Source organism: Bordetella sp. BOR01 (assembly GCF_019218885.1).
Lineage (GTDB): Bacteria > Pseudomonadota > Gammaproteobacteria > Burkholderiales > Burkholderiaceae_B > Bordetella_A.
Genome location: NZ_JAHUWT010000001.1, coordinates 451,567 through 507,447 on the forward strand (window position 1 = coordinate 451,567; position 55,881 = coordinate 507,447).

The following is a 55,881-nucleotide window of genomic DNA, read 5'->3' on the forward strand; positions in this document are numbered from 1 at the left end:
GGCGGCGGGTCAGCGCCGGGCGTTGCCGCGCGTCATGGCGGCCAGGCGCTCCAGCAGCTGCACATCCTGCTCGTTCTTGAGCAGGGCGCCGGCCATCATGGGCACCGCAGCGGCTGCGTGGGCATTGATCTGATCCGCCGTGGCGCCTTCGGCCAGCAGCAGGCGCAGCCAGTCCAGCAGTTCGGATGTAGAGGGCTTTTTCTTCAGCCCGGGCGCTTCGCGCAGGGCGAAGAAAGTGTCCAGGGCGGCGCGCAGCACATCCTGCTTCAGGTCGGGAAAATGCACATCCACGATATCGCGCATGGTGTCGCGGTCGGGGAAGCGGATGTAATGGAAGAAGCAGCGGCGCAAGAACGCATCGGGCAGGTCTTTCTCGTTGTTCGACGTAATGATGACCAGCGGCCGATGGCGTGCCGCGATGGTCTCGCGCGTTTCATACACATGGAATTCCATGCGGTCGAGTTCGCGCAGCAGGTCGTTGGGAAACTCGATGTCGGCCTTGTCGATTTCATCGATCAGCAACACCACCGGTTCGGGGGCGTCGAATGCCTGCCACAGGGTGCCCTGGACGATGTAGTTGCGGATGTCGCGTACTTTTTCGTCGCCCAGTTGCGAGTCGCGCAGGCGCGACACGGCATCGTATTCGTACAGGCCCTGGTGCGCCTTGGTGGTGGACTTGATGTGCCATTGCAGCAGTGGCCGGCCCAGTGCCAGGGCGACTTCCTCGGCCAGCATGGTCTTGCCCGTGCCGGGTTCGCCCTTGATCAGCAAGGGCCGCTGCAGGGTCAGCGCGGCATTGACGGCCAGTTTCAGATCGTCGGTAGCGACGTAGCGATCGGTTCCTTCGAAGCGGGATACGGCGGGACTCTGGGCAGCAGACATGGGCGATGGCGGATGAGTGAGGCGCGGGCAGGCCGCGCACGGGTTGGTATGGCTCGGGAACAATTATCGTACAATCGCAGGGTTTTGTTAGCTGGGCACAGACCCGGCGCTCATCCCTAGTCCAGTTTTCAGCCTTACCAAGAGCCATTCCAATGAAGTTGAGAACCTCTCTGTCCGCGCTGGCCATGGTGGCGTCCTGTTCGGTCGCTGGTCAGGCGGCCGCCGCCGATGCAGCGCCGGTCGGCAACGTCCAGAACGCCCGCGACAAAATCTCCATGTGCATCGGATGCCACGGCATTCCGGGCTACAAAGCCAGTTTCCCCGAGCTGTACCACGTTCCGATGATCGCCGGGCAAAATGCCAAGTACATCGAAGCGGCCCTCCACGAGTACAAGAAAGGCGCGCGCAGTCATCCCACCATGGATGCCATCGCCGGCAGCCTGAGCGACCAGGATATTGCCGACCTGGCTGCGTACTACTCCAATCTCAAGTGATGCGAGGGCAAACCATGAAACGCTATACGCTGACCCTCGCGGGCGCCATCCTGGCCGCTGCCGGTTGCGCCGCGCAGGCGCAAGACCTGGCTGCCGGCAAGGCTGTCTTCGACAAGTTCAACTGTGCCTCGTGCCATGGCGCCGATGCCAAGACCTCGGTGGATCCGTCCTATCCGGTCCTGGCTGGCCAGCATGCCGATTACCTGGTGCAGGCACTGAAGTCGTACAAGCGCGGCGCGGCCGGTGCGCCCGCCTCGTCGAACACGCGCAAGAACCCCATCATGGGGGCCTTTGCGGCACAGTTGTCCGATCAGGACATCGAGCACGTGGCCGCCTGGCTGGCGGCCCAGCCCAGCGACCTGGGCGTGCGCAAGTAAGACGCAGGCCCCGCTGTACCAGAGAAAAGCCGTCCCGCGTCGCGGGGCGGTTTTTTGTTTTGGGCTGCCGCGCACCGCAGGCGCGGGGGGCCGGGCTAGCGTCCGGCGCGCTGTCGGATCAGTTCGATATAGGCGTCGCTGTCCAGCGGACTGCCCAGCCGCTGGGCTTCCCAGACCACCTGGCCCAGGCATTCCATGATTTCGTGGGCGGCATGGTGGGCATCGCTGCGGCCAACCAGCCTTTGGTAGGCGGCACGAATGCCGCGCGGGTGGTCGATGGACAACTGCTCAGCGATCGCCAGGTGCATCGACAGGTGCAGGAAGGGGTTGGTGCGGCCTTGCTCGACCGGGTATTCGGCCGTCATGGCCTCGGGGTGTTCAAGGTCGCCGTGGTATTCGGGGTGCTCGATGACCCAGTCCAGCGCCATGGACTCGAGCGGCGTCAGGACTTCGGCGGCGCGATGCTTGCGCCAAGCCTCGATGAAGAACTCGCGGACTTGGTCGCGGGACGGGTTGAACATGGGTGCAACAGCTGACAAATACGGACGAAGGCTCTATTTTACGCCCCCCCAGGGCATCCCTCGCGGACGCGGCGCCTCTGCGCGAGATAGAATTGAAGCATGTCCGCCATCCGGCCCGGTAGCTTCGGGACTTTTCCCGCCTGCCTCCGTGCCCCGGCCAGGCGAGCGCGCAAAACCACCCGGAGCAACTGGAGCATTCATGTCCTACCAACATATCAAGGTTCCCGCAGGGGGCCGGAAAATCACGGTCAATGCCGATTTCTCGCTAAGCGTGCCCGACCAGGCCATCGTCCCGTACATCGAGGGTGACGGCACCGGTGGCGACATCACCCCCGTCATGATCAAGGTCGTGGATGCCGCCGTCCAGAAGGCCTACGGCGGCAAGCGCAAGATCCACTGGATGGAAGTCTATGCCGGCGAGAAGGCCACCAAGGTGTACGGCCCCGATGTTTGGCTGCCCGAAGAAACCCTCGACGTCGTGAAAGACTACGTGGTGTCGATCAAGGGCCCCCTGACCACCCCGGTGGGTGGTGGCATTCGTTCGCTGAACGTAGCGCTGCGCCAGCAACTCGACCTGTACGTCTGCCTGCGCCCGGTGCGCTACTTCAAGGGCGTGCCTTCGCCCGTGCGCGAACCGGAAAAGACCGACATGGTCATTTTTCGCGAGAACTCCGAAGACATCTACGCCGGAATCGAATACCAGGCCGAATCCGAGCAGGCCAAGGAACTGATCCAGTTCCTGCAGACCAAGCTGGGCGTGAAGAAAATCCGTTTCCCGAACACCTCGTCGATCGGCATCAAGCCGGTGTCGCGCGAAGGCACCGAGCGCCTGGTGCGCAAGGCCATGCAGTACGCCATCGACAACAACCGCGCTTCGGTCACGCTGGTGCACAAGGGCAACATCATGAAGTTCACCGAAGGTGGCTTCCGCGATTGGGGCTATGAGCTGGCCCAGAAGGAATTCGGCGCCCAGCTGATCGACGGCGGCCCGTGGTGCAAGTTCAAGAATCCCAAGACCGGCCGCGAGATCGTCGTCAAGGATTCCATCGCCGACGCCTTCCTGCAGCAGATCCTGCTGCGCCCGGCCGAATACGACGTCATCGCCACGCTGAACCTGAACGGCGACTACATTTCCGACGCCCTGGCTGCGCAGGTAGGCGGCATCGGCATCGCCCCGGGCGCCAACCTGTCCGACTCGGTGGCCATGTTCGAAGCCACCCACGGCACCGCCCCCAAGTATGCCGGCAAAGACTACGTCAATCCCGGTTCCGAGATCCTGTCGGCCGAGATGATGCTGCGCCATATGGGCTGGACCGAAGCCGCCGACCTGATCATTTCCAGCATGGAAAAATCCATCCTGTCCAAGCAGGTCACGTACGACTTCGCTCGCTTGCTGGAAGGCGCTACCCAGGTTTCGTGCTCGGGTTTCGGCCAGGTCATGATCGACAACATGTAATGCCCGGCTGGGCGGCTTGCCCGCCCGCTGTCGAAAGCCGTCCTTTGGGCGGCTTTTTTTATATAGGGTTGTAACTCATGGACAAATATTGCCCGGATGTATTAAAACCAGTCCCGATGTTTGCGCCCGCCGATAAAAAATTAATGGGCGCATGCAAGAAAACATGGCCTTGCCAGGGAGCGCGGCGTTCCGCCACCTTGTGTCGTGTTGCTGGCACGCCATAGATCGCTCGTGTGAAAAAGTGTATTAAGTAACTCTATATTTCGTACCTAAATGTTTCTTCATGGGGAAACGGCCATATTTTCGCTTTCGGCGGAAAAATTTTGATTCCTCGTGTAGTTCCTGGTTTTGGTGGAAGCATCAGCATTCCCTAACGTATGGGTTCGAACTGTCTCCGCGGGTGGAGGCAGGCGGCTTTCACTCTATTGATCGGGATGAGGAAATGAAACTAACAAAAACCTTGCTCGTCGGCGCAATTCTTGCCGGCATCGGCGGCACCGCGGCTGCAGAGACGTCGGTGACTTTGTACGGCTTGATTGACGTCGGGATCACCTACCAACGCGGTAAGGTCGGCACCCAAGACGCGAATCGTGGCCAATATGGTGGCAGCTATCAATCCCGCATCGGCATGACCGACGGCATCCAGAGCGGTTCGCGCTGGGGCCTGCGCGGCACCGAAGACCTGGGTGATGGCCTGTCGGCAATCTTCGTGCTGGAAAGCGGCTTCGGCGCCAGCAACGGCAACAGCAAGCAGGGCGATCGCCTGTTTGGCCGTCAAGCCACCATCGGCCTGAACCACGACTCGTTCGGTCGCCTTGACCTGGGCCGCCAGACCAACATCGCGTCGAAGTACTTCTCCGATATCGATCCGTTCTCGCTCAGCTACCTGAACTCGTCGATGGGTTCGGCGTTCAGCGCAGCCGACACGGTTCGCTATGACAACATGGTCATGTACCAAACCCCCAGCTGGAGCGGCTTCCAGGGTGGTATTGGCTACTCGTTCTCGACCGACGATGTCGAAGGCCCGACCAACTTCGAGACCGACGACAACAATAAGGCCATTACGGCCGGTTTGCGCTATGTCAGCGGCCCGCTGCAAGTGGCCTTCACGTATGACCAGCAGTTCCGCGAGCCCAGCCAGCCGCAACCCCAGCAATTCATCCTGGGCGCTGCCTATGACTTCGAAGTCGTGAAGCTGTCGCTGGCCTATGGCCGTACCAAAGACGGCGTGTTCCTGGGTCAAGACTTCGACCTGGGCGGCGGCCGCGTCAACCCCAACACCCCTGCCAAGGGCCTGGGCAACACCAATGACCGCTTCACCTGGGACGGCCTGAAAATCAATTCGTACCTGGTTGGTTTGAGCGCTCCGATCGGCGGCGCCAGCAACGTGTTCGCCTCGTGGCAACGTGCTGATCCCAACAAGGATCTGGAAGCCATGGACATCTACAGCGTGGGCTACACCTACGACTTGTCCAAGCGGACCAACCTGTACGCGGTGGGTTCGTATGCTGACGGCTATGCGTTTGTCGACGGCAACAAGATGATGACTGTCGGCGTCGGTCTGCGTCACCGCTTCTGATCAGGGTACGGGTTGCCCTTTTTCCGAGCGGAGTCGGGGCACCTTGTTCTTGCCATCCACGATGTGGGTGGCTTTTTTTATGCCTGTATGGATTGCGTATAGGCCGGCCCGCCGCGTTCGGCGATGCGCTGGCGGTTCATGGCCAGCGCCTGGGCGGTGGGCGTCCAGTCGCCCCATAATGCGGCCGGAATGTCCGCATGGACGTCGGCGAGCGGCTCCAGGAACGTCGGCTGGTAGCCGCGCCGCTGCATTTCCTGCACGAGTTCGCCGTGGCGCCTGGCCAGGTAGCCCAGCCGCGTGTAGAAAAACAGCAGGTGGCCCTTGCCCAGGGTGTAATCGGCCGGGCTGGGCACAGGGCCGCGTTGCCAGGCTTTGCGGGCCAGGGCAAAGACACGCGGCAGTTCACGGTATTCGGCCACCAGGTGCTGGCGGGTGAGTTCCTGGACCGGGACGCAGTTGATGCGGGTCATGGGCGGGCGAGGCAGATGGACGAGCCGTATTTTACGGGGCAGCCTTGTTCATTAGGCCGATAGGCACCGCATTGGTGCATTCAACCAGATGTTTTGGCGCTGTCTTAGGGCATTCCCCTAGTGTGACAATCCCGTTCCTGGTGCAGAATCCTGTTCCATGCAGGTGAGGAGACAAACAGCCCTGCAAGGGCGACCGGCGGCACCGGTATAACAAACTGGCAGTACCCAATAAAAGCAAAATGCACAACGGCTGGCACCATTCAGTGCCGGCCGTTGTCGCTTACAAGGCCCGCTTTTGTGCATAAAGGCTTTTCAAGCGGTGCGTAACCGGATACTAATCAAGCATGCCGGATCCCCGCACTTCGACATCCCCGGCCGCAAAGCGTTATTGGCGGCGCAATCTGTTCCTGATCGCGATCCTGACCACTTGTTGGGCCGCGCTGACCTTCCTGCCTGCGTTCTTCGCCCGCGAACTGATGTTCGACTTCATCGGGTGGCCATTTTCTTTCTGGATGGCGGCCTACGGCGCGCCGCTGTCGTACCTGGTGCTGATCGGCATCTATGCGCGCCTGATGAACCGCGCCGACGCGCGCGCCCGTCGTGACGACGAGCGGGGCGGTTGATGCCATTCACCGGCGATAACCCCCGCGAATTCGACATCCGGCTGCGCCGCATCTACGTGTTGTACACGGCCGGCTTCGCCTTGCTGATCGTGCTGCTGGCGCTGGCCGAGGTGGCGGGCATGGCGCGCAACTGGATCGGTTACGCGTTCCTGCTGGTCACGGTCAGCCTGTACGCGGGTATCGGCATCGTGTGCCGCACATCGGACCAGGTCGAATACTACGTGGCGGGGCGGCGCGTACCGGCGTTCTACAACGGCATGGCCACGGCCGCCGACTGGATGTCGGTGGCGTCGTTCATCGGCGTGGCCGGCACACTGTACCTGACCGGCTACGGCGGCCTGGCCTACATCATGGGCTGGACAGGCGGTTATGTGCTGGTGGCGCTGCTGCTGGCCCCCTATCTGCGCAAGTTCGGCCAATACACCATTCCCGATTTCATGGGCGCGCGCTATGGCGGCAACCTGGCACGCCTGACGGGCGTGGCCTGTGCCGTGCTGTGCTCGTTTACCTACCTGGTGGCGCAGATCTATGGCGTGGGCATCATCACCACGCGCATGACTGGTATTTCATTCGAACTGGGCATTTTCGTGGCGCTGGGCGGCATGCTGGTGTGTTCGTTCCTGGGCGGCATGCGCGCCGTGACCTGGACGCAGGTCGGGCAGTACATCATCCTGGTGGTGGCCTATCTGGTGCCGGTGGTGTGGCTGTCGGTGAAGCATACCGGCATGCCGTTGCCGCAATTGTCGGCCGGTACGGTGCTGCAGCAGGTAAGCGAGCGCGAGGCCCAATTGGGCAAAGACGTCTCCGAGCTGCAAGTGCGGCAGTTGTGGAAGGCCCGGGCCGACGAAATGACCCAGCGCCTGCAGGCCCTGCCGCAGTCGTGGATCCAGGAAAAAGACAAGCTGCGCAGCCGGCTGGCCCAACTGACCGCCACCGATGCACCCATGGTCGAGATACGCTCGCTGGAGCGCGAACTCGAGGCGTACCCCGCCAGTGTCGAAGCGGCGCGCGTGGCATGGTCGCAGGCCCGTGCCGTATACGAGGCGCGCGGCTCACCGCCGATTCCGCACGCCGAGCCGTTTCCCGCCAAAGACCCCAAAGAACGGCGAGAAATGCGGATCAATTTCCTGGCGCTGGTGCTGTGCCTGATGCTGGGCACGGCGGGCATGCCGCACATCTTGATGCGCTCATACACGACGCCATCCGTGATCGAGGCGCGCCGGTCGGTGTGCTGGTCGCTGCTGTTCATCCTGCTGCTGTACTTCATGGCGCCGGCCCTGGCGCTGCTGGTCAAGTACGAGGTCTATACCCAGGTGGTGGGGTCCGAGTTCGCCGCGTTGCCCAGTTGGGTGCACGCCTGGAGCGCCGTCGATATCAACCTGCTGAATCTGCTGGACGTCAACCGCGATGGCACTGTGCAATTGGGCGAGATCAATATGGGGGCCGACGTGGTGGTCCTGGCCATGCCCGAGATCGGTGGCTTGCCCTACGTGGTGTCGGGCCTGGTGGCGGCGGGCGGGCTGGCTGCCGCGCTGTCCACGGCCGACGGGCTGCTGCTGACCTTGTCCAATTCTCTGTCGCACGACATGTGGTACCGGCTGGTATCGCCTCGCATGTCGGCCGCACGCCGCGTGATGGTATCCAAGATTCTGTTGCTGGTCGTGGCGTTCGGGGCTGCCTGGGTGGCGGCCCGCAAGCCCGCCGATATCCTGTTCATGGTGTCGGCGGCGTTTTCCTTTGCCGCCTCGTCGTTCTTCCCGGCGCTGGTCATGGGCATATTCTGGCGGCGCGCCAACAAGTGGGGGGCGACCCTGGGCATGCTGGCCGGCCTGGCGGTAACGTTCGGCTATATGGCGCATACCCATCCTTGGCTGCGCGAATGGGTGTTTGGCGTCGAGCGCGGCCAGCCGGTAGACCTGTGGTGGGGAATCCAGCCCATTGCGGCGGGCGTGTTCGGCGCGCCGGTGGCATTCCTGACGATTATCGTGGTGTCGCTGCTGACGCCGCCGCCCGACCGGGCCACCGACATGCTGGTGCAATACCTGCGCGAGCCCGACGGCCCGCCGCCGACGCTGCCGTGATCAGTGCCCGACCGATTTCGAGAACACGTTCATTACCACCACGCCTGCGATGATCAGCGTGATGCCCAGGATGGCGGGGGTATCGAGGTGCTGCTTGAAAAACACCGCACCCACCAGCGAGATCAGCACGATGCCCACGCCCGACCAGATGGCGTAGGCGATGCCCACCGGTATGTCGCGCAATGTCAGGGCCAGGAAATAAAACGCGACGGCGTAGCCCAGTACCGTGGCCAGCGAGGGTAGCAGCCGGGTGAAGCCCTCGGCGCTTTTGAGGGCGCTGGTGGCCAGGATCTCGGCCACGATGGCAATGCCCAGATAGACCCATTTCATGCGCGTCGTGCCCCGTTTTGGCGCAGCAGCACCAGCAGGGCGCCGGCGCCGCCTTCGTGCTCGGGTGCCTGCGAGAACGCCATGACATCGGTTTTTTGCACCAGCCAGGCGCGCACCTTGTCTTTCAATACCGGCTCCAGGCCTTGCGAGCCGTAGCCTTTGCCATGCACGATGCGCACGCAGCGTATGCCGTGTTCCAGGCATTCATCCAGGAACGACAGCACCGCATGGCGAGCCTGCTCGACCCGCAGGCCGTGCAGGTCGAGTTCGGCGCCGGCCGGCCATTGCCCGCGGCGCAGGTTGCGCGCGGTGTCGGGGGCGGCGTCGGCGCGCACATAGGCCGTGCCGCCTTCGGAGAGCAAATGGACCACTTCGCCGCCATCGGACACGCCCGCATCGGCGCGTGCCGCGGTTTCGCCCACGGCCGCCGCCCGGCGCATGGCAACGGCCGGGCTGGCCGGCACGGTCGCGGGCGGCGCAGGGGGGCGCCGGCCGGTATGCTTGAGCGGCGTAACCGCCTGCGTGGCACGGCGAAAGGCGTCGGGGTCGTCGGCCTGGCGAGCCGGCGCGGCGGCCTGGCGCGAAGCCTGCTTGGCCTGCGCTTGCGCCTGTTCCTGCCGCGCGGTCTGGTGCAGGCGTTTCAGGTCGGCCAGGCCGCCTTTATTGCTGCGCATTCTCCAGCCACCGTTGCGCGTCCAAGGCGGCCATGCAGCCCGTGCCGGCGCTGGTGATGGCTTGGCGGTAGACGTGGTCTTGTACGTCGCCGGCGGCGAACACGCCGGGCACGGAGGTCATGGTGGCCATGCCCGACAGGCCGCTCTTGGTGATGATGTAGCCATCTTTCATTTCGAGCTGGCCCTCGAAGATGCCGGTATTGGGCTGGTGGCCGATGGCAATGAATGCGCCGGTGACCGCCAGGTCTTCGGTGGCGCCGGTGTCGGTGTGGCGCACGCGCACGCCCGTTACGCCGCTATCGTCGCCCAGCACTTCTTCAAGGGTATGGAACAGCTTCAGCGCCATGTTGCCATTGGCGACCTTGTCCATCAGCTTGTCAACCAGGATCGGTTCGGCGCGGAATTTGTCGCGGCGGTGGATCAGCGTGACTTTGCGGCAGATGTTGGACAAGTACAGTGCTTCTTCCACGGCGGTGTTGCCGCCGCCCACCACCACGACGTCCTGGTTCTTGTAGAAGAACCCGTCGCAAGTGGCGCAACCCGAGACGCCGCGGCCCATGAAGGCCTCTTCGGAGGGCAGGCCCAGGTATTTGGCCGAGGCGCCGGTGGCGATGATGAGCGCATCGCAGGTGTAGGCGTTGCCGGTGTCGCCGGTCAGGGTGAACGGGCGGCGCGAAACATCGACTTTGGCGATATGGTCGAAAATGATGTCGGTATTGAAGCGCTCGGCGTGCTGCTGGAAGCGCTGCATCAGTTCGGGACCCTGGACGCCGGAGGCGTCGGCGGGCCAATTATCGACGTCGGTGGTGGTCATGAGCTGCCCGCCCTGGGCCAAACCTGTAACAAGTACAGGGGCCAGATTGGCCCGCGCCGCATAGACGGCGGCGGTGTAACCGGCGGGGCCGGATCCAAGTATCAAAACTTTAGCGTGTTTGGGCGTGGACATAGGTAAGTATCTTTAGAGGGATGCCCAATTATAATGAGCCGCATGCCGCGTATTTCAACTGCCTCCCCGCGCGCCTCGCGCAACACCCGAAACGGCCCTTCGCCGCTGCAGACTCGTATTTCTGCCCTGCTGCGCGAAGCCCGCTGGATCCTGTTCGCCGCCCTGGCTGCCTGGCTGACCCTGGTGCTGGCCACCTGGTCATCCGCCGACCCGGGTTGGTCGCATTCCGTGCCTGGCGGCGTCATCCATAACCGCGGCGGCACCCTGGGCGCGTACCTGTCCGATATCCTGCTATACCTGTTCGGGTATTCCGCCTGGTGGTGGGTGGTGCTGCTGCTGCATCGCGTGCGTGCCGGCTACCGCCGCCTGGCCAGCCACCTGCGCGCCAACGACGGCAAGCAGGCCGAGATTCTGCCGCGCGTGCACTGGGAAGAGGGCATCGGCTTCTTCCTTGTCCTGGTGGGCTCGTTGGGCATCGAGGCCCTGCGCCTGTATAGCTGGGGCATGCACTTGCCCGGCGGCACCGACGGCGAAAGCGGCGCGGGCGGCGTCATCGGCCAGATGCTGGCCAGTTGGCTGGCCCAAGGCGTGGGCTTTACCGGTGGCACCCTGGCGCTGCTGGTCATGCTGGCGGTCGGTCTGAGCCTGTTTTTCTCGTTTTCGTGGCTGCACCTGGCTGAGCGGGTCGGCGCGTGGCTCGAAGGCCTGCTGCGGCGCGCGCGCGATTCCTATACCGCGCGCCAGGACCGCAAGGTCGGCCAGGTGGCCAAGGCCGTGCGTACCGAACAGGTCGAGGCCAAGCACGAAAAGCTCACCCACGAACAGCCGGTGCGCATCGAACCGGCCATTACCGTGGTGCCCCGCTCCGATCGCGTCGAAAAAGAAAAGCAGCAGACGCTGTTCGCCCCGCCCGCCGGCGAGGGCGACTTGCCCACCATCAGCCTGCTGGATCCGCCTGCGCCCAACCAGGAAACGGTCTCGGCCGAGACCATCGAATTCACCTCGCGCCTGATCGAAAAGAAACTGGCCGATTTCGGCGTGGTGGTCACGGTGGTGGCGGCCCAGGCCGGTCCTGTCATCACTCGTTACGAAATCGAGCCCGCCACCGGCGTGAAAGGCAGCCAGATCGTCAACCTGGCCAAGGACCTGGCGCGCGCGCTCAGCCTGGTCAGCATCCGGGTGGTGGAAACCATCCCCGGCAAGAACCTGATGGGGCTGGAACTGCCCAACCCGCGCCGCCAGATGGTCAAGCTGTCCGAGATCCTGGGTTCGCAAACGTATCACGCCAGCCATTCGGTCGTCACGATGGCGCTGGGCAAGGATATCGCCGGCAATCCGGTGGTGGCCGACCTGGCCAAGATGCCCCACTTGCTGGTGGCCGGTACCACCGGCTCGGGCAAGTCGGTCGGTATCAACGCCATGATCCTGTCGCTGCTGTACAAGGCTGGCGCGGCCGATACCCGCCTGATCCTGATCGATCCCAAGATGCTCGAAATGAGCGTCTACGAAGGTATTCCGCACTTGCTGGCGCCAGTGGTCACCGACATGCGCCATGCCGCCAACGCCCTGAACTGGTGCGTGGGCGAAATGGAAAAGCGCTATCGCCTGATGAGCAAGATGGGCGTGCGCAACCTGGCGGGCTATAACACCAAGATCCGCGATGCCATCAAGCGCGAAGAGCCCATTCCCAATCCGTTCTCGCTGACGCCCGACCAGCCCGAGCCGCTGTCGCCGCTGCCCACCGTCGTGGTGGTCATCGACGAGCTGGCCGACCTGATGATGGTGGTGGGCAAGAAAATCGAAGAACTCATCGCGCGCCTGGCGCAAAAGGCGCGCGCTGCCGGCATCCACCTGATCCTGGCCACCCAGCGGCCCAGCGTGGACGTCATTACCGGCCTGATCAAGGCCAATATCCCGACGCGTATCGCGTTCCAGGTGTCATCCAAGATCGATTCGCGCACCATTCTCGACCAGATGGGGGCCGAAACCCTGCTGGGCCAGGGTGACATGCTGTATATGCCGCCGGGCACCGGCCTGCCGGTGCGGGTGCATGGCGCGTTCGTGAGCGATGACGAAGTGCACCGCGTGGTCGAACACCTGAAGGCGCAGGGCGAACCCAACTATGTCGAGGGCCTGCTCGAAGGCGCGCTGGAAGGCGAAACCGGCGATGGCGTGGGCAGCGTGACGGGCATGACCGACACCGAAAGCGATCCCATGTACGACCAGGCCTGCGAGGTCGTGCTGAAGCACCGCCGCGCCTCGATTTCGCTGGTGCAGCGTCACCTGCGGATCGGTTACAACCGTGCCGCCCGGTTACTCGAGCAAATGGAGCAATCGGGTATGGTGTCGGCAATGCAATCCAACGGCAACCGGGAAATCCTGGTGCCGTCCAAAGAGGAAGCCTGATGCCTGGTCTACGCCGGCTGGCCGTTGCGGCCGCGCTGCTGGTGCTGTGCCCGATGGCCGCCCTGGCGGCCGACGCCCGCACGCAACTGAAATCCTTCGTGGCCGAAATCAAGACTGCCACGGGCAGTTTTTCCCAGTCCACCACGGGGCCGCAGGGTGGCACCCAGCGTCCGCAAAGCGGGTCGTTCGCATTCCAGCGCCCCGGCAAATTCAAGTGGGCGGTCAGCCAGCCCTATGAACAACTGGTGGTGTCCGACGGGCAGCAGTTGTACCAGTACGACCCCGACCTGGCCCAGGTCACCACGCGCAAGGTCGACCAGGCTATCGGTACGTCGCCGGCCGCGATCTTGTTCGGCTCGGGCGACCTGGAACAGGCCTTCGAGGTTGCCCCGCTGCCGGCCCGCGACGGCCTGCAATGGCTGCGGGCCAAGCCGCGCAATGCCGACGCCGGCTTTGCGCAGGTCGATATCGGCATGAAAGACAATCTGCCCGCGCGGGTCGAACTGCTTGATGCCTTCGGCCAGACCACGCGCGTCGAACTCTCCAATATCCAGGCCAACCCTACGCTGCCTCCCAACGAATTCCGCTTCACGCCGCCCGCGGGCGTAGACGTCGTCAAGATGTAGCGGTGTCGCCGGCCTGCAAGTGCAGCAGGCCATCCACGGCAATGACGCCGTCCTGGCGCACGAACAAGGGGTTGATTTCCGCCTCGGCCACGCAGGCGCCGCGTACGCGCGCCAGGCGCGAGAACGCCGCCACGGCTTCGGCCAAGGCCTGGCAATCGCCTTGCGGCAAGCCCCGAAAGCCGCGCACCAGGCGGGTGGCGCGCACTTCTTCTATCATCTGCATGGCTTGTTCGCGGTCGACCGGCGCCAGCCGTATGGCCACGTCGGGCGCCAGTTCGGCGGCGATGCCGCCCGCGCCCAGTACCACGATAGGCCCCACCAGCGGGTCGAGCCGATAGCCCAGTATCAGTTCCAGCAGCTTGTCCTCCATTTGCTGCACCAGGATGCCCTCCAGGCGTGCCTGCGGTGCGTGCCGCCGCACTTGCGCCAGCATATCGCCGGCCTGGCGCTGCAGCTCGGCCTGGTCGCGGATGCCGATGCGCACTCCGCCCGCATCGGTCTTGTGGGGCAGGTCGCGCGACGAGACTTTCAGGGCAACGGGATAGCGCAGGTCGTGGCGCAGGTCGTCGGCCGCCACTTGCCGCGTGGCGGCCACGGGTATCCCCAACTGCGCAAACACCTGGCCGGCCTCGTATTCGGTCAGCGTGCCGGTGGCCGGCAGATGGGCAGGCCAGTCCAGCGGCGGGCCCTCGTTTGGGCGCCGGGCCGGCGCCGGGCGGCGCAGGAACAGCGCCAGCGCTTCGGCGCAGGACTCGGGGGTACGGAATCCCGCAATGCCTTCGCGCTGCAGAACCTGCAGCGAAGCAATGGCCTCCGGTGCCAGGAAGGCGGCAACCGGCTTGTCGCCGGGTTTGCGGGCCCGCACCAGGGGTTGCACGGCCAGTTCGGGATGGAACTGCGCCGATGAGCCGGCCACGCTCAGCACGGCATCGCACCAGTCGGCCGCCAGCAGGTGTTCCAGCAAGTCCTGGTATTGCGCGCCGCTGGCGGCCAGCGTCAGGTCGATGATGGGTGCCTGGCGCAGGCGCAGCCCGCGGCCGGCCATGTGCGCCACGAAATCGTCGGGCGGTGTGGCGGCCACCAGCCCGCGCATGCCCAGGTTATCGACCACCGTGGCGGCTGCGCCACCCGTGGTGGTGATCACGGCCACGCGCGGCACCCGCGCGGGCAGCGGCGCATGCCGGCCGTAGCGTAGCGCCAGAGGCACGATTTCGTACAAGGTTTCCAGCGATTGCACGCGCAGCACGCCGTGTGCGCGCAGGAATGCATCCACGGCGGCGTCGTTGCCCGCCATGGCGCCGGTGTGCGATTGCGCCAGGGCGTCGCCCTGGGCCGAACGGCCCAGCTTGTAGGCAATGACGGGCTTGCCGGCGGCCTGGGCGGCATCCAGCGCGTGTGCCAGGATGGGTGCGTCGCGCAGCGTTTCCAGGAACAGCAGAATGGCGCTGGTCTGGTCGTCTTCGACCAGGGCCTGGACGACTTCGCCGACGCTGATGTCGCTTTCATTACCCACCGACACGGTCTTGGCAAAGCCGAAGCCGCGCGCGGCGGCGCGCGACAGCAGCGAGCCCATCATGGACCCGCTTTGCGACACCAGGCTCAGGCCGCCGGCCAGCAGGTCGTCGGATTCGAACACGGCATTGACCGAGAGGATGGCGCCGCTGTGCACATTGGCCAGGCCGATGCTGTTGGGGCCCAGCAGGCGCAGGCCCAACTGGCGGGCCTGCGCTACCAGGGCGGCCTGCGCGGCACGTCCTTGCGCGCCGGTTTCGCCGAAGCCGTCGCTATATACCGTGACGACTTTCGCGCCGGCGCGGGCGCAGCCTTCGAGCTGGCCGGCGACTTTGCTGCCCGGCACCATGATGAATACGTGGTCGACCGCCTGGGGTAGCGAAGCCAGATCCGGATAGGCGGGTTCGCCCAGGATCTCGGACCGCGCCGCATTGATGGGGAAAATGCGGCCGTGGTAGCCGTGCTTGCGCATGAAGCGCAGCGGCCGGGCCGTGTTCTTGGCGGGATCGCCCGAGGCGCCGACCAGGGCAATCGCGGCGGGGGCGAGCAAGGCTTGGGCGAAGGTGCTGTTCTGCATGAGCAATGGCTGATCGAAGAAGAGGGTTTACACGGCGTCGTGCAATTGCAGGTCGCGCACGGCCAGCGATTCCAGGCGCCAGGCCTGGTCGCGCAGATGCTGTGCGCGGGATTGGCCCAGCACGGGCGCGACCAGTTCGTTGAACTTGTCGTTCAGTTCCGCATCGGTAAGCGGCGCTTCAGGGTCGCCTTTGCGGTAGGGTGCGAAATGGCTGTGGGTCGCGCCGCCACGTGTGCGCAGGGTGACGCGCGCGGCCCGCTGGGCGGGAAAGGCTGCCGTCAGGGCCGGGTCGGCGCGGAAGGTGATGCGGGCCATCAGGTCGCGCAGGGCCGGGTCGGCCAGCCTGGCCGGCTCGAAGGCGTCGAGCCGCACCGAGCCGTACGCCAAAGCGTGCGCCAGCACGTAGACCAGGCTGAACTTGCCTTCGAAGGGCGTGCGCGGGTCGCGATTGCCGGTGACATCCAGCGTGGCCTGGTAGGCATCGACCTCGATCTGCTCGATGTCGGCCGGCGCCAGGCCATGCGCCGTGCGCAAGGCCAGCACCGCATCGATAGCGGCGAAGGTATGGCCGCAGCAGCCGTGGTTTTTCTGGGTGATCTGCAGAATGTTGTAGCGCTCGCCCAGTCCCTGTGCCGCGCCGGACCAGTCGGGGCTGTCGGCCAGCGCCGCGCCGAAACCCACCGGGCCGTCCAGCATGCCGGCCGCGCCGGTCAGGCCGTGCGCGGCGCCCAGGCCGGCACGGACGCCGGCGTTGGCGGCATTGCCGGCGTGCAGGGCCTTGGTCATGGCGTCCGAACGAAAAGCCTGTTGCAGGCCGGCGGCAAAGCTGGCGGACGTCGCCAGGGCATGCCGCATGGCGGCCGCATTGCCCGGCGCCGCCAGGGCCGCCGCAGCGGCCGCGGCGCCGAAGCAGCCCACCGTGCCGGTCGTGTGGAAGTAGCGGTAATGCGCGGGCTGCACCGCCGCGCCGATGCGGGTCGATATCTCGTAGCCCACCACGATGGCGTTGAGCAGGGCGGCGCCGCTGGCATCCTGCTCTTCGGCTACCGCCAGTGCGGCGGCAATCACGGGGCAGCCGGGGTGGTATACCGCATCGCGGAAAATATCGTCGAACTCGACGGCGTGCGAGACGCTGCCGTTGATCCAGGCCGCAGTGGGGCTGAAGGCCGTGGTGCCGCAGCCGGGCAGGCTGGACCGGCCCGCGCCCAGCTCGGACCGGTGCGCCGCCAACAGCTGCGGGCAGGGCGCCGTACGGGTGCCGGGATATAACGCGGAAAGCCAGTCCACCAACGCGCGTTTGGCGTGATGCACTACTTCGGGGGGCAAGTCGCGCACGCTGTCGCGTGCGCCATAGTCGGCCAGTTGTTCAAGAATCATGCGGTGTCTCCGGAAGGCATGGCCCGCCTTGTGCATGGCATACGGCCGGCGGATGCACCCTACTGTAGCGGCACGGGCCGGCGCACGGCATGAAAAAAAAGAAAACCTGCCTTCACGAATTGGCGGACCGGGCGGGGGCTGCAAAATCGGCGAAGCCTGCTATGCCGATTATTCACACCGCGCAGGGGGCGCAGTTTCTAAGATGTCTGCAGGGGCGCGGCGCCTGGATCTGGCCGGCATCGCGCCGCTATCGATTTCAGATGAGGAGACGAGATTGAAACTGCGCTTCACCTTGCGGGCCGCCGCGACGCTGTTCACGTTGGCCGGGCTGGCCGGTCCGGTGGCTGCCGGCGGGACAGCCGGCGATTACCCCACGCGCCCCATTACCCTGCTGGTGGGCTTTCCGGCTGGCGGACCTTCCGACACGGCCGCGCGTATCCTGGCCAACCGGCTCGAAAGCGAACTGCCGGGCGCGCGCGTGGTGGTAGAAAACCGTGGCGGCGCCAACGGCACCCTGGCGGCGGCCGCACTGACCAAGGCGCCGGCCGATGGCCATACGCTGTTTCTGGTGACCAAAAGCCATGTCAACACCAAGTGGCTGTATCGGCATCTGCCGTTCGATCCCGCCACCGATTTCCAACCGGTCGCACTGCTGCTGACCATGCCGAATGTGCTGGTGGTGGGGCCGTCCATTCACGCTCCCGACTACCAGGCGTTTGCAGCCGATGCGCGCCAGCACCCGGATGATTACACCGTGTTCTCGACCGGCAACGGCTCTGATCCGCACTTGGCGGCCGAAGAGTTCCAGGAGAAAACCGGCTTGAAGTTCCGCCATATTCCCTACAAGGGCGGGGCGCAGGGCATGGTGGATATGCTGAGCGGCCGGGTGGACCTGTCGTTCGCGACGCTGGGCACGGTCATGCAGTACCTGGCCGATGACCGCAGCAAGGTGCGGGCGCTGGCGCTGGGCGGCGCGCAGCGCGACCCCTTGCTGCCGGATGTGCCGACCTTTGCCGAAGTGGGAGTAAGCGGCTTCGAGCCCATGGCCTGGTATGGGGTGATGGCGCCGGTGGGCACGCCGCGGCCCATTCTGGAAAAGCTCAACCGCGCCATCAACCACGGCATGAACCAGCCGGAAGGCGTGGCCTTGCTGAACAAGATGGGCGCGTCGCCCGCCCACGCCTCGATCGAGGAATTCGCCGGGCTGTACCAGAATGACATCAAGACCAATGGCGCGCTGATCACGCACCTGGGCGTGACCCTCGACTGAGGCCTGCGGCATGCATCGGCTAAAGGTGCCGGCGCTATGCCGGCTGCGACAGGAACGCCAGCAGTTCGGCCACCACCGGGCTCAGGCCGACCGGATCGCGCACCGCAAGGAAGAAGCGGCGCGCGGCCCATTCGTCGCGCAGGCGCAGCAGCACCAGGCCCATGCTGCTCAGGTAATTGGCGGCGATACGCTCGGGCACGACGCCGATGCCCAGGCCTTCGCGGATCATGCGGCAGCGTGTTTCGAAATTCGACACCTGCAGCTTGACCGTGGGCGGGCGCGTTACCGTCTGGCCGATGTAGGCCAGGAACTGGTCCAGCGAATGGCGCGGGAAATAGCCCAGCAGGTCGTAGTCGAGCGCTTCTTCCAGGAACAGTTCGGCGCGCCCGGCCAGCGGGTGGCCGATGGGCACCACCAGGCCGACGCGGTCGGTGGCAAACGGCAGCGACGTGACGCCGGTGGCCGGGTGGTTGGCGTGATAGATGCCGAGATCTATCGAGCCGTCGATCAGCAGGCGGGGGATGTCGTAGCTGTGGGCCTCGATCAGGTCGACGCTGACGTAATCGCGCTGCGACAGAAATCGCGCCATGCGGTCCGGCAGGAACTGCAGGATGGTCGATGGATTGGCCGCCAGCCGTATCTTGGCCTGCCCCTCGGCGGAATAGACTTGCACGGCCGATTCAGCCAGTTGCACGGCCCGCAGGATGGCCTTGGCGCGCTGGTACAGCAGCGCGCCGGCCGGCGTGGGTTCGACGCCGCGCCCATGGCGCTGCAGCAGCGTGCGCTGCAGATGGCGTTCGAGTTCGGCGACCCGCTTGCTGGCGGCCGAGGTCACCAGGTTGGCCCGTTCGGCGGCTTTCGACAGGCTTTTTTCTTCTACCGCCGCCACAAACACCTCGAGGGCGGGGATGTCCATGCCTTTCATCGGGAATCTCGTTGCTGCGATGGCGGCGATGGCCGCACGCTGGGTTCACTCGCTTTTATCATGGCTGTACGGCGCTTGGAAAGCGCGTGCCGCCGGCCTTTTATTTTTTCTAGGTAGCCACTCATGGATTTCAATCTGGACCCCGAATACCAAGCCTACGCCGATTCGGTGCGCCGCTTCGCGCGCGATCACCTGGCCGACGGTGCCCTGGAACGTGCGCATGCCGATTCCTATCCGTGGGAAACGGCCCGCTTGCTGGCCGACAACGGTTTCCTGGGTATCGCGTTTCCCGAGGCCGACGGCGGCCAGGGCGGCACGCTGATGCATGCCGTGCTGGCCATCCAGGAAATCGCCCTGGTCTGCCCGCGCAGCGCCGATATCGTGCAGGCCGGCAATTTCGGGCCCATACGCACGTTCGTCGAATACGCCACGGCCGGCCAGAAAGCGCGCTTCTTGCCCGATCTGCTGGGTGGGCGCAAGCTGATCTCGCTGGGCATGACCGAGCCCCAGGCCGGCTCGGCCGTCACCGAGCTGTCGACCAGCGCTACCCGCGAGGGCGATGAGGTGGTGATCAACGGCAGCAAGATATTTTCCACGCACAGCCCCGAGGCGGGCGTATTCCTGGTGTACGTGCGCTTCGGTCCGGGTACGGGCGGCATCGGATCGGTGCTGATCGAGCGCGGCACGCCGGGCTTCACCGTGGGCCAGCCCTCGCGCTTCATGAACGGCGAGCACTGGGCACAGCTGTATTTCGACGGCGCGCGCATCCCGGCATCGCAGATCTTGCTGGGGCCGGGCGGATTCAAGAAGCAGATATCCGGTTTCAACGTCGAGCGCCTGGGCAATGCCTCGCGCTCGTTGGCGCTGGGACGCCATGCGTTCAACCTGGCGCGCGAACATGCCTCGATCCGCAAGCAGTTCGGCCGCGAACTGTGCGAGTTCCAGGGCCTGCAATGGAAATTCGCCGAGATGTGGATGAAGCTGGAACAGGCGCAACTGCTGCTTTACAAGGCCGCCCTGGAGGGCGAACAAGGCCTGCCCAGCGCGCAGAGCACCGCCATGGCCAAGCTGGCCTGCAACGAGGCCGGCTGGTTCGCCGCCAACGAGGCCATGCAGGTCATGGGCGGCATGGGGTTCAGCCAGGAATCCCTGGTAGAGTACTGCGTGCGCCGCACGCGCGGCTGGATGATTGCAGGGGGATCCATCGAAATGCTGAAAAACCGTATTGCCGAAGGCGTGTTCGAACGCAGCTTCTCGCAACGGCCGCCCAAGGCCTCATGATGAGCGGGCAGCTTGCTGGCGTGGCCGCGCATCCTGAAATCACCCGGCTCGACACCCTGGTCGAGCACATTGACATTCCCGGCCCGGCCGGCACGGTGCGCTGGCACCGCCACGGCCAGGGCGATCCGCTGGTGCTGCTGCACGGCGGCCACGGCAGCTGGCTGCACTGGCTGCGCAATATCGAGGCGCTGGCACAGCACCGCACCGTGTGGGTGCCCGACATGCCGGGCTACCTGGATTCGGCCGACGTGCCCGCACCGTCGGGGGCCGACGACCTCGAGCCGTTGCTCCAGGTGCTGCAGGCCACGCTGGACCAGGCCGTGGGACACGATACCGCCATAGACCTTGCCGGATTCTCGTTCGGCGGACTGGTGGCTTCCCGGCTGGCCGCAAGGCGTGCGGGGGTGCGGCGGCTGGCCTTGCTGGGCTCGGGCGGGCACGGCACGCCGCGGCCTCGCGTGCTCGACATGCGCCAGTGGCGGCACGCCGAATCGCCCGAGCAGCGGCGCGACATGCTGCGCCACAATCTGAACCAGCTCATGCTGTATCGGCATGCGCCCGATGAACTGGCGCTGGACGTGCACGAAATCAGCTGCGTGGCCACGCGCTTTCGCAGCCGTACGGCATCGCAAGGCGACGGCATGGTGCAGGCGTTGCGCCGCTATGGCGGCCCGACGCTGCTGATATGGGGCGAGCACGACGTCACCGCCGCGGCGCATCAAGTGGCGCCCGCCATTGCCGCCGACGGCCCGGGGCGCCAATGGCGTGTCGTGCCGCAGGCCGGGCATTGGGTGCAATATGAAGGCGCGCCCATGGTGAACGAGCTGCTGGCGCGCTGGTTCGACGGCCAGCCGCTGCCATAGCGGGCAGCCCCGCGGCACTAGGGTTTCTTGTAGGCCACGCAGTCGACTTCCACCTTGGCGTCTATCACCAGGCGCGATTCCACGCAGGCGCGTGCGGGCGGATGGTCGCCGAAGGTTTCCTTGAACACTTTATTGAAGGCGGCGAAATCGCGCGGGTCGTCCAGCCAGACACCGCAGCGCACCACGTTTTCAGGGCCATAACCCGCTTCGCGCAAAATGGCCATCAGGTTGCCGATGGCGGCGCGCGACTGGGCGGCGATGCCGCCTTCTACCACTTCGCCATCCTGCATGGGCACCTGGCCCGATACATACAGCCAGCCGTCGGCCTGCACGGCGCGCGCGTAGGGCATGTGCTGGCCGCCCTGGCCGGTGCCGCCGGTCACGCCGTAGCGAATGATGCCGTTGGCATCGGCATGGGGAGAATTGCTCATGATTGCTCCTGGGATGCGGACGAAGAAGAAAACGCATTGAAGCCTGCACGCAAGTCGCCGCCGCGCGGCAGCCAGCGGCCGGCGCGCGCGCCGGTCAGGCGGCCGGCCCGGTATGACAGCGCGCCGTTGACCCATACCGCGGCGATCCCGTCGGCGGGCTGCTGCGGATCGGCGTAGCTGGCCCGGTCGGCCACGCGGGCCGGGTCGAACAGCACCAGGTCGGCGTAATGGCCGTTGCGTATCAGGCCGCGTTCCCGCAGGCCGAACCGCGCCGCCGACAATCCGGTCATCTTGTGCACCGCCTGTTCCAGCGGAAACAAGCCCAGCTCGCGGCTGTAGCGGCCCAGCACGCGCGGGAAGGCCCCCCACAGGCGCGGATGCGGCAACGGATCGTTGGGCAGGCCGTCCGAGCCCACCATGGTCAGGCGATGCGCCAGGATGCGGCGCACGTCGTCTTCATGCATGCCGTGGTAAACCGCGCCGGCCGGCTGCAAGCGGCGCGCGGCTTCGCGCAGCGGCACCTGCCATTGCGCCGCGATGGCGGCCAGGCCGCGGCCCGCCATTTCAGGATGCGGATCGGACCAGGTGATATCGATGTCGAATTCGTCGGTGACCTGCTGCAGGTCCAGGGTGGAGGAACTGGCCGAGTAGGGGTAGCAGTCGCAGCCCACCGGCAGGTAACGGCCGGCGGTATCCAGGCTGGCCAGCACTTCCTGGCTGCGGCCCCAGTTGCCGGCCCCGGCGCATTTCAGGTGCGACACGATCACCGGCACGCGCGCATGCACGCCGATGTCGTAGGCCTCTTGCATGGCCTCCAGGATCTCGGCGAACTCGGACCTCAGGTGCGTGGTGTACAGCGCTCCGTAAGCGTCCAGTTCCCGGGCCAGGGCCTGCACCTCGGCGGTGTCCGCGTGCTGGGCCGAGGCATAGGCCAGGCCGGTGCTCAGGCCGATGGCGCCGTGGCGCAGCGCGTCGCGCAGTTGCGCGCGCATGGCGGCGATCTCGGCATCGGTGGCGCGCCGGTCCAGGCGGTCCATGTGATTGCTGCGCAGGGCCGTATGGCCGACCAGCGCCGCCACGTTCACGGTGGGGCGGGCTGCGTCCACCGCCCGCGTGTAGTCGGCGAAAATGGGATACGCGAAATCGTCCCGTCCGCCCAGCAGGTTCATCGGGTCGGGCGGATCGCCACGCAGGCTGACCGGCGATGCGCTGATGCCGCAGTTGCCCACGACCACGGTCGTCACGCCTTGCGACAGCTTGGGCAGCATGTCGGGGGTGCGGATGACGTTGGTGTCGTCATGAGTGTGCACGTCGATGAAGCCCGGCGCCAGCGCCAGGCCGGCGCCATCGATGCGCTCGCGTGCGGGGGCGTGCGGCAGCGGCCCGATGGCGGCGATGCGGCCATCGGCCAGCGCCACGTCGGCCTGGAAACCGGGGGCGCCGCTGCCGTCCAGCACCTGCACGCCGCCGATCAGGGTGTCGTACATCGGGTCAGTCTCCCAGCGGCAAGCGGTTGGGCCCGCCGCGGTATTCGTCCAGCGCCAGCTTGATGCGACGCAGCCGTTCCTGCGTGGCCTCTTGCCGCGCCAGGGCCAGTTCGGTGGCCAGGATGTCGATCGCCAGCAGCATGGCGTAGCGCGACGAAGACGGCTTGTAGATGAAATCGGTCTCGGCGGTGTGAATCGGCAGCACGACGTCGGCCAGCTCGGCCAGCGGCGAGGCCGGGTCGGTCAAGGTCACCATGCGCGCGCCGTACTGCTTGACGATGCGCGCGCCCGCCAGGATTTCCGGCGTGAGCCCCGAGGTCGACAGCACCACTACCACATCGCGTTCGTCCAGCGTGGCCGCCACCATGCGCAGCAGCACGGCATCGCTGTAGGCAGCCACCGCATAGCCCAATCGCACCAGCCGCGATTGCAGTTCCTGCGACAGCACGGCCGAGGCGCCGCCCATGCCGAATACATAGGTCATGCGCGCATCGCGCACGATGCCGGCGGCACGCTCGAACAATGTCTCGGTGAACAAAGGCAGGTGTTCGCGCAGCGTGGTTTCTATATCGGCGTACAGGCGGGCGTAGAAGGTGCTTTCTTCGGGCGTGGACGGGTCCAGGAAGCGCTCGCCCACCGCGCTGGCCTGTGCCAGCTTCAGCTTCAGGTCGCGCGTATCGTCGCAGCCCACCGACCGCGCAAAGCGCGAGATGGTGGCGATGCTGACCCCCGCCTTGCCCGCCAGTTGATCCACCGTGGCGCCGGCCGCCGCGGCGATGTCGTCCAGGATGGCGTCGGCCACCTTGCGTTCGGTGTTGCTCAGGGTGTCGCGGCGGCTGCGTATCTGGTAGACGATATCGCGCGGGGTAGGCATGCCGGTGGCTCCGTTGCCGTGTCGGGAAGGAATAGTCATGATGTGATCTCGTCCAGGCGTGCGCAGGCGGCATGATGTCCGCCGCCCAGGTCGCGGGTTGGCGGAACGGCCGCCGCGCACACTTCTGCGGCATGCGGGCAACGGGTGCGGAATACGCACCCTGACGGCGGGTCGACGGGGCTGGGGATCTCGCCCTTGAGCAGGATACGTGAACGCGGGGCACGCGGGTCGGGCACTGGCGCGGCCGACAGCAGGGCGCGGGTATAAGGGTGGCGCGGGCTGTCGTACACGCGCCGGGTGGGCCCGCGCTCCATCACGCGGCCCAGGTACATCACCACCACCTCATCGCACAAGTAGTCCACCACCGCCAGGTCGTGCGCGACGAACAGCATGGTCAGCCCCAGGTCGCGCTGCAGGTCCTGCAGCAGGTTCAGTACCTGCGCCTGCACCGACACATCCAGCGCCGATACCGGCTCGTCGGCTACGATGAAATCGGGCTCCACGGCCAGGGCGCGGGCGATGCCGATGCGCTGGCGCTGGCCGCCCGAGAATTCGTGCGGGTAGCGCCGGCGATGCTCGGCATGCAGGCCCACGCGTTCGAGCAGTTCGCCGATGCGGGCCTCGCGCCGTGTTTGCGCCAACCGGTGCGTATCCAGGGCTTCGCCCAGGATCTCGGCCACGGTCATGCGCGGATTCAGGCTGGCATACGGGTCCTGGAAGACGATTTGCATGCGACGCCGCCAGGGCAGCATGCGCGCTTCGTTCAGCCCCGTGATGTCGGTGCCGTCGAACAGGATGCGGCCGGCCGTGGGGGCGAACAGCCGCAGCAGGGCGCGTCCGGTGGTGGTCTTGCCCGAGCCGGACTCGCCCACCAGCCCCACGATGGCCTTGCGCGGCACATCGAAGCTCACGTCTTCGACCGCGCGCACGACTTGCCCGCGGCGCCTGGCGCCGGTGGGGAAATGCACGGTCAGGCCTTGCACGCGCAACAGCGGTTCGGCGGATATGGGGTCGGTCATTGCGGTACTACCTTGATGCAGCGGGCCAGGTGCGCATCGCGCACCGCGGCAAGTTCCGGGACGGCGCGCGTACAGGCCGGCTCGGCCAGCGCGCAACGCGGCGCAAAAGTGCAGCCGGGCGGCAGGTCCAGCACGCTGGGGACATTGCCGGGTATCGGCTGCAGCCGCTGGCGCGACGCTAGCAGGGCGGCGGTGGGAATGCACGACAGCAGTCCGCGCGTGTATGGATGCGTGGGCCGTTCGAACAACTCGTGCACGCCGGCATCCTCGACCACGCGGCCGGCATACATCACCGCCACGCGATGCGCGATCTCGGCGACCACCCCCAGGTTGTGCGTCACGAACAGAATGCTCATGCCCGACTCGGCCTGCAGGCGGCGCAACAAGTCCAGGATCTGCGCCTGTACGGTCACGTCCAGCGCCGTGGTCGGTTCGTCGGCGATCAGCACCGAAGGGTTGCAGGCCAGCGCCAGCGCAATCATCACGCGCTGGCGCATGCCGCCCGACATCTGGTGCGGATATTCGTGGATGCGGCGCGCGGCCGCCGGAATCTCGACCCGTTCCAGCATCTCGCGCGCCCGCTGCAATGCGGCCGCGCGCGAGCCGCCTTCATGCTGCAGCACGGCCTCGGCGATCTGGTCGCCCACCGTGTACAGCGGGTTCAGGCTGGTCATGGGTTCCTGGAAGATCATCGCGATCTCGGCGCCACGGATGCGGCGCAGCGTCGCGGCCGACGCCTGGGCCAGGTCGTGCGTGGCGCCATGGCGGTCGCGGAAATGGATGCTGCCGGACTCGATGCGGCCGGCCGGCTTGGGCAACAGGCCCATGATCGACAGGCTGGTCACCGACTTGCCCGAACCCGATTCGCCCACGATGGCCAGCGTTTCGCCGCGCGCCAGGTCGAACGTGACGCCGTCGACCGACCTGGCCACGCCGTCGCGGCTGTGGAACCAGGTTTTCAGCCCTTCTACGGCCAGGATGATGTCTCGTTGGCTTGCTGTCATATCCCGGGATCCTAGAGTTCCTTGCGCAGGCGCGGGTCCAGCACGTCGCGCAGGCCATCGCCCACCAGCTGCAGCGACAGCACCGACAACACGATGGCAATGCCGGGAAACACCATGATCCAGTCGGCCGAGCCCATGTACTGCTGCCCGGCGTTGATCATGGTGCCCCAGGTGGGTATGTCGGGCGATACGCCCACGCCCAGGAACGACAGCCCGGCCTCGGCCAGGATGGCATAGGCGAAGATGAAGGTGCCCTGCACCAGGATGGGCGAGACCAGGTTGCGCAGCACGTGCACCGTGACGATCCGCCGTGTCGGCACGCCCAGCGCCCGCGCGGCTTCCACGAACGGCAGCTCGCGGATCACCAGCGTCGAGGCGCGCACGATGCGGGCCAGGCGGGGCGCATACACGATGCCCAGCGCGATCACCACGTTCAGCAGCGACGGCCCCAAGGCCGCCACCAGCGCGATGGCCAGCAGGATATCGGGAAAGGCCATCATCGCGTCGATCAGCCGCGACACCACTTTGTCGGCGCCGCGGAAGAATCCCGCCACCAGTCCCAGCGCGATACCCAGCACGCCCGACAGCAGCACCACCAGGAAGCCCACCGCCAGCGACAGCCGCCCGCCGTGGATCACGCGGCTGAATACGTCGCGGCCGAAATCGTCGGTGCCGAACCAGTGTGCGGCACTGGGGGCCTGCAGGCGATTCATGATCGACAGCTTGTACGGATCGAATGGGCTGATCCAGGGGGCCAGCGCGGCCGCCGCCACCAGCACGGCCAGCACGGCCACGCTGATCAGCACCGTCTTGCGCGCCACCAGCAGGCGCAGTATCTGCCAGCGTTCGGCGCCGGCCCCGGTAGTGATCGCAATAGCCATGTCAGTAGCGCACCCGCGGGTCGACCAGCAGGTACAGCAGGTCGATGAAAAGATTGATCAGCACATAGATGGCGGCGATGACCAGCAGCGCGCCCTGTATGACCGGGTAGTCGCGCCGCAGCACGGCCGACACCACCAGGCTGCCCACGCCGGGCAGGCCGAACACGGTCTCGGTGACCACGGCGCCGCTGACCAGCAAGGCCGTGGTCAGGCCCAGCACGGTAAGAATCGGGATCAGCGCATTGCGCGCCGCGTGCTTGATGATCACCTTGTATTCGGGCAGGCCCTTGGCGCGCGCGGTGCGCACGTAGTCATCGCGCAGTACGTCCAGCATGCTGGCGCGGATGAAGCGGGTGATCAGCGCCGAGTTCACCAGGCCCAGAACGATGGCCGGCAGCACCAGGTGCGACAGCCGCGTGGCGATACTGGCGTCGGGGCCGCCATAGCCAGCCACCGGCAGCCAGCCCAGCTTTACCGAGAATATCTGCATCAGCAGCAGCCCCAGCCAGAAGCTGGGTATGCTGGACGTGAACATGGAAAAGCTCACCACCGACTGGTCCAGCGCCGTGCCGCGCCGCACTGCCGACAGAATGCCAACAGGCAAGGCGATGGCGCTGGCGATGGCCAGCGACATCAGTGTCAGCCAGAAAGTGGGCTCGGCGCGGTCGGCCAGCGCCGCCAGCACGGGCTTGTCCAGGAAAATCGACTGGCCCAGGTCGCCGCGCGCAAGCTGGCCCAGCCAGGTGGCGTACTGCACGGGCATGGGCTGGTCCAGCCCCAGGCGCGCGCGCAGGGTATCGATATCCTGCTGGCTGGCCTGCGGGCCCAGCATCACGGCGGCAGGATCGCCCGGCGTGATGCGCAGGATCACGAATACGATGGTGGCCACGATGAACATCACCGCCACCAGCCCCACCAGGCGGTTCAACAGATAGCGCAGCACGGTCGCATCCTTTCAGGTTGGCCCCGGGGGCGCTACTTGGCGGCCTTCCAGGCGTTCCAGAAGTACGGCCACGGCGCGGGCTGCACCCCTTGCAGGGCCGGGGATTTCGCGGCCAGCGAGTTGAAGTCGCCCACCTTGATGAAGGGCACCTCATCGAACACCGTCTGCTGCACGTCGGTCCAGCGCTTGATACGTTCTTCAGGCGTGCCGGCCTGGTTGAAGGCGTCCAGCACCTGATTGCGGCGCGGCGTGTCCCACCAGCCCGGCGCGTCTTTCGACGGGAAGTCGATCAGCGCGGGTTCGGGCAGGAATGGGCTGTGGGTAATGAAGATGTCCCACAGGGCCGGGTCCTGGCGGCGCTGCGTCAGCGTGGCCCAATCCACTACCTGCATGTCCACCTTGAAGCCGGCCGCTTTCAGGTATTCGGCCGCCACCAGCGCCATCTTGTAGTGAAACTCGTATTGCTGGCTGGTCAGGATGCGGATCGTGCGGTCTTCGATTTTTGCGTCGTCCAGCAATTTCTTGGCGCCGGCGACATCGCCCTGGTTATAGACCTTGTCGCCCAGCTTGGTGGCCCACGGAAAGCCTTGCGGGTACAGGTCGGCGTTCAGGCTGTAGAAGTCCTTGTTGCCGAAGGCGGCATACAGCATGTCTTCTTCATTCAGCGCACGCTGCACGGCTTGGCGCGCGGGCAGGCTGGACATGATGCCTTGCCGGGTATTGAGCACCAGGCGCGGCCAGCCGAAAGGCTTGAGCAGCATCGGATCGGACCGGCCATTCTTCAGCTTGGCGATCGATTCGACCGGCAGCGCGTCCACATAATCGTACTGTCCGGCGGCAGCGCTCTCGACGCGGGTGTTGGCGTTGCTGATCGGCGCAAAGCGGATCTCGTCCAGATACTGCTTGCGTGCGCCGCCGTAGCCGTCGGGCTCGCCATCGCGCGGCTGGTAGCCGTCGTAGCGCACCAGCTGGATGTACTGGTCGGGCACGCGTGCCTTCAGCAGGTAGGGCCCGGTGCCGATGAATTCCTTCAGGGGCGTGGCCAGCTTCTCTTGCGGCATCACCACCGCGGCGCTGTTGTTCATGGCCAGCAGGGCGGTCAGCGGCGCGTAGGGTTGCTTGAGCACGATGCGTACGGTATGGGCATCGGGCGCCTCGATGGCGGCGATCAGCTTGGCGGCCTGCTTGCCGCGCGAGGCGGTCTCGGTCCAGCGCTTCAGCGATGCCACCACGTCGGCCGAATCCATGGCCGAGCCGTCATGAAAGGTGATGCCCTGGCGCAGCGCGATAGTGTAAGTCAGGCCGTCATCGCTGATCTGCGGCAACTGCTCGGCCAGCAGCGGGGTGGTGTTCCACTTCGCGTCGAAGGTGTAGAGCGTTTCAAAGATGTGCTGGGTCAGGATGCCGACCAGGTCGGCCGTGCTGGCCATCGGGTCCAGCGTGGGCGGTTCGCCGATGGTGGCAACCACGGCGGTACCGCCCTTGACCGGGGTGGCGCCAAGCGCCGGGGCCGACAGGGCCGCCAGGCCGATCGTGCCGGCGGCCAGCAGGCCACGCAGTCCGCCGCGGCGCCGGAAGGTACAGAAGTTCATGGGTCTGTCTCCAGTGGGGGTCAACTACATGCCGTGGCGGTCAGAAAAAAGTGGGCGCCACGCCGGTGATCCGGTACTGCTCGTCAACCAGCAGCACCTGCCGCCACTTGTCGAATGTCAGGCAAGGGTGCGAAATATCGAAGGCAATCATGTCGCCCACGCGGATGTCGTCGTGCGCGTCGATATCCAGGAACGCATGCTGGTCCATCATGGCGCTCAGTTTCCAGTGGCCCGGGGCGGGCAAGGGTGCCGCGCTGCCCGGGCGGTAGTGCACGGCCGGCGCCGGCAGTCCGGCATCAAAGGCCGCATCGCGCTTGCCCATGCCCACGATGGCGCGCCCGCGCTCGGGCACCGATTGCACATAGGCCCATACTTGCAGGGCGGGCCGCAGGCCAGGCTCAAGGCGGCGGGCAACCGGGTTGTGGGCGGCGATGCGTTCGGCCGCGCTGCGGTAGATGCCCACGTCGTGCGACAGATAACAGCCCGGGCGCAGCACGATATCCAGCGGCATGCCGATATCCAGGCCCGAGAATTCCTCTGCCACCACATCGAACCAGGCCGAGCCGGCCCCGGTGATCACCGCCGGGCCGTCCTGGCGCAGCCGTCCGCCGGCCGCCAGGGCGCGCAGCGCGTTCACCGCGCGCCGCAACAACGTGCGGATGCTGTCTTCATCCTGCAGCACGCCTTCGTATACCTCGATGCCGGCCAATGCCAAGGCTTGCGGCCAGCGTTGCAGCTCGGCCAGCAGCGCCTGCAGTTGCGCATCGTCGCGCACGCCGGTACGTCCGCCGGCCACACCCAGTTCGATCAGTACCGGCAGCCGCAGGCCCTGTCCGGCAAAGTAATCGCCCAACTGCGCCGCATTGGCCGCCGAATCCACCAGGCACAGGAAGGTGAACCCGGGGTCGCGCAGCAGGTCGGCCACCATGGCCATATTGGCCCGGCCCACCAATTGGTTGGCCATCAGCACCGTGCGTACCCCGTGGCGACAGGCAGCCCGTGCCTGCGGCGCGGTAGCCAGCGTGATCCCCCAGGCACCGCCTTGCAGTTGGCGGTGAAACAGCGCCGGGCTCATGGTGGTCTTGCCATGCGGCGCCAGCTTGACGCGATAGGCCTCCATGAAACGCTGCATCCATTGCAGGTTGTGGCGCATGCGCTCTTCATACAGCACGGCCACCGGCAGGCTGACGTCTTCGCGCAGCAGGTTCCAGTCCAGCGAGCCTGCCTGCGCGGCGGGCCAGTCGGCCGGAAACGCACCCAGGCCCTTGCCATCGGCATCCAGCGATATCGAAAGGCCAGGAGAAGTGAGCGGGCAAGTTTCCATGCGGGCGACCTTTATGAAAAAAATTACCGTATAAATCCGTAAATCTGATTATCGTGAAAATAATTTACAGACGGCAGTTGGGATTTTCCCGTACGCGGGCTGCCCAGGTACCTGGGCAGAGCAGGGTGGGCCGCCATGGTGTAATGACTGTTTTGGCCGCTGTGCGGCCGTCGCTATTTCGCCGCCATGAGCAACGATCTGTTCGCCGCCGATCCCGCACACCGGCCCTATGTCCCGCTGGCCGAGCGGCTGCGGCCGCGCGCCCTGTCCGACGTCGTGGGGCAGTCGCACCTGCTGGGCCCCGATAAGCCGCTGCGCGTCGCTTTCGAGTCCGGCCGCCCGCATTCCATGATCTTCTGGGGCCCTCCGGGGGTGGGCAAGACCACGCTCGCCCGGCTGATGGCCGATGGCTTCGACGCCCAGTTCATCGCCATTTCGGCGGTCCTGGGCGGGGTCAAGGACATTCGCGATGCCGTGGTCACCGCCCAGATCGCGCAAGGGCAGGGCCGCCGCACCATCTTGTTCGTCGATGAGGTCCACCGTTTCAACAAGGCCCAGCAGGATGCCTTCCTGCCCTATGTCGAAAGCGGCCTGTTCACCTTTATCGGCGCCACCACCGAGAACCCGTCGTTCGAGGTGAATTCGGCCCTGCTGTCGCGGGCGCGTGTCTACGTGCTGCAATCGCTCAGCACCGAAGAACTGCAACTCCTGATCGACCGCGCCGTGCAGGCCCTGAACGAGGGCCGCGAAACCGATGTGCAGGTGCGCTTCACGCCCGACGCCCGCGAGCAACTGGCGGCCTGGGCCGACGGCGATGCCCGGCGCCTGATCAGCGCGGTCGAAGTGGTGGCCGAATCGGCCCAGTCCGCCGGCCGCGACGAAGTCGATGCCGCCTGGCTGGAAACCTCGCTGTCGCAGAACCTGCGCCGCTTCGACAAGGGGGGCGATGCGTTCTACGACCAGATCAGCGCGCTGCACAAGGCCGTGCGCGGGTCGGACCCGGACGCCGCGTTGTACTGGTTGTCGCGCATGCTCGACGGTGGCGCCGATCCCAAGTACATGGCGCGCCGCCTGGTTCGCATGGCGATCGAAGATATCGGCCTGGCCGACCCGCGCGCCACCGAGCTCGCCATCAACGGCGCCGACATCTACGAAAGGCTGGGCTCGCCCGAGGGCGAACTGGCGCTGGCGCAGGCCGTGGTCTATATGGCGTGCGCGGCCAAGTCCAATGCCGTCTACAGTGCCTACAACGCCGCCCGCAAGTTCGCCACCGAACACGGCAGCGCCCCGGTGCCCATGCATTTGCGCAATGCGCCCACCAAGCTGATGAAGCAGTTGGGCCACGGCCATGCCTATCGCTACGCCCACGACGAGCCGCACGGCTATGCCGCGGGCGAGCAATATTTTCCCGATGGTGTCAAAGCCACCTTCTACCGGCCGACCGATCGCGGCCTGGAAGCTAAAATCCAGCAAAAGCTGGCGTTCCTGCGCGAACTCGATGCCCAGGAACGCTCCAGAAAGTGATAGCCGCTGGCTACTCGCTGTCCTCCGTCAACCTATACCCCATCGCCCATGCTAGACCCGATACTGCTGCGCAAAGACCTGCAAACCGTCGTAGACCGCCTGAAAGACCGTGGCGTCGACTTCGACACGCAACGGTTCAACGAACTGGAATCGCGCCGCAAGGCCGTCCAGACCGAGACCGAATCCCTGCAGGCGCGCCGCAATGCGCTGGCCAAGCAGATAGGCCAGCTCAAGGCGCAAGGCCAGGATGCCTCGGCGGTGCTGGCCGAATCGCAAGCCATTCCGGGCCGCCTGAAGCAGCTCGAAGATGACTTGGCCGCCGTGCAGCAGTCGCTCAACGAGCTGTTGCTGGCGGTGCCCAACCTGCCGCACGCCAGCGTGCCGGCGGGCGCCTCGGCCGACGACAATGTCGAAGTGCGCCGCTGGTTGCCCGGCCAGCCGGCCGCCGACGGCAACCCGCCGCCGCTGCCGTTCCCGGCCAAAGACCACGTGGCCCTGGGCGAGCCCCTGGGGCTCGACTTCGACACGGCGGCCAAGCTGTCGGGCGCACGCTTCTCGTTCATGCGCGGCCCGATCGCGCGCCTGCACCGTGCGCTGGCGCAGTTCATGCTCGACCTGCAAACCGGCCAGCATGGCTACACCGAGTGCTATACGCCCTACATCGTCAACAGCTCCACGCTGTACGGCACCGGGCAATTGCCCAAGTTCAAGGACGACATGTTCTTCGTCACCAAGGGCGGAGACGATGACCATCCCAAGGTCGACGAACGCGGCAATGTGCTGGCGCGCGAAGACCAATACCTGATTTCCACGTCCGAGATCACGCTGACCAGCGTGGCGCGCGACAGCATCATCGCCGTGGCCGACCTGCCCGTGCGCCTGACCGCCCACACCCCTTGCTTTCGTTCCGAGGCAGGCAGCGGGGGACGCGATACGCGCGGCATGATCCGCCAGCACCAGTTCGACAAGGTCGAGATGGTGCAGATCACCCAGCCCGATGCCTCTTACCAGGCCCTGGAAGACATGGTGGGCCATGCCGAGCACGTGCTGCAGTTGCTGGAACTGCCGTATCGCGTGGTGCTGCTGTGTACCGGCGACATGGGTTTCGGCGCCGCCAAGACCTACGACCTGGAAGTCTGGCTGCCCGCCCAGAACACCTGGCGCGAGATCTCGTCGGTCTCGAATTGCGAGACCTTCCAGGCGCGCCGCATGCAGGCGCGCTTCCGCGCCGCCCAGGGCAAGCCCGACTATGTGCATACCCTGAACGGGTCGGGCCTGGCGGTGGGCCGGGCCCTGGTCGCCGTGCTGGAAAACCACCAGCAGGCCGACGGCAGCATCGTGGTGCCGAAGGTGCTGCAACCCTACATGGGCGGCCTGACTGTGCTGCAGCCGTAAGGCCCGGGCGCATCGCGTCGCGCCCCTTTTCGCAACGGAGCCCGGCAGGCTCCGTTTCTCATTCCCGCGCCGGCCTCCGGTGGGCAGTCATACCCCTGACTTGTCGTCCCATTAAGCTGCCCGTCATTCCCCGGTCTTTGATGTCAGCAAATGTGTGCGCGTAAAAAAGGGCCGCATCTTTAGGGCACAATATGCGCCGATACGCCACAGGCGGTTTTGTCGTCAATGAATTGGGGGATGACTCAACATGAATTCCAGGATGATCGGTGATTTTCGCGTACGTTGCGATGTCGTTGAAAACGAAACGCAGGGCTTCCAAGTGCGGATCTGGACCCGCCGCATTGGGGGTAACGCACCCGAAAAAAGCTGGACCGTACCGGGCCAGCAGCCGTTCGCAACACGCAACGAAGCCGAGCAGAGTAGTCTGCAGGTATTCGAAGGCATCAACGGAGTGCGATTCAATGGTGAACCCGAGTTCGCGCACGCGTCCGCATAACGGCTGGTGGCGTGCCCCCAGCACGCCGCGACGCCTGCCCAGCCCGCTACCTGCCAGCCGCCGGCCGGCTGGGTAAAAGGCCTATCGTCAGGCAAAAAAACGGCTGCCCTTGGCAGCCTGAATAAGCGGGCGGCGCTATAACCGCCCGTGCACCGGAGCGCGTGGTGCGTTAATGGCGGTGGCGGTGATGGCCGCGACCGTGTTTGCGGTAGTGCTTGTGGTGATGGCGGTCCCAATGGCGGCTGCCGCCATAGTAGTAAACCGGCGCGGGATGTACGTAGCGCGGGCGATATACCGGCGCGGGGTGGTAATACACCGGCGGTGGCGGTGCCACGTATACCGGTGCCGGCGCCACATAAACTGGTGCGGGATACACCACACCCGGGATGCCGATGGATACGCCGATGTCGACGCGTGCCATGGCGGCGCTCGAGATCAGCAGCCCCGCGGCACCAATGCCGGCTATGAACCATTTCTTCATGTGCACCTGCCTTGCTGCGCAAGCAGCCGAGTTGATATGACGCCCACATTGTCGGGTTTTTCCCCAGGCAGAACGTCAGCGGACTTGCTGCAATAGCGACAATCCGCAACACGAGGTCCGCACCGGGCCCGCGTGCTTGCTGCGTTGCAAGATAAGCATTTATCGGGGAAGAAGGCCGACGATGTAATCGACTGAAATCGGCGGCCGCCCAGGCGGGCAGCAGGGGCCGGTTACATTCATACACCAAGCGCCGTGCCCAAGGCCCTGCATGGGGCTGCGCCGGGGCAAAGCGGGCACCGTGCGCCCACGCGGTTTGTAGATATACTTTGGCAATGCACACCAAAATCCACGATCTCAAGCCTGGCTACTACTGGTACACCATGGCAAACGACCCCCTGGCCATCATCCATATTCATGATGATGGCGGGGCTACCCTGATGGGTACCGATTTCCGCATGGAAGCCCAGGGCGTAGCCGACATGATCCAGCAAGGCGAACGCTTTTTCTGGATCGATCCGCCCGTGCTGTAGCCCCTGCTGCGCCCCGATGCATCAGGGGCGCGCCCAGTTCGCCAGTTCCGGATAATTCGACGGAAACAGCGCGCGCTTGGTCTCGTCGTCATTCACCCGCTTGAAGTCATGGTTCTTGCCCACCTCGCGCGCCCGGGCGGCGGCAGGGCGGGCGTCGATGGCCTGGAACCAGCGCTTGATGTTCGGATAGGCCGCCAGCGGGTCGGCTTCGCCTTTCAGTACGCGCGCGGCCCGGTCCAGCCAGCCCCAGCCCGACATGTCGGCAATCGAATAGGCATTGCCCACGATATGCTCGCGGCCAGCCAGGTGCGTATCCAATACCCGGTAGTGGCGTTCCGCTTCGCGTCGGTAGCGGTTTGCCGCGTAATCATTGCCCTCGGGCGCCGCGAACTGGAAATGCACAGCCTGTCCTGAAAACGGCCCCAGGCCGGTACCCAGGAAAAACAGCCAGGACAGCAATTCCGGGCGGTCGGCCGGCAGCCCCATGAACTGGCCGGTTTTTTCGCCCAGGTACAACAAGATGGCGTTCGAGTCGAATACCCGCGCCTCGCCGCCGCCTGGCCCCTGCGTATCGACAATGGCCGGCACCTTGCCGTTGGGGTTGATGGCGCGAAACGCCTCTGCATGTTGCTCGCCCTTGCTGGTATCGACCGGCACCACTTCATAGGCCAGCCCCGTCTCTTCCAGGAAAAGCGCTACTTTCGCCGGGTTGGGAGTGGGATGGAAATAAAAGCGGATCATCGGTAGTCTCCAGGGCGCAAGGTGATGGAACGATTCTAGATCGTATGATCTAGAATACGGCATGAATACTCGCACGGCAATATTCCCGGCAACTATGCAAGGACGACATCATGGCCCGGCCCCGCGAATTCGATGAAGCCAGCGTGCTGGAAGCGGCGGTGGGCTGCTTCTGGGCGCGCGGCTTCGAGGCGACCTCGGTGCGCGAACTGGCCGACGCGATGGGAATCACGGGCGCCAGCCTGTACAACGCGTTCGGCGACAAGCGCGCGCTATATCGACGCGCGCTCGACCATTACGTCGAAGCCAGCTTCAGCGCGCGCGTGCAGCGCGTGCAATCCCTGCCGCCGCGCGACGCGCTGGCAGCGTTCTTTGCCGACATCGTCGAACGCTCGCTGGCCGACCGCCAGCGCAAGGGATGCATGATTATCAATTCCGCGCTGGAAGTCGCGCCGCACGACGCCGAGTTCCAGCAGGTGGTGGCCGGCGTCTTGGCCCATATCGAGGCGTTCTTCCTGCGCTGTGTCGCGGCCGGCCAGCAGGCCGGCACCATCACGGCGACCCAGCCGGCCCAGGACCTGGCCCGTTTGCTGCTAAGCGTGCTGATGGGCGTACGCGTCATGGCGCGCACGCGGCCCGAGCGCGAATTGCTGGAAGGCATGGTGCGGCCGGCGCTGGCGCTGCTGGAACCGCAGGGTTCCTGCCAGCCGAAGCCGCTGCCTGGTGCCAGGCGCCCGCGCCCGCAGCAAGCGTGACGCCGTGCCGCATGGCCGGGCCTTGGGCCACAGCAAGGCCTCAGTCGGGCATGGTCTTGCCCATCAATTCGAAGATGCCGTCGATGCCGAACTGCACTCCCATGCAGATCAGCAGGAATCCCATCACGCGCGAGACAGCATCGATACCGGATTCGCCCAGCACATGCACCACCCGTTCCGCGCTGCGCAGGCATACCCAGAACAACAGCGCCACCAATGCCGCGACACTGATCACCGCCAGGTGATGAATGGGCGCGAGCCCGCCATGGCTATGCAAGGCCGAGGCGCTGCTGACGATCAGCGCGATCGTGCCCGGCCCGGCAGTACCGGGCAAGGCCAGCGGAATGAACGCAATGTCGCGCGGCTTGGGCCGGCTTGGCCCGTGGAGAGTCTCTACATGCACGCCGGATGTGTCCGGCGCCATGTCCAGCTGTACCGAGGCTTCGTTCTGATTGGTGTCGGGAAACAGCATGCCGAAACCGATATAGGCCACGATCAGGCCGCCGGCGATGCGCAGCCCCGGAATCGATATGCCGAAGCCCGACATGATGGCGTTGCCGGCATAAAAGCACACCAGGATGATGGTGGCCACATATACCGCGGCGCGGTCGATCTGGCGGTTGCGCTCGGCGGGGGTGTAGCCCCGGCTCAGGGCCAGCAGCAATGTGGTGCTGGTCAACGGGTTGGCCACCGGCAGCAAGGCTACCAGGCCCAGTCCGACGTACTTCAGGTATTCGAGTATCAAGCGGATCCCCTCTTGAATGCCGGCGTACGCCCGCGCCAGGCGGTGCCGGCCCGGGCATGGCGGTCATGGTAGCACTGGATGGACGGCGGGCCGCTGCCATGGCCGTAACACGGGGTCCGATATCATCCTGGCAAATCGTCAGAGACAACAACATGGCCAATTCTGCGTTGCAAGATACCCGTGCGTGGGGCGTATTCCTGGTCTTCTTGCGCCTGGGCCTGACCTCGTTCGGCGGGCCGGTCGCCCACCTGGGCTATTTCCATGCCGAGTTCGTGGCGCGGCGACGCTGGCTCAGCGAGCGCGCTTATGCCGACCTGGTGGCGCTGTGCCAGTTCCTGCCGGGGCCGGCCAGCAGCCAGGTCGGCATGGCACTGGGCCTGTCGCGCGCCGGGTATGCGGGGGCGCTGGCTGCCTGGGCGGGCTTCACGCTGCCCTCGGCCATTGCGCTGGTGCTGTTCGCGCTGGGCATCGCGCATTTCGGGCAGGCGCTGGCGCCCGGGGCCTTGCATGGCCTGAAAGTGGTGGCCGTGGCCGTGGTGGCGCAGGCGGTCTGGAACATGGCCCGCAGCCTGTGCACTGACGCGCGGCGCATCGGCATCATGGTTGCGGCCGCATGCGCGGCCATATTCCTGCCTTACGCCTGGGCACAGGTCGCGGTCCTGGTCGTCGCCTGCGTGGCCGGCATGCTATGCCTGTCGCAAGCTCGCCAGGTGTTGCACGAGCCCCTGCCCATGGGCGTCGGGCGCCGTGCCGGCGCGGCCTGGCTGGCGCTGTTCGGGGTCCTGCTGGCCGGTCTGCCGCTGGCCGCCGCCGTATTCCCCAGCCATGCCCTGGCGCTGGTGGATGCCTTTTACCGGGCCGGTTCATTGGTGTTCGGCGGCGGTCATGTCGTCCTGCCGTTGCTGCAGGCCGAAGTCGTGCCGCCGGGGTGGGTCGACAACGACATATTCCTGGCCGGTTATGGCGCAGCCCAGGCCGTGCCGGGGCCCTTGTTCACCTTTGCTGCATTCCTGGGCGCCTCATTGCAAGGCCATCCCTCGGGCTGGGTGGGCGGCATGCTGTGCCTGGCGGCGATTTTCTTGCCGTCGTTCCTGCTCGTGGCGGGCGCCTTGCCGTTCTGGGAAACACTGCGGCGCGGTGCCCGCGCACAGTCGGCGCTGGCCGGGATCAATGCTGCGGTAGTGGGCCTGCTGGTGGCGGCCTTGTACCACCCCGTCTGGACCAGCGCGATCCTGCGGCCGCAGGATTTCGCCCTGGCCTTGCTGGCCCTGGCGTCGCTGATGGTCTGGAGGCTGCCCGCGTGGCTGGTGGTGGCCGGCTGCGCGGCGGCGGGGGCGCTATTGGCAGCCTTCCCGGCCTGATGTGCATTGGGCCGGCCATCCGGCGTCGGCTACGCCGCGGCGATGGGCGGGTTGCGCGGGAAATGCAGCCGTACGCAAAGTCCGGGCTCGGCGTTGCTCAGTTCCAGGTGCCCGCCATGCAGCCTGGCGATGGCGATGACGGTGGCCAGGCCCAGGCCGTAGCCGGGCACATGGCGATGGGCGCGGTAGAAGCGTTCGCCGATGCGGTTCATTTTTTCCGGTGGGATGCCAGGGCCGTTGTCGCTGACGGTCAAGCGGGTTTCCCGTGCGGTCTGCAGGGTTTCGATGCGGATGCGTGCCGTATCGCCCGCGTACTTCAAGGCGTTGTCCACCAGCGTGGCGATGGCCCCGGCCAATAGGTCGGGGTCGCCCAGCAGGGGGGCGGCACCGTCGCCGTGAAAGCTCAGTTCCGCGTGCTGGTCTTCGGCCACGGCTTCATATAACTCGGCGACATCACGGGCGATCACGTCCAGGCGCACGGGCTCGAAATGCTTGCGCCGCGTGCCGGATTCCAGTTCGGCGATCTGCAGCAGTTTTTCCGATACTTTCACCAGGTCTTCCAGTTCGGCCGACAGGCAGTCGACACGCGCCCGGATGTCTTCGCGCGTATCCCGGTCCCAGTCGATGCTGCGCAGGCGCACCAGCATGCGGGTCAGCGGCGTGCGCAGTTGGTGCGCGACGGCATCCGACACATTGCGTACCCCGTGCATCAGCAATTCGATGCGGTCCAGCATGCGATTGATGTCGCTCGACAGCAGCGCGAACTCGTCTTGCCTGGGGTGTGCCGGGATGCGCTGGCCCAGTTCGCCGGCACCGATCTGCGCCGCCGTGCGCCGGATGACCTCGACGCGGCGCTGCAATACGCGCCGGAACAGTACTGCGCCCAGCAATACCAGCAGCGCAATGACGCCCGTGGCCGCCAGGCTGACTTTCTTGATCAGGTCGGTCAGTTCATACAGGTCGCGCAGGTCGTGGCCGATGATCAGTGTCGAGCCGTCGCGCAGCCGGCGTGCCACCAGGTAGCCATGCACTGGCTTGCCCCGCAGCTGCACCGAGCGCATGACGCCGCTGCCATTCAAGGGCGCGTCGGAAGGATCCCAGGCAATATTGCCCACCAGCATGCGGCCCACCGGATCCAGCAGCATGAACATTTCCGTGTCCGTATTGACGTGATCTGCCATCTCTAGCGATATCTCGCGCGCCAGGCCCGCCAGTCCACCCTGTTCGAAATGGGCATTCATGCGCTGCGCGGTGATCTGCACCTGGCGCGAGAATTGCGATTCCAGGATCTTCACGCTCTGGTAATAGACGAAAAACAGCGACACCAGCGAAGTCAGCAGCGCCAGGATGCTGTAGTTGAGCGTCAGGCGAAACGCCACCGAGCTCCAGATGGTGCGTAGCCAGCGTCCCATGCCGCCCATCATGGACGGTCCCGGCCGCCTGTATCGGCCTGCGCCGACAATCGGTAGCCCACGCCGCGCACGGTATGGATCAGCGGCACGTCGCCATCGGTATCGATCTTCTGGCGCAACCGGCTGATATGCACATCGATGACATTGGTCTGCGGATCGTAGTGATACCCCCAGACCGTGGCCAGCAGCATGGTACGGGTCAGCACCTGGCCGGCGTTGTTCATCATGTAAGCCAGCAGCTTGTACTCGCGCGGCTGCAGCGCTATTTGCCGGTTGCCGCGCATGACCTGGCCGCTGACCAGGTCCAGCGACAGGTCGGCAACCGTAAGCTGGCGCTGCTCATAGCCGGACGACGAGCGGCGGATCAGCGCCTCGACGCGCGCGGCCAGTTCCGGGAACGCAAAGGGCTTGGTCAGGTAGTCGTCGCCGCCGGCCTTCAGGCCGCGCACGCGCTCGTCCAGCGCGGTCAGGGCGCTGAGCACCAGTACTGGCGTCTTGCGGCCGAGGGCGCGCAACGACCACAAAATCGACAGCCCGTCGACATCATTGGGTAGCATGCGGTCCAGAATGATGGCATCCCAATGCTCGGTGGTGGCCCGCTGCAGCGCGGTCGGCCCATCCATGGTGATGACCGGGTCATAGCCCAGTTCTTTCAGCCCGTTGGCAATGTAGCGGGCATTATCGGCATCGTCTTCGACGATCAGGCAGCGCCACATGATTACCTCCCGGGATAGGCTGGGTCCGTAGCGGCGCATTCTAGCCCAGCCCAGGGGCGTTCCTGGTCGGGGAGATCCGTAACATTACCAATAATTAATGATTTGTTAATGCCGCGCGGTACCCTGGCATGCGTACCATTTGCAGGGTAATGGATGCACTGACGCTACCGACTTCCCACGCCCGCGACCCGGTCCGGGCATTGCAGCCCGCGGATTTTGCCGTACTGGCAGACTTTCGCCACGAACTGCGCCGCTTCGCCTTGTTCAGCGAAGCCGAGGCGCAAGCCCAGGGCTTGGCGCCGCAGCAGCATCAGGCATTGCTGGCGGTCAAGGCCAGTACCGATTTGCCAACCGTAACCGAATTGGCGCAGCGACTTTGCATCAAGTCACATAGCGCGGCCGAGCTGGTCAGCAGGTTGGTGCAGATGGGCATGCTGGCTCGCAAAGCCGATCCTGACGACGGCCGGCGTGTCTTGCTCAAGTTGACACCGCAAGCCGAACACACGCTGGACGCCCTGTCCACGGTGCACCTGGAACAACTGCAGAATATCCGGCCACTGCTGGAAGGCCTGCTGCAGAAATTCGGCGGTTGAACCTGGAAAGGCCTGCGGGCGCCGCTTGCCCGGGGTCAGAACTGCTGGACCAGCCAGTCCAGCAGCCACACGATGTCGTAAAGAAGTTGCATGGATCTTCAGTTTGGTGGTGGACACGGCTTGCGCTTGCCATAAGAATACGTCGAACCGACAGGCCGACGAGCATGATCAAGCCCACCCGAACCCAAGCCCTGAATATTATCCGGACAGTTATCGCATCCCGCTACCAGGACGCAGCCTATGCGTTTGTTGCGGGTTCGATAATGCGGGGCGAGGGCACGTACCTGTCCGATATCGATGTGGTCATCGTCTACGACCGTATCGACGCTGCCTGGCGTGAAGCCTTCATGGCCGATGGCGTCCCGGTAGAGACATTCGTACATGACCCGCATACGCTGGCCTGGTTCGTCAAAGACGACGTGGCACGCGGCCGTCCCAGCTTGCTGAACATGATCGCCGAAGGTGTCGTCATCGGCGACACGCGCCGTGCCCGCACCCTGCAGCAGGACATTGCCCGGCAACTGGCCCAGGGGCCGCCCGCCATGGCGCTGGCGCAGCTCGACAGCCTGCGGTACGAGATCACCGATGCCATTGACGACCTGCGTGGCGAGCGCAGCGCCAGCGAAATCATGGCCATCGGCGCCATGCTGCACCCCCGCCTGGTTGAACTGAGCCTGCGTGGGCGTGGCCGCTGGACCGGCACGGGCAAATGGGTGCCGCGGCTGCTGGCAGCAGTCGATGGCGACCTGGCCGCCCGATATGACCAGGCCTTCGGCGCACTGTTCACCTCGGGAGCCTGCCACGCCGTCATTGCACTCGCCGAAGGCGAGCTGGCATCGTACGGCGGGCCGCTGTTCGATGGCGATCGCCGCGTCGCGCCTGCTTCGTCGCGGATCTAGGTTCTGTTCAACCGGCCCGTGCACGGCTGCTGGTCGCGCGAACTGGCCCTGCCGCCATGCAATGAGAAACGGCCTCGCCCGGATCCAGGCAGCCTTCGGTCAGCGACGAACGCGCCAGGGTGTCGACCGGAATCCACAGGTGTTCCTGGACGACTTTGCGAACCAGGGCCTGGAAGCGCGGCGGCGTGTCGTCGGGCAGCACGATGCCGGTAACCAATTCACGCGTATCGACCAGCACGGGCAACCCGGAATCGCCGGCGCGTGATGCGGCATTGCCCAGCAGCGAGAAGACGGCAATCCCGGGCCGGGCGGCCATTGCGTCGCTGCGGTCCACTTCGCTGATGTACAGATCGTGGTTGCCCAGCGACAAGGCATCGGCCAGCGTGCCCACGGTCGACACAATGCCAACCTGCGGAGCCTGCTGATCATGGCCAGGCAGGGTGGGCCAGCATCGTCCGTGCGTGAGCGCCCACCATTGCAGGGCAATGCCTCGTTGCCCCGATACACGGGGTGGCGATGCGCAGGATGGGCCTGAGCCCGTTTGCCGCCGCAGCTTCCTGGCCGCACACAACAAGGCCTTGTGCTGCGCGCGATCGGCGGGCGCGAACATATATTGGCTGAACTTCAGTAGCGCCACCAAATCGTGGAAGCTCAGATATTGAAGCAGCGCTTGCTGGGGGACGAGACGGCTGCTGATATAAGCATGGCCCATCGATATGTACCTCGTTTGCCTGCGGTTCCAACAAGCGTGGAATCCCATGCATGCATGGTACCGGGGCCTTCCGCGCGGCTGCCATTACCGTCGCATTAGGGTTTGGCAAACCGCCGTATCACATGGACTCGGTGCGGTCCTCGGGGCGGGCGGTAGCCGACATCCGGTAGCCCACCCCGCGCACGGTGTGGATCAGCGGCTGGTCTGTACTGCTGTCGATCTTTTGCCGCAGGCGGCTGATGTGCACGTCGATCACGTTGGTCTGCGGATCGTAGTGATATCCCCATACCGTGGCCAGCAGCATGGTGCGAGTCAGCACCTGGTCGGGATTGTTCATCATGTAGGTCAGCAGCTTGTATTCGCGCGGCTGCAGCGTGATAGACCTGCCCGCGCGCGCGACGCGGCCGGTTACCAGGTCCAGCGACAGGTCGGCCACATTGAGCTGGCGTTGCTCGTAGCCGGCCGTAGAGCGGCGTATCAAGGCTTCGACACGCGCGGCCAGTTCCGGAAAGGCAAACGGCTTGGTCAGGTAGTCATCGCCGCCGGCTTTCAGGCCGCGCACGCGTTCGTCCATGGCGGTCAGGGCGCTGAGCACCAGTACGGGCGTCTTCTTGCCCAAGGCGCGCATGGACCACAAGATCGACAAGCCGTCGACATCGTTGGGCAGCATGCGGTCCAGGATGATGGCGTCCCAGTGCTCGGTGGTGGCGCGCTGCAGGGCGGTGGTGCTTTCCATGCTGACGAACGGCGCATAGCCCAGCTCTTCCAGCCCGTTGGCGATATAGCGGGCATTGTCGGCATCGTCTTCGACTATCAGGCAGCGCCACACGGTGTTCTCCCGGGAATGAACGAGGTTCGGCACGGAAATTCTAGCGCGCGCGCAGGCTGGAACCGGCGCATTCCCGCCCACATTGCGAATCCCTAATGGTTTCGTAATTCCGGTGCGTGGCGGCTCTCTTTACCATCTGCTCTTTTCTTTCGCGGCGGTGCATCCATGCACTGCAAGGCCGCGAAAGCAGGCAAAACCAAGGGGGAGCGACTTCATGAGGATAAGGTCAAGGCAGGACTTCTGGTCGGGAATCATGTTCCTGGGTATCGGCGCATTCTTTGCCGCGGTTGCCACCGGCTATCAGATGGGAACCGCCGCCCGCATGGGGCCGGGTTATTTCCCTTTCTGGCTGGGAATCGTGCTGGCGTTATTGGGCGTGCTGGTGGCGCTGACGGCACTTTCGCCCAAGGCTGAAGAAACCCATGTCGATCGATTCGACTGGCGCATTCTTGGGTTGATCGTCGGTGCGGTCATTGTGTACGGATTGCTCATGCGTCCGCTGGGCGTGTATCTGTCCACATTCATCCTGGTGGTGCTCAGCAGTTTCGCCAGCCACGAATTCAGCTGGAAGGTCGCTATTGCCAATGGCGTGTTCCTGGTGGTGTTTTCGTACTTGGCATTCGTCAAGGGGCTGGGGCTGATTTTCCCGCTGTGGCCGTCGTTTCTGGGCATGAACTAAGGAGCCATCGGTCATGGAATTGTTCGATCACTTGTTGCTGGGTTTCTCGGTGGCCTTCACGCCCGAGAATCTTGCCTACGCCTTCCTGGGCGCGTTGCTGGGAACCCTGATTGGTGTGCTGCCGGGTATCGGCCCCGTGCCCACCATCGCGATGCTGCTGCCGATTACCTACGTGCTGCCGCCCACGGCGGGCCTGATCATGCTGGCGGGTATCTATTACGGGGCGCAGTACGGCGGTTCCACCACCGCCATCCTGGTGGCGCTGCCGGGCGAGACGTCCGCGGTGGTGACGGTGCTGGACGGCCACCAGATGGCGCGCAACGGCCGGGCCGGCGCCGCGCTGGCCATTGCCGCGCTGGGTTCGTTCTTCGCCGGTTGCGTGGCCACGCTGCTGCTGGCGGCATTCGCCCCCCCGCTGGCCGAAGTCGCCTTCAAGTTCGGCCCCGCCGAATACTTCTCGCTGATGACCCTGGGCCTGGTAGGCGCCGTGGTGCTGGCGTCCGGCTCGCTGATCAAGGCTATCGCCATGATCATCCTGGGCCTGCTGCTGGGCATGGTGGGTACCGACGTCAACTCGGGCGTGGCCCGCTTCGACTTCGGCATTCCCGAACTGCAAGACGGCATCGACTTCGCCATCGTGGCCATGGGCGTGTTCGGCTTCGCCGAAATCATGACCAACCTGGAACAGCGGGAAAACCGCGTCGAGATCACCGATAAGGTGGGCACGCTGTATCCCAACCGCGAAGAGTTCAAGCAATCGTATCCGGCCGTGCTGCGCGGCACCGCCCTGGGGTCTTTCCTGGGCATCCTGCCCGGCGGCGGCGCGGTGTTGTCCTCGTTCGCGTCGTACACGCTGGAAAAGAAGCTCTCGAAGAACCCCGAACGCTTCGGCAAGGGTCATCCCGCCGGGGTCGCCGGCCCCGAGTCGGCCAACAACGCGGCTGCGCAGACTTCGTTCATTCCTTTGCTGACATTGGGCATTCCGGGCAACGCCGTGATGGCGCTGATGGTCGGCGCGATGACCATCCACAACATCCAGCCCGGCCCGCAGGTCATGTCCAGCCACCCGGAACTGTTCTGGGGCCTGATCGCCTCGATGTGGATCGGCAACCTGATGCTGGTGGTGCTGAACCTGCCCTTGATCGGCATCTGGATCAAGCTGCTGAAAGTGCCTTACCGCATCCTGTTCCCGGCCATCCTGGTGTTCTGCACGATCGGCGTGTATTCGCTGAACTACAACACCTTCGACATCTTCATTACCGCCATCTTCGGCGTCGTGGGATACGTGTGGTCGAAGCTGAAGTGCGAAGGCGCGCCGCTGCTGCTGGGCCTGGTGCTGGGCCCCATGATGGAAGAAAACTTCCGCCGTGCCCTGCTGCTGTCGCGCGGTGACTTCCTGACCTTCGTCGACCGGCCCCTGTCGGCCTCGCTGCTGGCTGCCGCCGTCTTGCTGGTGGTGGTCGTGGCCTTGCCGTCGATCCGCAAGAAGCGCGAAGAGACCTTCGTCGAAGAGGACTAGAGCGGTTTGTATGTTCCATGCAACGCTGCCACGCTTGTGGCAGCGTTTTTTTTATCGCCGAGACGGCAAGAAAAAAGCCCCTGAAAAAATCAGGGGCCTGGAAATCATTGGCGGAGAGGGTGGGATTCGAACCCACGGTACGGGGTTACCGTACGCCTGATTTCGAGTCAGGTACATTCGACCACTCTGCCACCTCTCCGGTGTCCGCTTTCCTTGCCGGATGAGGCACCCGGCGGGGACGTTGCCTGCAGCGCTGGGCGCCGTGGTCGTTTGGCAGACGTCCGGACCTTCGCTTGAAAAAAGCGAAGACCGAGACTATATCAGAAAAAATCCGGGTGCGTATGCGCCTTGGCGCCAGGAACAGGCCGCCCGCTATCCCGGCAGCCATGCCCCCGCCGGGGGTGGGGCCTAGCCCGATTGTGCCGGGCGCGGCGGCTACACTTGAGCCCGATCTGCCCACCCGGGCGCGGCCCCATTCCAGACAGGAGAACTTGCATGCTCAAAGGAAAAGTTGCAGTCGTCACCGGTTCCACCAGCGGCATCGGCCTGGGCATTGCCACCGCCTTTGCGCAGCAGGGCGCCGATATCGTGCTGAACGGATTCGGCGACGCGGGCCAGATCGAGAAACTGCGTGCCGAGCTGGCCAGCCAGCATGGGGTGAAAGTGTTGTACGACGGCGCCGACCTGTCGCGCGGCGAGGCCGTACGCCAACTGGTGGCCAACGCCGTGCAGTCGCTGGGGCGCATCGATATCCTGGTGAACAATGCCGGCATCCAGCACACCGCCCTGATCGAGGATTTCCCGGTCGAGAAGTGGGACGCCATCCTGGCGCTGAACCTGTCGGCTGTCTTCCACGGCAGCGCCGCCGCGCTGCCCCACATGAAAAAGCAGGGCTGGGGGCGCATCATCAATATCGCTTCGGCCCACGGGCTGGTGGGGTCGGCCAGCAAATCGGCCTATGTGGCCGCCAAGCACGGCGTGGTGGGTCTGACCAAGGTCACTGCGCTGGAAACCGCTGGCACCGGTGTCACCGCCAATGCCATCTGCCCGGGCTGGGTACGCACCGCGCTGGTCGAAAAGCAGATTACCGCCCTGGCCGAAGCGCAGCACGTGGACCAGGACGCCGCCGCCCGCGACCTGCTCGGCGAAAAGCAGCCGTCGCTGCAGTTCGTCACACCCGAGCAACTGGGCGGCACGGCGGTCTACCTGGCGTCGGACGCCGCCGCCCAGGTCACCGGCACCACCATCTCGGTCGATGGCGGCTGGACGGCCCGCTGACCCACCTTTACGCACAAGCACACTAAGGAACCCTGGAACATGTTGTTCTTGCTTTCCCCCGCCAAGAAACTGGACTACGACACCCCGGTCCATATCGAGCACCATACCCAGCCGCTGTTCGTGGACAAGTCGGCCGCGCTCATCAAGGTGCTGAAGGCCTTGTCGGCCTCGGAAGTGGCCGAGCTGATGAGCCTGAGCCCGGCCCTGGCCGAGCTGAACGTCGCGCGCTATGGCGCCTGGACGCGCAAGTTCACGCAACACAATGCGCGCCAGGCCGTGCTGGCTTTCAATGGCGACGTGTATGAAGGCTTGCAGGCCGGTACGCTGTCGGCTGCCCGCCTCGATTGGGCGCAAGAGCATGTGGCCATTCTCAGCGGTCTGTACGGCGTGCTGCGCCCGCTCGACCTGATGCAACCGTACCGCCTGGAAATGGGCACGCGCCTGGCCACGTCCAAGGGCAAGAACCTGTACGAATACTGGGGCAGCACGATAGCCGATTACCTGAACGAACGGCTGGCGGGCCAGAAGGCACCCATTGTGGTGAACCTGGCGTCGGAAGAATATTTCAAGTCGGTAGACTTGAAAGTACTGAAGGCACGCGTGGTGCAATGCGTGTTCCAGGACTGGAAGAACGGCGCCTGGAAGGTCATCAGCTTCCATGCCAAGCGCGCGCGCGGGTTGATGGCGCGCTACGCCATCGAGCACAAGGTCGCCAAGCCCGAAAGCCTGCAGAAGTTCGATAGCGAAGGCTACGCCTACGACGCATCGGCCTCCAGCGCCGACAAGCTGGTATTCCGGCGCAAGGTATAAAACGATCACCCATGTCCGCCGGGCTGCGCGTTTTCCTGTTTTTCTCGCTGGGCTACCTGGTCTCGTACTTGTTCCGCGGCGTCAACATCGGCTTCGGGCCGTACCTGACGCAAGAGCTGAACCTGTCGGCCGCCGACCTGGGCACGCTGACCAGCCTGTACTTCCTGGGATTTGCGCTCATGCAGATCCCCGCCGGGCTGTTCCTGGACACCTGGGGGCCCCGGCGCGTCAATGCGCTGATGCTGCTGGTGGCCGCGGCGGGCACCCTGGTGTATGGCTTGTCGGATTCGCTGGCCGGCCTGATGGTGGGCCGCCTGCTGATCGGGGCGGGCGTATGCGTGTGCCTGGGCGCCGCTTTCCAGGCCTTGGCGCAAACATTTCCGCTGGCACGCCTGCCCATGGTCAATGGCCTGGTCATGGCGGTGGGCGGCATGGGGGGCGTGCTGGTCGGCTCGCCGCTATCGTGGTTGCTGGGACGCAGTTCGTGGCAGGCCATCAGCATCGGGCTGGCATTCTTCACGCTGGCTGTCTCGGTGCTGATCTGGTTCGGCGCGCCGCGCGAAGGGGCGCGCCATCGCCGTGCGCCCGGCCTGGCCGAGCAATGGCGCGGCACCTGCGCCTTGCTGCGCGATGCCCGCTATTGGCGGCTAGTGTCGCTGCCGGTGATGACGGGCGGGGCGTTCTATGGCGTGCAGTCGCTTTGGGTACGCCCCTACCTGATCGATGTCAACGGCCTGGATGCCATACACGCCGCGGGCCTGGTGTCGCTGATGGGTTTCGCCATGATGGGCGGCAATGTGGGGCTGGGCGTCATGGCTCGCCGCATGGAACGCCTGGGGCTGGGCCTGTATGGATTCGGCGGTGTCTGCATGGTGTTGTTCCTGCTGACGCAGGCACTCATCATGGCGCGCGCACCGATCCCGCCCGCCGTGCTGTGGGCCTGCTATGGCGCATTCGGATCGGCCAATATCCTGGTCTACGCGCTGCTGGCTGGCGAGTTCCCGCCGGAACTGCTGGGCAGGGTCGCCTCGACCACCAATCTGCTGATGTTCCTGACCATCTTCCTGTGCCAGGTGGGCATAGGCTGGATCGTCGACCTGTGGCCACGCCAGGACGGGGTGTATCCGCCCGTCGCGCACTTGGCCGCATGGGGCGTGGTGCTGGCCCTGCAGGTGGGAGCGGCGGCCTGGTATTTCTGGCCGAAGCGTCAGCGTGCAAGGGTGTCCCACTAGTTGCTTAAGCGAGTGCCATGGGTGTCGGGCACCTTGTGTGTCTGACACCTGACACCGCGCCTTTGCGTGAACCCGGCATCAAGCCGCCACCGCCGTTGGCCGGCTTTGCGGCGGGTCTGCCACGGCCGCCATTTCCTGCCGTATCTGGGTGGACGCCCGCAACATCTGCTTCAGCGGGTAGGCCAGGGCGGCCAGTTCGCCTTCGGTGTCGAACTGGTTCGGCAGGTCGGCCGGCGCCGGGCGGCTGTCGTCCAGCAGGTCCACGATACCGGCCAGGGCCTGCCGCATGGGCTCGGGCGACTGCTTCAGGCCCGCCAATATCGGCACCGCGGCCGTGATCTGCGAGGCCATGATGTGGTTCTGGATCAGCAGGTTGTTGAATTCCGGCACATTCATTTGATGTGAGCGCGGTTCGCTCATCATGCGGTAGAACGCCTCGGCGAAATTGCTGAAGGCAATGTGCACGTTCTTGCGTGCCAGGCGCCAGGCGATATCGGCTTCTTCCACCGACGGGGTGTCTTCAGGCGGCGTGCCGCCCGACGCATGGGCCTGCATGGCGCGGGCGTACTGCAGGCCGGTGCGCAAGTATTCGCGATTGGCATTGGTGGCGGCGCGCGCCAGCGGTTTCATGTAGCGCGCTTCCCACCACGGCAGCACGTAGCTGCAGATCAGCGCAATCGCGCAGCCCAGTGCCGTGTCCATTGCGCGTTCGCCGATCACTGCCATCGATACCGTGCCCGGGGCCACGAAATGGAACACCATCACCACGAACAGCGTGTTGAAGATGGCGCTGGCCATGTAATTGAGCTGCACCAGGCTGTTGCCCATGATGCAGGCCACCAGCAGCACGGCGAAAAGCGCTTCGGGGCGCGTGGTGACGCGAAACAGCGCCAGCGCCAGCAGGCAGCCGATCAGCGTGCCCATCAGGCGCCAGCCGTTGCGCTGGCGCGTCAAGGCGAAGCCGGGTTTCATGATGATGATGATCGTCAGCAACACCCAGTAGCTGTGTGCCGACGACATCTGCGGGGTCACCCATTGGGCGATCAGGCCCATGGCGATGGCCGCTGCCAGGGTCACGCGCAGGGCATAGCGGAAGTACGGGGAATCCAGCCGCAGGTTGCTGGTCAGCATGCCCAGGCGCAATTCCTGGCGCGACATGAACTGGGTCAGCGATTTGTCGATGCGCAGCACGCTGGTGGGCTCGGCATCGGCGCGGGCCGCCGTATGGTCGGCCAGCTTGCCGACGATGCGCGCGGCATTGCGCAGGCGCCGCAGCACCTGCACGATCAGCGCCAGCATCTCGGGCTCTTGCTCACCCATGCCTTGCTGCTTGAACTGCTCGATCTCATACTCGATGGCACGCAGTTCCGCCTTGGTACTGCTGCGGTATTGCACCGGCCGCCCGCGCGACACATCCAGCGCGATGCGGTTGACTTCCAGCGACATCTTGGCCAGCGCATCGCGCATGAACATCAGGCAGTCGTGGCCGGCCAGCGCCCGTCGCAACGAGGCATAGTCGGTATGCGTGGCCACCAGGGTATCCAGCAACTGCAGCATGTCGACGAACATGTTCCACAGCATCACGCGCTCGCGGTCCAGGTAGCCGTGTCCGCGGGGCAGGGTGCGCAGCACGATGTCGCGCGCGGCCTGGTGCTTTTCGGTCATGATGGACTGCGACTGGATCAACACCCGGTACGAGTCGTCCAGGTCGGCGGTCTCGTCGTAAAAGCGGCTGCGCGCCGCCATGTAGTCGGCCGTGGCGAACAAAGCCACCGACATGGCCTGGCGCTCTTCGCGCAGCCAGAAGATGCGGCTGAACGCCAGGCTGAAGGCCAGGTAGAACAGCGCCCCGCCCAGCGTGGCCGCCGAATGCGCCAGCACCTCGTTGGGCGCCAGTGGCGAGTGCATGGTCAGCGTCATGATCAGCAGCCCGGCGAAGCCGATCAGCCCGCCGCGCTTGCCGAATACCGAGAACATCGAGAACACGAAGCACTGGCCGATCACGGCCAGCCACAGCAGCAGCGGGTAGGTGGACGCGGCACCGGTGATGGTGACCGCGGCGGTGGCCAGAAACGCCCCACCCAGCATTTCGTTGGTGCGGTGCCGCTGCGGGCCGCCGGGCTGGTCGATGATGGCCAGGCATTGCGCACCGAAGGTGGCCACCAGCCCGAAGCTGTACTGTCCGAACAGGCCGCCCAGCACCATCACGGGCAGCAGCATGCCCACCCCCTGCCGCACCCCGCCGAAGAAGTAATGGCTGTAAAGGAAGCGCGGAATGCTGGCGATGCGTAGATCCATGAACGGGCCGCTTTTCAGGTGCGATCGTCCAAGTATAGAAAGATGTGGGGGTTTTGCGTGCTTGGGTCGCCCCGGTGTGCCCGGCACACCGGGGCTGGCAAGGTCCGCAATCGACGATCCTCCTCTGGCCCGAGTTTGCACAGATGCAGGCTCGCGTCGCCCGACGCACGTGCGCCGCCCCCGCCTGCCCCGGGCGACGCGAGACGGGCCTGAAACACAAACGACCCATCCCCGCCAACCCCCCCGCATGGGCGCCCGCCGCCCGCCCGATTTGCTCCTGATCCCGCAACGCGGTAAATTTGCTGCCTTGTGCCGGTCTGCCTATCCGATACCGGCGCTCAGGCAAGCGAGCCGTCCGGGCTACATTCCGGGCGCTGCACGCCAGCATTACCTGCCGTTTGGCCGCGCCAAAAGCGTGTGTTGCCAAGGCTTCCATTTCGACCTCCAGCGTCCCCCAGGGGCGTTTGCGCTGCGTTCCCGACGAACGTGTGCCGGGTCGGCAGGGTGTCCGGGTGGCGAGGCTCCGTGAGTCTCAAAGCGCCAGATCATGCTGTCGGTTCCGGTCCGGGTTCAGTTGCCGTCGTATCCGGGCGGGCAACGGTCAGGAAAACAGGGCCGGTACTGAAAGGAATACAACATGGAAACCATAGGCGCCGATATCGTCGTGCGCTGCCTGGCCGATGAAGGCGTGGAACACGTTTTCGGCTATCCCGGCGGCGCGGTGCTGTACATCTACGACGCGATTTTCAAGCAAGACAAATTCCAGCATATCCTGGTTCGTCACGAGCAGGCCGCCGTGCACGCCGCCGACGCGTATTCGCGCGCGTCGCAAAAGGTGGGCGTCTGCATCGTGACCAGCGGCCCGGGCGTCACCAATGCCGTCACCGGTATTGCCACCGCCTATATGGACTCGATCCCGCTGGTCATCATCAGCGGGCAGGTGCCCACCGCGGCCATCGGCGAAGACGCGTTCCAGGAATGCGACACCGTGGGCATTACCCGGCCTTGCGTCAAGCACAACTTCCTGGTGCGCGATGTCAAAGACCTGGCCGAGACCATGCGCCGGGCGTTCTACATCGCCCGTACCGGGCGGCCCGGCCCGGTGCTGGTCGATATTCCCAAAGATATCAGCCTGCAGCCGTGCAAGTATGTTCCGCCCAAGGGCGAGATCAACATGCGCTCGTATGCGCCGGTCAGCAAGGGTCACCAGGGGCAGATCAAGAAGGCCGTGCAGATGCTGCTGGCCGCCGAACGCCCCATGATCTACGCCGGCGGCGGTGTCATCCTGTCCGATGCGGCGGCCGAGCTGCGGCATGTGGCCGACCAGCTGGGCGCACCGTGCACCACCACGCTGATGGGCCTGGGCGGGCTGGCCGGCACCAGCCGCCAGTACGTCGGCATGCCGGGCATGCACGGCACCTACGAAGCCAACATGGCCATGCAGCATTGCGATGTGCTGCTGGCGGTGGGTGCGCGCTTTGACGACCGCGTCATCGGCAACCCCAGGCATTTCGCGCAGAACGCCCGCAAGATCATTCACATCGACATCGATCCGTCGTCCATTTCCAAGCGGGTGCGGGTCGACGTGCCCATCGTGGGCAACGTGAAAGACGTGCTGGCCGACCTGAGCGCCCAATACGATGCCGCGCGCGCCGACACCAAGCCGGCGCCGCTGGACAAGTGGTGGCAGCAGATCGAGACCTGGCGCGGCAAGGAATGCCTGAAGTACGCCAATTCCGACGAGGTCATCAAGCCGCAGTACGTGGTCGAAAAGCTCTGGGAAGTCACCGGCGGCGACGCCTTCGTGACTTCCGACGTGGGCCAGCACCAGATGTGGGCGGCGCAGTACTACAAGTTCGACAAACCCCGGCGCTGGATCAATTCCGGCGGCCTGGGCACCATGGGGGTAGGCTTGCCGTACGCCATGGGCGTGCAGATGGCCAATCCGGGTGCGGACATCGCCGTCATTACCGGCGAGGCGTCCATCCAGATGAACATCCAGGAACTGTCCACCTGCCACCAGTACCACCTGACGCCCAAGATCATCTGCCTGAACAATCGCTTCCTGGGCATGGTGCGCCAGTGGCAGCAGATCGACTACGGCTCGCGCTATTCCGAGTCGTACATGGATTCGCTGCCCGATTTCGTCAAGGTGGCCGAGGCCTATGGCCACGTGGGGTTGCGCATCGAGCGTCCGGCCGACGTCGAGCCGGCACTGCGCGAAGCATTCAAGAAGCACAAGGATCGCCTGGTTTTCCTGGACTTCATCACTGACCGCACGGAAAACGTGTGGCCCATGGTGAAGGCCGGCCGCGGGCTGACCGAGATGCTGCTCGGCTCTGAAGACCTGTAAGGAAGCGACCATGAAACATGTGATTTCCGTGCTCATGGAAAACGAACCCGGTGCGCTGTCGCGCGTCGTGGGGCTGTTCTCGGCACGCGGCTACAACATCGAAACCCTGACCGTGGCGCCCACCGAAGACGCCACCTTGTCCCGCCTTACCGTCGTCACGGTGGGGTCGGACGAGGTCATCGAGCAGATCACCAAGCACTTGAACCGCCTGGTGGATGTGGTCAAGGTGGTCGACCTGACCGAAGGGGCGCACATCGAGCGCGAGCTCATGCTGATCAAGGTGCGCGCCGTCGGCAAGGAACGCGAAGAGATGAAGCGCATGGCCGATATCTTCCGCGGCCGCATCATCGACGTCACCGACAAGTCCTACACCATCGAACTGACCGGCGTGCAGGAAAAGGTACAGGCGTTCATCGACGCGCTGGACCGCAGCGCCATCCTGGAAACCGTGCGCACCGGCGTGTCCGGCATCGGGCGCGGCGAACGGATCCTGAAAATCTGATGGCCCCCCGGGCCTTATCCATCCATCCTAGAATCATCCAGAATCGTATAAATCCGGAGCACACGACATGAAAGTTTTCTACGACAAAGATTGCGACCTTTCCCTCGTCAAAGGCAAGACCGTTGCCATCATCGGCTATGGCTCGCAAGGCCACGCCCACGCGCTGAACCTGCATGATTCGGGCGTGAAAGTGGTGGTGGGCCTGCGCAAGGACGGCGCCTCGTGGAACAAGGCCGCCAACGCCGGCCTGGAAGTCAAGGAAGTGGCCGAGGCCGTCAAGGCCGCCGACGTGGTCATGATGCTGCTGCCCGACGAGAACATCGCCGCGGTCTATCGCAACGAAGTGCACGCCAACATCAAGGCCGGCGCCGCGCTGGCATTTGCCCACGGCTTCAACGTGCACTATGGCCAGGTCGTGCCGCGCGATGACATCGACGTCATCATGATCGCGCCCAAGGCCCCGGGCCACACGGTGCGCTCCACCTACGCGCAAGGCGGCGGCGTGCCCCACCTGGTGGCGGTTCACCAAGACAAATCCGGCTCGGCTCGCGATGTGGCCCTGTCGTATGCCAGCGCCAACGGCGGCGGCCGCGCCGGCATCATCGAAACCGATTTCCGCGAAGAAACCGAAACCGACCTGTTCGGCGAACAGGCCGTGCTGTGCGGCGGTACGGTCGAGCTGATCAAGGCAGGCTTCGACACCCTGGTGGAAGCCGGCTACGCGCCCGAAATGGCCTACTTCGAGTGCCTGCACGAACTGAAGCTGATCGTTGACCTGATCTATGAAGGCGGCATCGCCAACATGAACTACTCGATCTCGAACAACGCCGAATTCGGCGAATACGAGACCGGCCCCAAGATCGTCACCGAACAGACCCGTCAAGCCATGCGCGAAGCCCTGGTGGCCATCCAGACCGGCGAATATGCCAAGAAGTTCATCCTGGAAAACGCCGCCGGTGCTCCCACGCTGACCTCGCGCCGCCGGATCAACGCCGAATCGCAGATCGAACAGGTCGGCGGCAAGCTGCGCGCCATGATGCCCTGGATCGCGGCCAACAAGCTGGTGGACAAGTCCAAAAACTGATCGTCCCGGTGCAAGCGCCGTGCCCAAAGCGGGGTACGGCGCTTGCGGCGTGTCAAGGCATCCCTGGCGGGATGCTTTTTTTTATGATTGCAGACGGGGGCGCAGGCCGCCCTGG

Annotated in this window: 53 protein-coding genes and 1 tRNA gene; 27 read left to right on the forward strand and 27 right to left on the reverse strand. The window is 65.2% G+C overall.

Annotation, left to right across the window (positions count from 1 at the left end; all coding sequences use genetic code 11):
* Nucleotides 1-9: 9 nt before the first annotated feature.
* On the reverse strand, nt 10-882 hold the full coding sequence (locus KW845_RS02150) for a MoxR family ATPase (protein WP_218367529.1): 873 nt from the start codon (nt 880-882) through the stop codon (nt 10-12).
* A gap of 152 nt (nt 883-1,034) precedes the next feature.
* Here KW845_RS02150 and KW845_RS02155 point away from each other — a divergent pair, with 152 nt between their 5' ends.
* Nucleotides 1,035-1,376, forward strand: coding sequence for a cytochrome c (locus KW845_RS02155; protein WP_218367530.1), 342 nt, complete (start codon nt 1,035-1,037; stop codon nt 1,374-1,376).
* Between the two features lie 14 nt (nt 1,377-1,390).
* A complete protein-coding gene (locus tag KW845_RS02160; protein ID WP_218367531.1) occupies nt 1,391-1,753 on the forward strand; it encodes a cytochrome c in 363 nt (120 codons plus the stop codon).
* Between the two features lie 95 nt (nt 1,754-1,848).
* Here KW845_RS02160 and KW845_RS02165 read toward each other — a convergent pair whose 3' ends face one another.
* Complete coding sequence (locus KW845_RS02165; protein ID WP_218367532.1) at nt 1,849-2,274, reverse strand: DUF1841 family protein; 426 nt, start codon at nt 2,272-2,274, stop codon at nt 1,849-1,851.
* 199 nt (nt 2,275-2,473) lie between these two features.
* Between KW845_RS02165 and icd the strand changes: the two genes are divergently transcribed.
* Both icd and KW845_RS02175 read left to right on the forward strand, forming a co-directional pair.
* Nucleotides 2,474-3,730 (forward strand): NADP-dependent isocitrate dehydrogenase, encoded by a 1,257-nt coding sequence (gene icd / locus KW845_RS02170; RefSeq protein WP_218367533.1) that lies wholly within the window; start codon nt 2,474-2,476, stop codon nt 3,728-3,730.
* Between the two features lie 442 nt (nt 3,731-4,172).
* Entirely contained in the window at nt 4,173-5,309 is a 1,137-nt protein-coding gene (locus tag KW845_RS02175) for a porin (RefSeq protein WP_218367534.1), read from the forward strand.
* Between the two features lie 77 nt (nt 5,310-5,386).
* Here KW845_RS02175 and KW845_RS02180 read toward each other — a convergent pair whose 3' ends face one another.
* Nucleotides 5,387-5,779 carry a pyrimidine dimer DNA glycosylase/endonuclease V gene (locus KW845_RS02180; protein ID WP_218367535.1) on the reverse strand — a complete coding sequence of 131 codons (393 nt, stop codon included), beginning with the start codon at nt 5,777-5,779 and terminating at the stop codon, nt 5,387-5,389.
* A 344-nt stretch (nt 5,780-6,123) separates the two neighbouring features.
* Between KW845_RS02180 and KW845_RS02185 the strand changes: the two genes are divergently transcribed.
* Together KW845_RS02185 and KW845_RS02190 are read left to right on the forward strand one after the other, a co-directional pair.
* The gene (locus tag KW845_RS02185) at nt 6,124-6,402 is read left to right on the forward strand and encodes a DUF4212 domain-containing protein (RefSeq protein ID WP_218367536.1); all 279 of its coding nucleotides are present in this window, start codon (nt 6,124-6,126) and stop codon (nt 6,400-6,402) included.
* Nucleotides 6,402-8,483 carry a sodium:solute symporter family protein gene (locus KW845_RS02190; protein ID WP_218367537.1) on the forward strand — a complete coding sequence of 694 codons (2,082 nt, stop codon included), beginning with the start codon at nt 6,402-6,404 and terminating at the stop codon, nt 8,481-8,483. Before KW845_RS02185 ends, KW845_RS02190 begins: the two co-directional genes overlap by 1 nt.
* Here the strand turns inward: KW845_RS02190 and KW845_RS02195 are convergent, their stop codons facing one another.
* The 3 genes from KW845_RS02195 to trxB are packed head-to-tail and all read right to left on the reverse strand — an operon-like array spanning nt 8,484 to nt 10,433.
* Nucleotides 8,484-8,813: a multidrug efflux SMR transporter gene (locus KW845_RS02195; RefSeq protein ID WP_218367538.1), complete on the reverse strand. Its 330-nt coding sequence runs from the start codon at nt 8,811-8,813 to the stop codon at nt 8,484-8,486.
* On the reverse strand, nt 8,810-9,487 hold the full coding sequence (locus KW845_RS02200) for a Smr/MutS family protein (RefSeq protein WP_218367539.1): 678 nt from the start codon (nt 9,485-9,487) through the stop codon (nt 8,810-8,812). The genes KW845_RS02195 and KW845_RS02200 overlap by 4 nt, the downstream gene beginning before the upstream one ends.
* A complete protein-coding gene (gene trxB / locus KW845_RS02205; protein ID WP_218367540.1) occupies nt 9,474-10,433 on the reverse strand; it encodes a thioredoxin-disulfide reductase in 960 nt (319 codons plus the stop codon). The genes KW845_RS02200 and trxB overlap by 14 nt, the downstream gene beginning before the upstream one ends.
* Nucleotides 10,434-10,475: 42 nt before the next feature.
* Here trxB and KW845_RS02210 point away from each other — a divergent pair, with 42 nt between their 5' ends.
* Entirely contained in the window at nt 10,476-12,839 is a 2,364-nt protein-coding gene (locus tag KW845_RS02210; RefSeq protein ID WP_218367541.1) for a DNA translocase FtsK, read from the forward strand.
* A complete protein-coding gene (gene lolA, locus KW845_RS02215; RefSeq protein ID WP_218367542.1) occupies nt 12,839-13,465 on the forward strand; it encodes an outer membrane lipoprotein chaperone LolA in 627 nt (208 codons plus the stop codon). The genes KW845_RS02210 and lolA overlap by 1 nt, the downstream gene beginning before the upstream one ends.
* On the opposite strand, the gene KW845_RS02220 is transcribed toward lolA, so the two are convergent.
* Entirely contained in the window at nt 13,455-15,554 is a 2,100-nt protein-coding gene (locus KW845_RS02220) for an acetate--CoA ligase family protein (RefSeq protein WP_218367543.1), read from the reverse strand. The genes lolA and KW845_RS02220 overlap by 11 nt on opposite strands.
* A gap of 27 nt (nt 15,555-15,581) precedes the next feature.
* A complete protein-coding gene (locus KW845_RS02225; RefSeq protein WP_218367544.1) occupies nt 15,582-16,931 on the reverse strand; it encodes an MmgE/PrpD family protein in 1,350 nt (449 codons plus the stop codon).
* Between the two features lie 274 nt (nt 16,932-17,205).
* On the opposite strand from KW845_RS02225, the gene KW845_RS02230 reads away from it, so the two are divergent.
* A complete protein-coding gene (locus KW845_RS02230; protein ID WP_218367545.1) occupies nt 17,206-18,201 on the forward strand; it encodes a tripartite tricarboxylate transporter substrate binding protein in 996 nt (331 codons plus the stop codon).
* A gap of 34 nt (nt 18,202-18,235) precedes the next feature.
* Here the strand turns inward: KW845_RS02230 and KW845_RS02235 are convergent, their stop codons facing one another.
* The gene (locus KW845_RS02235; RefSeq protein ID WP_218367546.1) at nt 18,236-19,126 is read right to left on the reverse strand and encodes a LysR family transcriptional regulator; all 891 of its coding nucleotides are present in this window, start codon (nt 19,124-19,126) and stop codon (nt 18,236-18,238) included.
* A 123-nt stretch (nt 19,127-19,249) separates the two neighbouring features.
* On the opposite strand from KW845_RS02235, the gene KW845_RS02240 reads away from it, so the two are divergent.
* Both KW845_RS02240 and KW845_RS02245 read left to right on the forward strand, forming a co-directional pair.
* Nucleotides 19,250-20,407, forward strand: a complete 1,158-nt coding sequence (locus KW845_RS02240) for an acyl-CoA dehydrogenase family protein (protein WP_218367547.1) — start codon at nt 19,250-19,252, stop codon at nt 20,405-20,407.
* The gene (locus KW845_RS02245) at nt 20,404-21,270 is read left to right on the forward strand and encodes an alpha/beta fold hydrolase (RefSeq protein ID WP_255592330.1); all 867 of its coding nucleotides are present in this window, start codon (nt 20,404-20,406) and stop codon (nt 21,268-21,270) included. Before KW845_RS02240 ends, KW845_RS02245 begins: the two co-directional genes overlap by 4 nt.
* Before the next feature lie 17 nt (nt 21,271-21,287).
* Here KW845_RS02245 and KW845_RS02250 read toward each other — a convergent pair whose 3' ends face one another.
* The 9 genes from KW845_RS02250 to KW845_RS02290 are packed head-to-tail and all read right to left on the reverse strand — an operon-like array spanning nt 21,288 to nt 30,825.
* Nucleotides 21,288-21,701 carry a RidA family protein gene (locus KW845_RS02250; protein WP_218367548.1) on the reverse strand — a complete coding sequence of 138 codons (414 nt, stop codon included), beginning with the start codon at nt 21,699-21,701 and terminating at the stop codon, nt 21,288-21,290.
* Nucleotides 21,698-23,188, reverse strand: coding sequence for an amidohydrolase family protein (locus KW845_RS02255; protein ID WP_218367549.1), 1,491 nt, complete (start codon nt 23,186-23,188; stop codon nt 21,698-21,700). The genes KW845_RS02250 and KW845_RS02255 overlap by 4 nt, the downstream gene beginning before the upstream one ends.
* A gap of 4 nt (nt 23,189-23,192) precedes the next feature.
* Entirely contained in the window at nt 23,193-24,101 is a 909-nt protein-coding gene (locus KW845_RS02260; protein WP_255592331.1) for a MurR/RpiR family transcriptional regulator, read from the reverse strand.
* Complete coding sequence (locus KW845_RS02265; RefSeq protein WP_218367550.1) at nt 24,098-25,081, reverse strand: ABC transporter ATP-binding protein; 984 nt, start codon at nt 25,079-25,081, stop codon at nt 24,098-24,100. The genes KW845_RS02260 and KW845_RS02265 overlap by 4 nt, the downstream gene beginning before the upstream one ends.
* The gene (locus tag KW845_RS02270) at nt 25,078-26,085 is read right to left on the reverse strand and encodes an ABC transporter ATP-binding protein (protein ID WP_218367551.1); all 1,008 of its coding nucleotides are present in this window, start codon (nt 26,083-26,085) and stop codon (nt 25,078-25,080) included. The genes KW845_RS02265 and KW845_RS02270 overlap by 4 nt, the downstream gene beginning before the upstream one ends.
* Before the next feature lie 11 nt (nt 26,086-26,096).
* Nucleotides 26,097-26,966, reverse strand: a complete 870-nt coding sequence (locus tag KW845_RS02275; RefSeq protein WP_218367552.1) for an ABC transporter permease — start codon at nt 26,964-26,966, stop codon at nt 26,097-26,099.
* A 1-nt stretch (nt 26,967) separates the two neighbouring features.
* Nucleotides 26,968-27,909, reverse strand: a complete 942-nt coding sequence (locus tag KW845_RS02280) for an ABC transporter permease (protein WP_218367553.1) — start codon at nt 27,907-27,909, stop codon at nt 26,968-26,970.
* A gap of 32 nt (nt 27,910-27,941) precedes the next feature.
* Nucleotides 27,942-29,501 (reverse strand): ABC transporter substrate-binding protein, encoded by a 1,560-nt coding sequence (locus tag KW845_RS02285; protein WP_218367554.1) that lies wholly within the window; start codon nt 29,499-29,501, stop codon nt 27,942-27,944.
* Nucleotides 29,502-29,541: 40 nt separating this feature from the next.
* The gene (locus tag KW845_RS02290) at nt 29,542-30,825 is read right to left on the reverse strand and encodes an amino acid deaminase (protein ID WP_218367555.1); all 1,284 of its coding nucleotides are present in this window, start codon (nt 30,823-30,825) and stop codon (nt 29,542-29,544) included.
* Nucleotides 30,826-31,011: 186 nt separating this feature from the next.
* On the opposite strand from KW845_RS02290, the gene KW845_RS02295 reads away from it, so the two are divergent.
* The 3 genes from KW845_RS02295 (at nt 31,012) to KW845_RS02305 (ending at nt 34,240) form a co-directional block, all read left to right on the forward strand.
* On the forward strand, nt 31,012-32,349 hold the full coding sequence (locus KW845_RS02295) for a replication-associated recombination protein A (protein WP_218367556.1): 1,338 nt from the start codon (nt 31,012-31,014) through the stop codon (nt 32,347-32,349).
* Between the two features lie 48 nt (nt 32,350-32,397).
* Nucleotides 32,398-33,744 (forward strand): serine--tRNA ligase, encoded by a 1,347-nt coding sequence (gene serS / locus KW845_RS02300; RefSeq protein ID WP_218367557.1) that lies wholly within the window; start codon nt 32,398-32,400, stop codon nt 33,742-33,744.
* A 247-nt stretch (nt 33,745-33,991) separates the two neighbouring features.
* Nucleotides 33,992-34,240: a hypothetical protein gene (locus KW845_RS02305; protein WP_218367558.1), complete on the forward strand. Its 249-nt coding sequence runs from the start codon at nt 33,992-33,994 to the stop codon at nt 34,238-34,240.
* Nucleotides 34,241-34,409: 169 nt separating this feature from the next.
* Here the strand turns inward: KW845_RS02305 and KW845_RS02310 are convergent, their stop codons facing one another.
* Nucleotides 34,410-34,721, reverse strand: coding sequence for a virulence factor (locus tag KW845_RS02310; protein WP_218367559.1), 312 nt, complete (start codon nt 34,719-34,721; stop codon nt 34,410-34,412).
* 332 nt (nt 34,722-35,053) lie between these two features.
* Between KW845_RS02310 and KW845_RS02315 the strand changes: the two genes are divergently transcribed.
* The gene (locus tag KW845_RS02315; RefSeq protein WP_218368664.1) at nt 35,054-35,251 is read left to right on the forward strand and encodes a hypothetical protein; all 198 of its coding nucleotides are present in this window, start codon (nt 35,054-35,056) and stop codon (nt 35,249-35,251) included.
* Between the two features lie 21 nt (nt 35,252-35,272).
* Here the strand turns inward: KW845_RS02315 and KW845_RS02320 are convergent, their stop codons facing one another.
* Nucleotides 35,273-35,992 (reverse strand): glutathione S-transferase family protein, encoded by a 720-nt coding sequence (locus tag KW845_RS02320; protein ID WP_218367560.1) that lies wholly within the window; start codon nt 35,990-35,992, stop codon nt 35,273-35,275.
* 110 nt (nt 35,993-36,102) lie between these two features.
* On the opposite strand from KW845_RS02320, the gene KW845_RS02325 reads away from it, so the two are divergent.
* Nucleotides 36,103-36,744: a TetR/AcrR family transcriptional regulator gene (locus KW845_RS02325; protein WP_218367561.1), complete on the forward strand. Its 642-nt coding sequence runs from the start codon at nt 36,103-36,105 to the stop codon at nt 36,742-36,744.
* A 40-nt stretch (nt 36,745-36,784) separates the two neighbouring features.
* Here the strand turns inward: KW845_RS02325 and KW845_RS02330 are convergent, their stop codons facing one another.
* A complete protein-coding gene (locus KW845_RS02330) occupies nt 36,785-37,489 on the reverse strand; it encodes a MarC family NAAT transporter (protein WP_255592332.1) in 705 nt (234 codons plus the stop codon).
* 152 nt (nt 37,490-37,641) lie between these two features.
* Here KW845_RS02330 and chrA point away from each other — a divergent pair, with 152 nt between their 5' ends.
* On the forward strand, nt 37,642-38,850 hold the full coding sequence (gene chrA / locus KW845_RS02335) for a chromate efflux transporter (RefSeq protein WP_218367562.1): 1,209 nt from the start codon (nt 37,642-37,644) through the stop codon (nt 38,848-38,850).
* A 29-nt stretch (nt 38,851-38,879) separates the two neighbouring features.
* Here chrA and KW845_RS02340 read toward each other — a convergent pair whose 3' ends face one another.
* Nucleotides 38,880-40,262: a HAMP domain-containing sensor histidine kinase gene (locus KW845_RS02340; RefSeq protein WP_218367563.1), complete on the reverse strand. Its 1,383-nt coding sequence runs from the start codon at nt 40,260-40,262 to the stop codon at nt 38,880-38,882.
* A gap of 8 nt (nt 40,263-40,270) precedes the next feature.
* Nucleotides 40,271-40,978 carry a response regulator transcription factor gene (locus tag KW845_RS02345; RefSeq protein WP_218367564.1) on the reverse strand — a complete coding sequence of 236 codons (708 nt, stop codon included), beginning with the start codon at nt 40,976-40,978 and terminating at the stop codon, nt 40,271-40,273.
* A 128-nt stretch (nt 40,979-41,106) separates the two neighbouring features.
* On the opposite strand from KW845_RS02345, the gene KW845_RS02350 reads away from it, so the two are divergent.
* Nucleotides 41,107-41,571 (forward strand): MarR family winged helix-turn-helix transcriptional regulator, encoded by a 465-nt coding sequence (locus KW845_RS02350; protein ID WP_370628167.1) that lies wholly within the window; start codon nt 41,107-41,109, stop codon nt 41,569-41,571.
* 164 nt (nt 41,572-41,735) lie between these two features.
* Entirely contained in the window at nt 41,736-42,470 is a 735-nt protein-coding gene (locus KW845_RS02355) for a nucleotidyltransferase domain-containing protein (RefSeq protein WP_218367565.1), read from the forward strand.
* Between the two features lie 7 nt (nt 42,471-42,477).
* Here KW845_RS02355 and KW845_RS02360 read toward each other — a convergent pair whose 3' ends face one another.
* Nucleotides 42,478-42,870: a hypothetical protein gene (locus KW845_RS02360; protein WP_218367566.1), complete on the reverse strand. Its 393-nt coding sequence runs from the start codon at nt 42,868-42,870 to the stop codon at nt 42,478-42,480.
* A 430-nt stretch (nt 42,871-43,300) separates the two neighbouring features.
* Nucleotides 43,301-44,011: a response regulator transcription factor gene (locus tag KW845_RS02365; RefSeq protein WP_218368597.1), complete on the reverse strand. Its 711-nt coding sequence runs from the start codon at nt 44,009-44,011 to the stop codon at nt 43,301-43,303.
* A 214-nt stretch (nt 44,012-44,225) separates the two neighbouring features.
* Here KW845_RS02365 and KW845_RS02370 point away from each other — a divergent pair, with 214 nt between their 5' ends.
* On the forward strand, nt 44,226-44,690 hold the full coding sequence (locus KW845_RS02370) for a tripartite tricarboxylate transporter TctB family protein (protein WP_218367567.1): 465 nt from the start codon (nt 44,226-44,228) through the stop codon (nt 44,688-44,690).
* A gap of 13 nt (nt 44,691-44,703) precedes the next feature.
* Nucleotides 44,704-46,209 carry a tripartite tricarboxylate transporter permease gene (locus KW845_RS02375; RefSeq protein WP_218367568.1) on the forward strand — a complete coding sequence of 502 codons (1,506 nt, stop codon included), beginning with the start codon at nt 44,704-44,706 and terminating at the stop codon, nt 46,207-46,209.
* Between the two features lie 108 nt (nt 46,210-46,317).
* On the opposite strand, the gene KW845_RS02380 is transcribed toward KW845_RS02375, so the two are convergent.
* Nucleotides 46,318-46,408, reverse strand: a tRNA-Ser gene (locus tag KW845_RS02380).
* A 296-nt stretch (nt 46,409-46,704) separates the two neighbouring features.
* On the opposite strand from KW845_RS02380, the gene KW845_RS02385 reads away from it, so the two are divergent.
* The 3 genes from KW845_RS02385 to KW845_RS02395 are packed head-to-tail and all read left to right on the forward strand — an operon-like array spanning nt 46,705 to nt 49,529.
* Nucleotides 46,705-47,487 (forward strand): 3-hydroxybutyrate dehydrogenase, encoded by a 783-nt coding sequence (locus KW845_RS02385; RefSeq protein WP_218367569.1) that lies wholly within the window; start codon nt 46,705-46,707, stop codon nt 47,485-47,487.
* Nucleotides 47,488-47,526: 39 nt separating this feature from the next.
* The gene (gene yaaA / locus KW845_RS02390; protein ID WP_218367570.1) at nt 47,527-48,297 is read left to right on the forward strand and encodes a peroxide stress protein YaaA; all 771 of its coding nucleotides are present in this window, start codon (nt 47,527-47,529) and stop codon (nt 48,295-48,297) included.
* A gap of 11 nt (nt 48,298-48,308) precedes the next feature.
* Entirely contained in the window at nt 48,309-49,529 is a 1,221-nt protein-coding gene (locus KW845_RS02395) for a nitrate/nitrite transporter (protein ID WP_218367571.1), read from the forward strand.
* A 78-nt stretch (nt 49,530-49,607) separates the two neighbouring features.
* Here the strand turns inward: KW845_RS02395 and KW845_RS02400 are convergent, their stop codons facing one another.
* Nucleotides 49,608-51,827: an FUSC family protein gene (locus KW845_RS02400; protein ID WP_218367572.1), complete on the reverse strand. Its 2,220-nt coding sequence runs from the start codon at nt 51,825-51,827 to the stop codon at nt 49,608-49,610.
* A gap of 637 nt (nt 51,828-52,464) precedes the next feature.
* Between KW845_RS02400 and KW845_RS02405 the strand changes: the two genes are divergently transcribed.
* The 3 genes from KW845_RS02405 (at nt 52,465) to ilvC (ending at nt 55,766) form a co-directional block, all read left to right on the forward strand.
* Nucleotides 52,465-54,180: an acetolactate synthase 3 catalytic subunit gene (locus KW845_RS02405; RefSeq protein WP_218367573.1), complete on the forward strand. Its 1,716-nt coding sequence runs from the start codon at nt 52,465-52,467 to the stop codon at nt 54,178-54,180.
* 10 nt (nt 54,181-54,190) lie between these two features.
* Complete coding sequence (ilvN, locus tag KW845_RS02410; RefSeq protein WP_218367574.1) at nt 54,191-54,682, forward strand: acetolactate synthase small subunit; 492 nt, start codon at nt 54,191-54,193, stop codon at nt 54,680-54,682.
* Nucleotides 54,683-54,749: 67 nt separating this feature from the next.
* Nucleotides 54,750-55,766 carry a ketol-acid reductoisomerase gene (ilvC, locus tag KW845_RS02415; protein WP_218367575.1) on the forward strand — a complete coding sequence of 339 codons (1,017 nt, stop codon included), beginning with the start codon at nt 54,750-54,752 and terminating at the stop codon, nt 55,764-55,766.
* The last annotated feature ends 115 nt before the right edge of the window (nt 55,767-55,881 follow it).

Coding starts and splice junctions, on each gene's coding strand:
- KW845_RS02150 (WP_218367529.1), bottom strand. CDS start 882: ATGTCTGCTGCCCAGAGTCCCGCCGTATCCCGCTTCGAAGGAACCGAT.
- KW845_RS02155 (WP_218367530.1), top strand. CDS start 1,035: ATGAAGTTGAGAACCTCTCTGTCCGCGCTGGCCATGGTGGCGTCCTGT.
- KW845_RS02160 (WP_218367531.1), top strand. CDS start 1,391: ATGAAACGCTATACGCTGACCCTCGCGGGCGCCATCCTGGCCGCTGCC.
- KW845_RS02165 (WP_218367532.1), bottom strand. CDS start 2,274: ATGTTCAACCCGTCCCGCGACCAAGTCCGCGAGTTCTTCATCGAGGCT.
- icd (WP_218367533.1), top strand. CDS start 2,474: ATGTCCTACCAACATATCAAGGTTCCCGCAGGGGGCCGGAAAATCACG.
- KW845_RS02175 (WP_218367534.1), top strand. CDS start 4,173: ATGAAACTAACAAAAACCTTGCTCGTCGGCGCAATTCTTGCCGGCATC.
- KW845_RS02180 (WP_218367535.1), bottom strand. CDS start 5,779: ATGACCCGCATCAACTGCGTCCCGGTCCAGGAACTCACCCGCCAGCAC.
- KW845_RS02185 (WP_218367536.1), top strand. CDS start 6,124: ATGCCGGATCCCCGCACTTCGACATCCCCGGCCGCAAAGCGTTATTGG.
- KW845_RS02190 (WP_218367537.1), top strand. CDS start 6,402: ATGCCATTCACCGGCGATAACCCCCGCGAATTCGACATCCGGCTGCGC.
- KW845_RS02195 (WP_218367538.1), bottom strand. CDS start 8,813: ATGAAATGGGTCTATCTGGGCATTGCCATCGTGGCCGAGATCCTGGCC.
- KW845_RS02200 (WP_218367539.1), bottom strand. CDS start 9,487: ATGCGCAGCAATAAAGGCGGCCTGGCCGACCTGAAACGCCTGCACCAG.
- trxB (WP_218367540.1), bottom strand. CDS start 10,433: ATGTCCACGCCCAAACACGCTAAAGTTTTGATACTTGGATCCGGCCCC.
- KW845_RS02210 (WP_218367541.1), top strand. CDS start 10,476: ATGCCGCGTATTTCAACTGCCTCCCCGCGCGCCTCGCGCAACACCCGA.
- lolA (WP_218367542.1), top strand. CDS start 12,839: ATGCCTGGTCTACGCCGGCTGGCCGTTGCGGCCGCGCTGCTGGTGCTG.
- KW845_RS02220 (WP_218367543.1), bottom strand. CDS start 15,554: ATGCAGAACAGCACCTTCGCCCAAGCCTTGCTCGCCCCCGCCGCGATT.
- KW845_RS02225 (WP_218367544.1), bottom strand. CDS start 16,931: ATGATTCTTGAACAACTGGCCGACTATGGCGCACGCGACAGCGTGCGC.
- KW845_RS02235 (WP_218367546.1), bottom strand. CDS start 19,126: ATGAAAGGCATGGACATCCCCGCCCTCGAGGTGTTTGTGGCGGCGGTA.
- KW845_RS02240 (WP_218367547.1), top strand. CDS start 19,250: ATGGATTTCAATCTGGACCCCGAATACCAAGCCTACGCCGATTCGGTG.
- KW845_RS02245 (WP_255592330.1), top strand. CDS start 20,404: ATGATGAGCGGGCAGCTTGCTGGCGTGGCCGCGCATCCTGAAATCACC.
- KW845_RS02250 (WP_218367548.1), bottom strand. CDS start 21,701: ATGAGCAATTCTCCCCATGCCGATGCCAACGGCATCATTCGCTACGGC.
- KW845_RS02255 (WP_218367549.1), bottom strand. CDS start 23,188: ATGTACGACACCCTGATCGGCGGCGTGCAGGTGCTGGACGGCAGCGGC.
- KW845_RS02260 (WP_255592331.1), bottom strand. CDS start 24,101: ATGACTATTCCTTCCCGACACGGCAACGGAGCCACCGGCATGCCTACC.
- KW845_RS02265 (WP_218367550.1), bottom strand. CDS start 25,081: ATGACCGACCCCATATCCGCCGAACCGCTGTTGCGCGTGCAAGGCCTG.
- KW845_RS02270 (WP_218367551.1), bottom strand. CDS start 26,085: ATGACAGCAAGCCAACGAGACATCATCCTGGCCGTAGAAGGGCTGAAA.
- KW845_RS02275 (WP_218367552.1), bottom strand. CDS start 26,966: ATGGCTATTGCGATCACTACCGGGGCCGGCGCCGAACGCTGGCAGATA.
- KW845_RS02285 (WP_218367554.1), bottom strand. CDS start 29,501: ATGAACTTCTGTACCTTCCGGCGCCGCGGCGGACTGCGTGGCCTGCTG.
- KW845_RS02290 (WP_218367555.1), bottom strand. CDS start 30,825: ATGGAAACTTGCCCGCTCACTTCTCCTGGCCTTTCGATATCGCTGGAT.
- KW845_RS02295 (WP_218367556.1), top strand. CDS start 31,012: ATGAGCAACGATCTGTTCGCCGCCGATCCCGCACACCGGCCCTATGTC.
- serS (WP_218367557.1), top strand. CDS start 32,398: ATGCTAGACCCGATACTGCTGCGCAAAGACCTGCAAACCGTCGTAGAC.
- KW845_RS02305 (WP_218367558.1), top strand. CDS start 33,992: ATGAATTCCAGGATGATCGGTGATTTTCGCGTACGTTGCGATGTCGTT.
- KW845_RS02310 (WP_218367559.1), bottom strand. CDS start 34,721: ATGAAGAAATGGTTCATAGCCGGCATTGGTGCCGCGGGGCTGCTGATC.
- KW845_RS02315 (WP_218368664.1), top strand. CDS start 35,054: ATGCACACCAAAATCCACGATCTCAAGCCTGGCTACTACTGGTACACC.
- KW845_RS02320 (WP_218367560.1), bottom strand. CDS start 35,992: ATGATCCGCTTTTATTTCCATCCCACTCCCAACCCGGCGAAAGTAGCG.
- KW845_RS02325 (WP_218367561.1), top strand. CDS start 36,103: ATGGCCCGGCCCCGCGAATTCGATGAAGCCAGCGTGCTGGAAGCGGCG.
- chrA (WP_218367562.1), top strand. CDS start 37,642: ATGGCCAATTCTGCGTTGCAAGATACCCGTGCGTGGGGCGTATTCCTG.
- KW845_RS02340 (WP_218367563.1), bottom strand. CDS start 40,262: ATGGGACGCTGGCTACGCACCATCTGGAGCTCGGTGGCGTTTCGCCTG.
- KW845_RS02345 (WP_218367564.1), bottom strand. CDS start 40,978: ATGTGGCGCTGCCTGATCGTCGAAGACGATGCCGATAATGCCCGCTAC.
- KW845_RS02350 (WP_370628167.1), top strand. CDS start 41,107: ATGCGTACCATTTGCAGGGTAATGGATGCACTGACGCTACCGACTTCC.
- KW845_RS02355 (WP_218367565.1), top strand. CDS start 41,736: ATGATCAAGCCCACCCGAACCCAAGCCCTGAATATTATCCGGACAGTT.
- KW845_RS02370 (WP_218367567.1), top strand. CDS start 44,226: ATGAGGATAAGGTCAAGGCAGGACTTCTGGTCGGGAATCATGTTCCTG.
- KW845_RS02375 (WP_218367568.1), top strand. CDS start 44,704: ATGGAATTGTTCGATCACTTGTTGCTGGGTTTCTCGGTGGCCTTCACG.
- KW845_RS02385 (WP_218367569.1), top strand. CDS start 46,705: ATGCTCAAAGGAAAAGTTGCAGTCGTCACCGGTTCCACCAGCGGCATC.
- yaaA (WP_218367570.1), top strand. CDS start 47,527: ATGTTGTTCTTGCTTTCCCCCGCCAAGAAACTGGACTACGACACCCCG.
- KW845_RS02395 (WP_218367571.1), top strand. CDS start 48,309: ATGTCCGCCGGGCTGCGCGTTTTCCTGTTTTTCTCGCTGGGCTACCTG.
- KW845_RS02400 (WP_218367572.1), bottom strand. CDS start 51,827: ATGGATCTACGCATCGCCAGCATTCCGCGCTTCCTTTACAGCCATTAC.
- KW845_RS02405 (WP_218367573.1), top strand. CDS start 52,465: ATGGAAACCATAGGCGCCGATATCGTCGTGCGCTGCCTGGCCGATGAA.
- ilvN (WP_218367574.1), top strand. CDS start 54,191: ATGAAACATGTGATTTCCGTGCTCATGGAAAACGAACCCGGTGCGCTG.
- ilvC (WP_218367575.1), top strand. CDS start 54,750: ATGAAAGTTTTCTACGACAAAGATTGCGACCTTTCCCTCGTCAAAGGC.